The 56801-nt window shown below is 71.8% G+C and carries 48 protein-coding genes and 3 pseudogenes (2 of these 51 running past the window's edge); 31 read left to right on the top strand and 20 right to left on the bottom strand.

Features of this window, described 5'->3' with window-relative positions:
• Positions 1 to 410 carry the beginning of an ROK family protein gene (locus ACWD3I_RS22300; protein ID WP_365392712.1) on the bottom strand. It extends 835 nt beyond the left edge of the window, so 410 of the gene's 1245 nt are visible here — the first part of the coding sequence; the start codon lies at positions 408 to 410; its stop codon lies beyond the left edge, outside the window.
• A 36-nt stretch (positions 411 to 446) separates the two neighbouring features.
• Positions 447 to 1121, bottom strand: a complete 675-nt coding sequence (locus ACWD3I_RS22295; RefSeq protein ID WP_365392715.1) for an alpha-ketoglutarate-dependent dioxygenase AlkB family protein — start codon at positions 1119 to 1121, stop codon at positions 447 to 449.
• Between the two features lie 67 nt (positions 1122 to 1188).
• On the opposite strand from ACWD3I_RS22295, the gene ACWD3I_RS22290 reads away from it, so the two are divergent.
• Positions 1189 to 2322, top strand: coding sequence for a methyltransferase (locus ACWD3I_RS22290; protein WP_365393225.1), 1134 nt, complete (start codon positions 1189 to 1191; stop codon positions 2320 to 2322).
• Positions 2323 to 2327: 5 nt separating this feature from the next.
• Here ACWD3I_RS22290 and ACWD3I_RS22285 read toward each other — a convergent pair whose 3' ends face one another.
• Entirely contained in the window at positions 2328 to 3176 is an 849-nt protein-coding gene (locus ACWD3I_RS22285) for a class II fructose-bisphosphate aldolase (RefSeq protein ID WP_365392717.1), read from the bottom strand.
• An 8-nt stretch (positions 3177 to 3184) separates the two neighbouring features.
• Positions 3185 to 4069, bottom strand: coding sequence for an SIS domain-containing protein (locus ACWD3I_RS22280; protein ID WP_365392720.1), 885 nt, complete (start codon positions 4067 to 4069; stop codon positions 3185 to 3187).
• Between the two features lie 149 nt (positions 4070 to 4218).
• Here ACWD3I_RS22280 and ACWD3I_RS22275 point away from each other — a divergent pair, with 149 nt between their 5' ends.
• The 4 genes and pseudogenes from ACWD3I_RS22275 to ACWD3I_RS22260 all read left to right on the top strand — a co-directional run bounded on the left by ACWD3I_RS22275 (position 4219) and on the right by ACWD3I_RS22260 (position 7253).
• Entirely contained in the window at positions 4219 to 4998 is a 780-nt protein-coding gene (locus tag ACWD3I_RS22275; protein ID WP_365392723.1) for a DeoR/GlpR family DNA-binding transcription regulator, read from the top strand.
• A 58-nt stretch (positions 4999 to 5056) separates the two neighbouring features.
• A complete protein-coding gene (locus ACWD3I_RS22270; protein WP_365392725.1) occupies positions 5057 to 6883 on the top strand; it encodes a glycoside hydrolase family 15 protein in 1827 nt (608 codons plus the stop codon).
• 54 nt (positions 6884 to 6937) lie between these two features.
• Positions 6938 to 7099: pseudogene (locus tag ACWD3I_RS22265) on the top strand (iron chelate uptake ABC transporter family permease subunit); the annotation flags it as partial.
• A 25-nt stretch (positions 7100 to 7124) separates the two neighbouring features.
• Positions 7125 to 7253, top strand: a complete 129-nt coding sequence (locus ACWD3I_RS22260) for a hypothetical protein (protein WP_365393249.1) — start codon at positions 7125 to 7127, stop codon at positions 7251 to 7253.
• Position 7254: 1 nt separating this feature from the next.
• On the opposite strand, the gene ACWD3I_RS22255 is transcribed toward ACWD3I_RS22260, so the two are convergent.
• On the bottom strand, positions 7255 to 8193 hold the full coding sequence (locus tag ACWD3I_RS22255) for a hypothetical protein (RefSeq protein ID WP_365392728.1): 939 nt from the start codon (positions 8191 to 8193) through the stop codon (positions 7255 to 7257).
• A gap of 176 nt (positions 8194 to 8369) precedes the next feature.
• Here ACWD3I_RS22255 and ACWD3I_RS22250 point away from each other — a divergent pair, with 176 nt between their 5' ends.
• The gene (locus tag ACWD3I_RS22250; RefSeq protein ID WP_365392730.1) at positions 8370 to 10616 is read left to right on the top strand and encodes a heavy metal translocating P-type ATPase; all 2247 of its coding nucleotides are present in this window, start codon (positions 8370 to 8372) and stop codon (positions 10614 to 10616) included.
• A 43-nt stretch (positions 10617 to 10659) separates the two neighbouring features.
• On the opposite strand, the gene ACWD3I_RS22245 is transcribed toward ACWD3I_RS22250, so the two are convergent.
• Positions 10660 to 11355 carry a type 1 glutamine amidotransferase domain-containing protein gene (locus ACWD3I_RS22245; protein ID WP_451084144.1) on the bottom strand — a complete coding sequence of 232 codons (696 nt, stop codon included), beginning with the start codon at positions 11353 to 11355 and terminating at the stop codon, positions 10660 to 10662.
• A gap of 50 nt (positions 11356 to 11405) precedes the next feature.
• Here ACWD3I_RS22245 and ACWD3I_RS22240 point away from each other — a divergent pair, with 50 nt between their 5' ends.
• Positions 11406 to 12335, top strand: a complete 930-nt coding sequence (locus tag ACWD3I_RS22240) for a LysR family transcriptional regulator (protein ID WP_365413821.1) — start codon at positions 11406 to 11408, stop codon at positions 12333 to 12335.
• On the opposite strand, the gene ACWD3I_RS22235 is transcribed toward ACWD3I_RS22240, so the two are convergent.
• Positions 12336 to 13292 carry a zinc metalloprotease gene (locus ACWD3I_RS22235; protein ID WP_365413823.1) on the bottom strand — a complete coding sequence of 319 codons (957 nt, stop codon included), beginning with the start codon at positions 13290 to 13292 and terminating at the stop codon, positions 12336 to 12338.
• A 180-nt stretch (positions 13293 to 13472) separates the two neighbouring features.
• Here ACWD3I_RS22235 and ACWD3I_RS22230 point away from each other — a divergent pair, with 180 nt between their 5' ends.
• Positions 13473 to 13790, top strand: coding sequence for a hypothetical protein (locus tag ACWD3I_RS22230; RefSeq protein ID WP_365413825.1), 318 nt, complete (start codon positions 13473 to 13475; stop codon positions 13788 to 13790).
• Here ACWD3I_RS22230 and ACWD3I_RS22225 read toward each other — a convergent pair.
• From ACWD3I_RS22225 to ACWD3I_RS22210, 4 genes are read right to left on the bottom strand one after another with little or no spacing between them, the layout of a single operon-like run.
• Positions 13760 to 14614: an ABC transporter ATP-binding protein gene (locus ACWD3I_RS22225; RefSeq protein WP_365413827.1), complete on the bottom strand. Its 855-nt coding sequence runs from the start codon at positions 14612 to 14614 to the stop codon at positions 13760 to 13762. The genes ACWD3I_RS22230 and ACWD3I_RS22225 overlap by 31 nt on opposite strands.
• Before the next feature lie 3 nt (positions 14615 to 14617).
• Positions 14618 to 15670 carry a FecCD family ABC transporter permease gene (locus ACWD3I_RS22220; protein WP_365413829.1) on the bottom strand — a complete coding sequence of 351 codons (1053 nt, stop codon included), beginning with the start codon at positions 15668 to 15670 and terminating at the stop codon, positions 14618 to 14620.
• A gap of 4 nt (positions 15671 to 15674) precedes the next feature.
• Positions 15675 to 16700, bottom strand: coding sequence for a FecCD family ABC transporter permease (locus tag ACWD3I_RS22215; protein ID WP_365413831.1), 1026 nt, complete (start codon positions 16698 to 16700; stop codon positions 15675 to 15677).
• 38 nt (positions 16701 to 16738) lie between these two features.
• Positions 16739 to 17806, bottom strand: a complete 1068-nt coding sequence (locus ACWD3I_RS22210; protein WP_451084143.1) for an iron-siderophore ABC transporter substrate-binding protein — start codon at positions 17804 to 17806, stop codon at positions 16739 to 16741.
• Between the two features lie 387 nt (positions 17807 to 18193).
• Here ACWD3I_RS22210 and ACWD3I_RS22205 point away from each other — a divergent pair.
• Positions 18194 to 18343, top strand: a pseudogene (locus tag ACWD3I_RS22205) (4-hydroxy-2-oxovalerate aldolase); the annotation flags it as partial.
• Here ACWD3I_RS22205 and ACWD3I_RS22200 read toward each other — a convergent pair.
• Together ACWD3I_RS22200 and ACWD3I_RS22195 are read right to left on the bottom strand one after the other, a co-directional pair.
• Positions 18343 to 18439 (bottom strand): annotated as a pseudogene (locus ACWD3I_RS22200) (TetR/AcrR family transcriptional regulator); the annotation flags it as partial. The pseudogenes ACWD3I_RS22205 and ACWD3I_RS22200 sit on opposite strands and share 1 nt — an antisense overlap.
• Positions 18440 to 18480: 41 nt before the next feature.
• Entirely contained in the window at positions 18481 to 20571 is a 2091-nt protein-coding gene (locus ACWD3I_RS22195; protein ID WP_365401916.1) for an ATP-binding SpoIIE family protein phosphatase, read from the bottom strand.
• 355 nt (positions 20572 to 20926) lie between these two features.
• On the opposite strand from ACWD3I_RS22195, the gene ACWD3I_RS22190 reads away from it, so the two are divergent.
• Both ACWD3I_RS22190 and ACWD3I_RS22185 read left to right on the top strand, forming a co-directional pair.
• Positions 20927 to 21244: a hypothetical protein gene (locus ACWD3I_RS22190; protein WP_365401745.1), complete on the top strand. Its 318-nt coding sequence runs from the start codon at positions 20927 to 20929 to the stop codon at positions 21242 to 21244.
• Between the two features lie 87 nt (positions 21245 to 21331).
• Complete coding sequence (locus ACWD3I_RS22185) at positions 21332 to 21871, top strand: DUF2269 domain-containing protein (protein ID WP_266896025.1); 540 nt, start codon at positions 21332 to 21334, stop codon at positions 21869 to 21871.
• Here the strand turns inward: ACWD3I_RS22185 and ACWD3I_RS22180 are convergent.
• The gene (locus tag ACWD3I_RS22180) at positions 21813 to 22523 is read right to left on the bottom strand and encodes a FadR/GntR family transcriptional regulator (protein ID WP_365401748.1); all 711 of its coding nucleotides are present in this window, start codon (positions 22521 to 22523) and stop codon (positions 21813 to 21815) included. The two genes, ACWD3I_RS22185 and ACWD3I_RS22180, sit on opposite strands and share 59 nt — an antisense overlap.
• Before the next feature lie 289 nt (positions 22524 to 22812).
• Here ACWD3I_RS22180 and ACWD3I_RS22175 point away from each other — a divergent pair, with 289 nt between their 5' ends.
• The 9 genes from ACWD3I_RS22175 (at position 22813) to ACWD3I_RS22135 (ending at position 32704) form a co-directional block, all read left to right on the top strand.
• A complete protein-coding gene (locus ACWD3I_RS22175; RefSeq protein WP_365401751.1) occupies positions 22813 to 23709 on the top strand; it encodes a proline iminopeptidase-family hydrolase in 897 nt (298 codons plus the stop codon).
• Between the two features lie 18 nt (positions 23710 to 23727).
• Positions 23728 to 25464 (top strand): ABC transporter substrate-binding protein, encoded by a 1737-nt coding sequence (locus tag ACWD3I_RS22170; RefSeq protein WP_365401754.1) that lies wholly within the window; start codon positions 23728 to 23730, stop codon positions 25462 to 25464.
• Positions 25452 to 26477 (top strand): ABC transporter permease, encoded by a 1026-nt coding sequence (locus ACWD3I_RS22165; protein WP_365401757.1) that lies wholly within the window; start codon positions 25452 to 25454, stop codon positions 26475 to 26477. The genes ACWD3I_RS22170 and ACWD3I_RS22165 overlap by 13 nt, the downstream gene beginning before the upstream one ends.
• Positions 26478 to 26482: 5 nt before the next feature.
• Complete coding sequence (locus tag ACWD3I_RS22160) at positions 26483 to 27451, top strand: ABC transporter permease (protein WP_365401760.1); 969 nt, start codon at positions 26483 to 26485, stop codon at positions 27449 to 27451.
• Positions 27444 to 28460: an ABC transporter ATP-binding protein gene (locus ACWD3I_RS22155; RefSeq protein WP_365401763.1), complete on the top strand. Its 1017-nt coding sequence runs from the start codon at positions 27444 to 27446 to the stop codon at positions 28458 to 28460. The genes ACWD3I_RS22160 and ACWD3I_RS22155 overlap by 8 nt, the downstream gene beginning before the upstream one ends.
• Positions 28454 to 29443, top strand: a complete 990-nt coding sequence (locus ACWD3I_RS22150) for an ABC transporter ATP-binding protein (protein ID WP_451084152.1) — start codon at positions 28454 to 28456, stop codon at positions 29441 to 29443. Before ACWD3I_RS22155 ends, ACWD3I_RS22150 begins: the two co-directional genes overlap by 7 nt.
• 90 nt (positions 29444 to 29533) lie before the next feature.
• Positions 29534 to 30697, top strand: coding sequence for an acyl-CoA dehydrogenase family protein (locus ACWD3I_RS22145; protein ID WP_365401769.1), 1164 nt, complete (start codon positions 29534 to 29536; stop codon positions 30695 to 30697).
• 105 nt (positions 30698 to 30802) lie between these two features.
• Positions 30803 to 31489, top strand: coding sequence for a response regulator transcription factor (locus ACWD3I_RS22140; RefSeq protein WP_365401772.1), 687 nt, complete (start codon positions 30803 to 30805; stop codon positions 31487 to 31489).
• Positions 31490 to 31609: 120 nt separating this feature from the next.
• Positions 31610 to 32704, top strand: a complete 1095-nt coding sequence (locus ACWD3I_RS22135) for an acyltransferase family protein (RefSeq protein WP_365401775.1) — start codon at positions 31610 to 31612, stop codon at positions 32702 to 32704.
• A 3-nt stretch (positions 32705 to 32707) separates the two neighbouring features.
• Here ACWD3I_RS22135 and ACWD3I_RS22130 read toward each other — a convergent pair whose 3' ends face one another.
• Positions 32708 to 33736, bottom strand: a complete 1029-nt coding sequence (locus tag ACWD3I_RS22130; protein WP_365401778.1) for a serine/threonine-protein kinase — start codon at positions 33734 to 33736, stop codon at positions 32708 to 32710.
• A 322-nt stretch (positions 33737 to 34058) separates the two neighbouring features.
• Here ACWD3I_RS22130 and ACWD3I_RS22125 point away from each other — a divergent pair, with 322 nt between their 5' ends.
• From ACWD3I_RS22125 to ACWD3I_RS22115, 3 genes are read left to right on the top strand one after another with little or no spacing between them, the layout of a single operon-like run.
• Positions 34059 to 35114: a FecCD family ABC transporter permease gene (locus ACWD3I_RS22125; protein ID WP_365401781.1), complete on the top strand. Its 1056-nt coding sequence runs from the start codon at positions 34059 to 34061 to the stop codon at positions 35112 to 35114.
• A 2-nt stretch (positions 35115 to 35116) separates the two neighbouring features.
• Complete coding sequence (locus ACWD3I_RS22120; protein ID WP_365401784.1) at positions 35117 to 35884, top strand: heme ABC transporter ATP-binding protein; 768 nt, start codon at positions 35117 to 35119, stop codon at positions 35882 to 35884.
• A gap of 8 nt (positions 35885 to 35892) precedes the next feature.
• On the top strand, positions 35893 to 36879 hold the full coding sequence (locus tag ACWD3I_RS22115; protein ID WP_365401787.1) for an ABC transporter substrate-binding protein: 987 nt from the start codon (positions 35893 to 35895) through the stop codon (positions 36877 to 36879).
• On the opposite strand, the gene ACWD3I_RS22110 is transcribed toward ACWD3I_RS22115, so the two are convergent.
• Together ACWD3I_RS22110 and ACWD3I_RS22105 are read right to left on the bottom strand one after the other, a co-directional pair.
• Positions 36791 to 38056, bottom strand: a complete 1266-nt coding sequence (locus ACWD3I_RS22110) for an MFS transporter (RefSeq protein ID WP_365401790.1) — start codon at positions 38054 to 38056, stop codon at positions 36791 to 36793. The two genes, ACWD3I_RS22115 and ACWD3I_RS22110, sit on opposite strands and share 89 nt — an antisense overlap.
• Before the next feature lie 56 nt (positions 38057 to 38112).
• A complete protein-coding gene (locus ACWD3I_RS22105; protein WP_365401793.1) occupies positions 38113 to 38607 on the bottom strand; it encodes a GNAT family N-acetyltransferase in 495 nt (164 codons plus the stop codon).
• Between the two features lie 26 nt (positions 38608 to 38633).
• Between ACWD3I_RS22105 and ACWD3I_RS22100 the strand changes: the two genes are divergently transcribed.
• Entirely contained in the window at positions 38634 to 39152 is a 519-nt protein-coding gene (locus ACWD3I_RS22100) for a CGNR zinc finger domain-containing protein (protein ID WP_365401796.1), read from the top strand.
• A 61-nt stretch (positions 39153 to 39213) separates the two neighbouring features.
• On the opposite strand, the gene ACWD3I_RS22095 is transcribed toward ACWD3I_RS22100, so the two are convergent.
• On the bottom strand, positions 39214 to 40269 hold the full coding sequence (locus ACWD3I_RS22095; protein ID WP_365401799.1) for a glycoside hydrolase family 5 protein: 1056 nt from the start codon (positions 40267 to 40269) through the stop codon (positions 39214 to 39216).
• 149 nt (positions 40270 to 40418) lie between these two features.
• On the opposite strand from ACWD3I_RS22095, the gene ACWD3I_RS22090 reads away from it, so the two are divergent.
• Positions 40419 to 41465: a LacI family DNA-binding transcriptional regulator gene (locus tag ACWD3I_RS22090; RefSeq protein ID WP_365401802.1), complete on the top strand. Its 1047-nt coding sequence runs from the start codon at positions 40419 to 40421 to the stop codon at positions 41463 to 41465.
• Between the two features lie 373 nt (positions 41466 to 41838).
• Here the strand turns inward: ACWD3I_RS22090 and ACWD3I_RS22085 are convergent, their stop codons facing one another.
• Positions 41839 to 42990, bottom strand: coding sequence for a S1 family peptidase (locus ACWD3I_RS22085; protein ID WP_365401805.1), 1152 nt, complete (start codon positions 42988 to 42990; stop codon positions 41839 to 41841).
• A 250-nt stretch (positions 42991 to 43240) separates the two neighbouring features.
• Between ACWD3I_RS22085 and ACWD3I_RS22080 the strand changes: the two genes are divergently transcribed.
• Together ACWD3I_RS22080 and ACWD3I_RS22075 are read left to right on the top strand one after the other, a co-directional pair.
• Positions 43241 to 51067 carry a type I polyketide synthase gene (locus tag ACWD3I_RS22080; RefSeq protein ID WP_365401808.1) on the top strand — a complete coding sequence of 2609 codons (7827 nt, stop codon included), beginning with the start codon at positions 43241 to 43243 and terminating at the stop codon, positions 51065 to 51067.
• A 37-nt stretch (positions 51068 to 51104) separates the two neighbouring features.
• Positions 51105 to 52562, top strand: a complete 1458-nt coding sequence (locus ACWD3I_RS22075; RefSeq protein WP_365401811.1) for a tryptophan 7-halogenase — start codon at positions 51105 to 51107, stop codon at positions 52560 to 52562.
• On the opposite strand, the gene ACWD3I_RS22070 is transcribed toward ACWD3I_RS22075, so the two are convergent.
• A complete protein-coding gene (locus ACWD3I_RS22070) occupies positions 52552 to 53475 on the bottom strand; it encodes an LLM class F420-dependent oxidoreductase (protein ID WP_365401814.1) in 924 nt (307 codons plus the stop codon). The two genes, ACWD3I_RS22075 and ACWD3I_RS22070, sit on opposite strands and share 11 nt — an antisense overlap.
• Before the next feature lie 132 nt (positions 53476 to 53607).
• Here ACWD3I_RS22070 and ACWD3I_RS22065 point away from each other — a divergent pair, with 132 nt between their 5' ends.
• The 4 genes from ACWD3I_RS22065 to ACWD3I_RS22050 all read left to right on the top strand — a co-directional run.
• Positions 53608 to 54795: an MFS transporter gene (locus ACWD3I_RS22065; RefSeq protein ID WP_365401817.1), complete on the top strand. Its 1188-nt coding sequence runs from the start codon at positions 53608 to 53610 to the stop codon at positions 54793 to 54795.
• Between the two features lie 206 nt (positions 54796 to 55001).
• Positions 55002 to 55514, top strand: a complete 513-nt coding sequence (locus ACWD3I_RS22060; protein ID WP_365401820.1) for a hypothetical protein — start codon at positions 55002 to 55004, stop codon at positions 55512 to 55514.
• A 94-nt stretch (positions 55515 to 55608) separates the two neighbouring features.
• Positions 55609 to 56451 carry a DUF4097 family beta strand repeat-containing protein gene (locus ACWD3I_RS22055; protein WP_365401823.1) on the top strand — a complete coding sequence of 281 codons (843 nt, stop codon included), beginning with the start codon at positions 55609 to 55611 and terminating at the stop codon, positions 56449 to 56451.
• An 84-nt stretch (positions 56452 to 56535) separates the two neighbouring features.
• Positions 56536 to 56801 carry the beginning of an ATP-binding cassette domain-containing protein gene (locus tag ACWD3I_RS22050; RefSeq protein WP_365401826.1) on the top strand. 727 nt of this gene lie beyond the right edge of the window, so the window shows 266 of its 993 coding nt (coding positions 1-266); it begins with the start codon at positions 56536 to 56538; the stop codon falls past the right edge of the window.

Genomic DNA, 56801 nt, shown 5'->3' with positions numbered 1-56801 from the left:
AGGACCTTCGCCGGGTCGGCGTCGACGGTCTCGCAGCCGGGTGCGGTGGCGACGATCCGGCCGCCCAGGCCGACCAGCGCCGCCCGGAATCCGTCGGCGTGCACCTGCGCGGCGAGGACGACGGGCCCCTCCTCGGCGACCGCGAGCCGGTGCGAGGGACGGCCCTGTGAACCGGCGGCCGCGCCGGGCCGGGCGTCGACCCGGATCAGCCCGAGCGCCTCCAGTTCGGCGGCGACCGCGCCGGCCGTGGCGCGTGTCACTCCGAGTTCGGCGGTGAGCACGGCGCGGGTGGGGGCACGTCCGGTGTGCACGAGCTCCAGAGCGGGCCCGAGCGCACCGCGTCCCCGGTCCAACCGCGTCCTCGAGGTCGTTCCTTCCCCCGTCGGCCGGGGGTCCGCCTTGCCGCTCATGAGGGCGAGTCTCCCATGATCCGCTGTACCGCCGTCCTACCGGCCACTGACTCTGAGCGTGATGTTCAGCCGCCCGGCCAGCCCCAACTCCGGGGGCGCGGTACCCGGGTACACCTTCGGCACTCCGTGGTACGCGAGCCGCGAAGGCCCGCCGAACACGAACAGGTCGCCGCTGCGCAGCTCGACGTCCGTGTACGGCTTCGTCCGCGCCTCGGTGTTGCCGAACCGGAAGACACAGGTGTCGCCGAGGCTCAGCGACACGACCGGGTCGTCCGCCGTCTCGTCGCTGTCGCGATGCATGCCCATGCGGGCGTCGCCGTCGTAGAAATTGATCAGTGCGATGTCGTACGACGGTGAAGGCGGCCCGAGTGCGCTGCCCGCCGAGGGAGAGGGCGCCCCGAACGCGTCCCGCACCGCGCCGCGGCCCAGCTCCCCCAGCCACTCGGGGAACGGCTTGACCGGGGCGCCGTCGCCGTCGACGGCGGTGCGGGCGTAGGCGTACGGGTACCAGTGCCAGCCCAGACAGACCTGCCGGGCGGTCATCGTGCCGCCGCCGGGGGTACGGACCGAGCGCAGGCCGGCCGGGGGACGGGCCCACTCACGGCAGGCCTCCAGCAGCTCGTGCTGCCGGCTCGCGTCCAGCCAGTCCGGCAGGTGCACCGCGCCCGGCGCGACCTCCGTGCGGGGCCTGGGGAACAGCTCGGCATCCATGAGGCCATCCTGCCCGACAAGGCCTGAGCTGCGGCTCCGCTAGCCTGGACCCACGATGAACGACCGTATGGCGACGCCCTGGGGCCAGCTCGCGCTGGCCCGTTTCCCCGAGGACCCGCGTGACAGGCTGCGTGCCTGGGACGCCTCGGACGAGTACCTCCTGACGCACCTGGCCGAACAGGCGGTCCCGCTGTCCGGCACGGTCGTGGTCCTGGGCGACCGCTGGGGAGCGCTGTCCACGGCGCTGGCCTCGCACCGGCCGGTGCAGATCACCGACTCCTACCTCTCCCAGGAGGCGACCCGGGCGAACCTGGTCCGGGGCGGTGTCGAGACCGGGGCGGTACGGCTCCTCACCACCCAGGACCCGCCGCCCGGCCGGATCGACGTCCTGCTGGTGCGGGTGCCGAAGAGCCTGGCGCTGCTGGAGGACCAGCTGCTGCGGCTGGCGCCCGCGGTGCACGAGGGCACGGTCGTCGTCGGGACCGGGATGGTGAAGGAGATCCACACCTCGACGCTGAAGCTGTTCGAACGGATCCTCGGACCGACCCGTACCTCGCTCGCCGAGAAGAAGGCGCGGCTCATCTTCTGCACGCCCGGGCCGGCGACGCGCACGGCCGCCAGCCCGTGGCCGTACCGCTATGAGCTGCCCGACGGCGTCGGCGCGGTCTCGGGGCGCACCGTGGTCAATCACGCGGGTGTGTTCTGTGCCGACCGGCTCGACGTCGGCACCCGGTTCTTCCTCCAGCACCTGCCGGACAGCAAGGGCGCGCAGCGGGTCGTGGACCTGGGCTGCGGCAACGGGGTGGTCGGTACGGCGGTGGCGCTGGCGAACCCCGAGGCCGAGGTGCTGTTCGTGGACGAGTCGTTCCAGGCCGTGGCCTCGGCGGAGTCGACGTACAAGGCGAACGGCGTTCCGGGGCATGCCGAGTTCCGGGTCGGGGACGGGCTCGCCGGAGTGGCGGACGGGAGTGCCGACCTCGTGCTCAACAATCCGCCGTTCCACTCCCATCAGACGACCACCGACGCCACGGCCTGGCGAATGTTCACGGGCGCGCACGGCGCGCTGCGGCCGGGCGGCGAGCTGTGGGTGATCGGCAACCGTCACCTGGGCTACCACGCCAAGCTGCGTCGGCTGTTCGGGAACAGTGAACTGGTGGCCAGCGACCCGAAGTTCGTGGTGTTGAGGGCTGTCAGGAAGTAGTCGCGTCAGCCCAGCACCCGGATGATCCCCGCCACGGCCCGCACCATCGCCGCCCGCCCCACCCCCAGGTACTTGCGCGAGTCGACCGCCTCGGGGTGGGCGGTGAGGAACTCGCGTATGGCGCCGGTCATGGCGATGTTGAGGGCGGTGCCGATGTTGACCTTGGTGATGCCGCCCGCGACGGCGGCGGTCAGTTCGTCGTCCGGCAGGCCCGACGAGCCGTGCAGGACGAGCGGTACGTCCAGCGCGCCGGAGAGGCGTGCGAGGAGGCCGTGGTCGAGGGTGGCGGTGCGGGTGGTCATCGCGTGTGAGCTGCCGATGGCGACGGCGAGGGCGTCCACGCCGGAGTCGGTCACGAAGGTGCGGGCCTCGGCGGGGTCGGTGCGGGCGCCGGGCGCGTGGGCGTCGAGCGGCGGCTCACCCTTCTTGCCGCCGACTTCGCCCAACTCCGCCTCGATCCACAGGCCTTGGGCATGGGCCCAGTCCGCGGCGGCACGGGTGGCGGCGAGGTTCTCCGGGTAGGGCAGACGGGCGGCGTCGTACATCACGGAGCTGAATCCGGCGTCCGCGGCCTGCCTCAGGAGGGAGTCGCTCTGGACGTGGTCCAGGTGCAACGCGACGGGGACGGCTGCGCGTTCGCACGCGGCGACGGCGGCGCGGGCGAGGGGTTGCAGTCGTCCGAGGCGGAACTTGACGGCGTTCTCGCTGACTTGGAGGACGACGGCGGCGTCCGCCGACTCGGCGCCGGCGACGACCGCCTCGACGTGTTCGAGCGTGACGACGTTGAACGCGGCGACGGCGCGGTGTGCGGCAGCGGCCCGCGTGACGAGCTCGCCGGTGGTCACCAGAGGCACGGCTGCTCCTACGAACCGGCGAGGATCACGGAGCGGGTGAGATGGCGCGGCCGGTCCGGGTCGAGCCCCCGGGCCGCGGCGACGGCCACGGCGAGCCGCTGGGCGCGGACCAGTTCGGCGAGCGGGTCGAGTCCGCCCGCGACCCACAGTCCGCCGGTCTCCCGCACCTGTTCGGCCAGCCCCTCGGGCGCCTCGCCGAGCATCCAGGTCGCGGTTCCCCGGGTGGTGATGCTGATGGGGCCGTGCCGGTACTCCATCGCCGGGTAGGCCTCGGTCCAGGACAGTGCCGCCTCGCGCATCTTCAGACCGGCCTCGTTGGCCAGCCCCACGGTCCAGCCGCGGCCGAGGAAGGTGAACTGCGCGCAGTCGACGAGTCCGTCCGGCAGCGGGGTGGCGAGCGCGGTGCGGGCGTCGGCGACGACGGCGTCGGTGTGCAGGCCGAGGTGGGCGCGGAGCAGGGTCAGGGCGGTGGTCGCGAACCGGGTCTGCACGACGGACCGTTCGTCCGCGAAGTCGAGCACGACGACCTCGTCGGCTGCCTGCATGACCGGCGTGCGCGGGTCGGCGGTGAGGGCCGTGGTCCGGGTACGGCCCTTCAACTGCCCGAGCAGTTCCAGCACTTCGGTGGTGGTGCCGGAGCGGGTGAGGGCGAGAACACGGTCGTACGGGCGGCCGTGCGGGTACTCCGACGCGGCGAAGGCGTCCGTCTCGCCCTGGCCCGCCTCCTCGCGCAGCGCCGCGACGGACTGCGCCATGAAGTACGAGGTGCCGCACCCCACGATCGCGACCCGCTCCCCCGGCGCCGGCAGCACGGCGGCATGCTTCGGCGCCTCGGCCGCCGCGCGGATCCAGCACTCGGGCTGACTGACCAGCTCGTCCTCGACATGGGTCATGTCGCGGTCCCTCCCCGTCAACGAACACCGCACCGAACACCGTGGTGATTGTTTCTGCAAGATATAGCGAGCTTTCGAGCAGAATCAAGCATTCGAGTGACATCGGGGTGCGCTAGGGTCACGGAGAGATCGAGGAATGGAGGGCGCGGATGTCCCGCGACGCCCGCTGGAAAGCGCTGCTGGAACTTCTCGTGGAGCGCGGCCGGCTGGACGTCGAGGATGCCGCCGCCGAACTGGAGGTCTCGTCCGCCACGATCCGCCGCGACTTCGACCAGCTGGCCGAGCAGCAGATGCTCGTGCGCACCCGGGGCGGCGCGGTCGTGCACGGCGTGTCCTACGAACTGCCGCTGCGCTACAAGACGGCCCGGCACGCCTCCGAGAAGCAGCGCATCGCCAAGGCCGTCGCCGCTCTCCTCACCCCTGGCACAGCCGTGGGCCTGACCGGCGGCACGACCACCACCGAGGTGGCCCGCGCCCTGGCCGTCCGCCCCGACCTGGCGTCCGGCTCCCCCGCGCTCACCGTCGTCACCAACGCGCTGAACATCGCCAACGAGCTGGCCGTACGCCCGCAGTTCAAGATCGTGGTGACCGGCGGGGTGGCGCGTCCGCAGTCGTACGAGCTCATCGGGCCGCTCGCCGACGGGGTACTGAGCCAGATCACCATCGACGTGGCGGTGCTCGGTGTGGTCGCCTTCGACGCCACGCACGGCGCGGCCGCGCACGACGAGGCCGAGGCCGCGGTCAACCGGCTGTTGTGCGAGCGCGCCGAGCGGGTGATCGTGGCGGCCGACTCCAGCAAGCTGGGGCAGCGGGCGTTCGCCAGGATCTGCGCGGCCGACGCGGTGGACACCCTGGTCACGGACACGGCGGCCGACGAGGACGCCGTGCGGCGCTTCGAGGAGGCGGGGATCCGGGTCGTCGCGGTCTGAGTCCGTTCGCCGCACCTGCCTGGCCGAACCGACCTAGGCTGGTTCCAGGGAGGCCGCGATGAGCGCAACACCTAGGGACGAGCCGGACCAGCCGTATCTGCCGATCGCCGAGCACGGGCTGATCGGCGACCTGCGGAGCGTGGCGCTGGTGGGCACGGACGGCACGATCGACTGGTACTGCTGCCCGGCCTTCGACGCCCCCAGCGTCTTCGCCTCGATCCTCGACGCGGAGCGCGGCGGGTCCTTCGAGCTCGCCGCGTCGGTGCCGGCGAAGACGAAGCAGTTCTACTTCCCCGACACCAATGTGCTGATCACCCGCTTCTTCACCGAGGACGGTGTCGGTGAGGTGCAGGACTTCATGCCGGTGGACGGCGAGTCGGCCGAGTCCGAACGGCACCGGCTGATCCGGCGGGTGGTGTGCGTACGCGGTTCCATCCCGTTCCGCACCCGTGTCGCCCCGCGGTTCGACTACGGCAGGCAGCCGCACACCGTGCGCATGGTCGGCGACGTCGCCGTCTTCGACTCCGAGCAGCTGTCGCTCGGCCTGACCGCGACCGTGCCGCTGGAGACCGACGGCCACGACGCCCGCGCCGACTTCAAGCTCGCCGAGGGCGAGTCGGCGGTGTTCGCGCTGGACCAGGTCGGCGGTGAGGTGACCCCGCGCAGGTGCGCCCGCACCGAGGCCGAGGAACAGTTCAACAGCACGGTCGCCTACTGGCGCCGCTGGCTCTCCGCCTCCAAGTACCGCGGCCGGTGGCGGGAGATGGTGCACCGCTCGGCCCTCACCCTCAAGCTGCTCACCTACGCGCCGACCGGCGCGATCGTGGCCGCGCCGACGACGAGCCTGCCCGAACAGCTCGGCGGGGAACGCAACTGGGACTACCGGTACGTGTGGGTGCGGGACGCCGCGTTCTGTGTGTACGCCCTGCTGCGGCTCGGCTTCACCGGCGAGGCCGAGGCGTTCATGAACTTCGTGACCAAGCACGTCAGTCCGGGCGACGGCAAACCCTCCGGACCGCTGCAGATCATGTACGGCATCGACGGCCGCACCGACCTCACCGAGTCCGAACTCCCCCACCTCGAAGGGCATCAGGGCTCCGCGCCGGTGCGGATCGGCAACGCCGCGGCGGACCAGCTCCAGCTGGACATCTACGGCGCGCTGATCGACTCGATCTACCTCTACGACAAGTGGGCCAAGCCGATCTCCAGCGACCAGTGGGACGATGTGTGCGCCCTGGTGGAGTGGGTGTGCGAGCACTGGGACCAGCCCGACGAGGGGATCTGGGAGACCCGGGGCGGCCGCAAGAACTTCCTGTACTCGCGCCTCATGTGCTGGGTGGCGATCGAGCGGGCGATCCGCATGGCGAACCGCCGCGGTCTGCCCGCCGACCTGCCGCGCTGGCTGGAGTGCCGCGACACGATCTACCGGCGGATCATGAGCCGCGGCTGGTCCGAGACCCGCAAGGCGTTCGTGCAGCACGAGGACGGCGACGTGCTGGACGCGGCCGTCCTCATGATGCCGCTGACGAAGTTCATCGCCCCGACCGACCCCAAGTGGCTGTCCACTCTGGACGCGCTCACCCAGGAGCTGGTCTCCGACTCCCTGGTCTACCGCTACGACCCGCTGGCCAGCCCCGACGGACTGCGCGGTGACGAGGGCACGTTCTCCATCTGCTCCTTCTGGTACGTCGAGGCGATGGTGCACGCCGGCCGGGTCGACGAGGCACGGCTCGCCTTCGAGAAGATGCTGACGTACGCCAACCATCTGGGCCTGTACGCCGAGGAGATCAGCCACACCGGCGAACAACAGGGCAACTTCCCGCAGGCGTTCACGCATCTCGCACTCATCAGCGCGGCGTTCAACCTGGATCGCGCGCTGGGCTGAGTACGGTCACGACAGAACGCGCCGCCAGAAGTTCAGGGTTGCTCCTCGCCGAAGGTGTCGCTCGCCCTGGAACAAGCGGCCGCAGGGGCGCTGCCTTGTGGAGCGGCGGCCTCCGCCGTCGGCCCGCTGGTCTTCGTCGGGCTTGCCGTGCCGCACATCGCCCGGATGATCGCCGGGGCGGACCAGCGCCGGACCCTGCCGCTGTCGATGCTGCTCGCCCCGGCCCGGCTGCTCTTCGCCGATGCGCTGGGCTTCGACCTCGTACCTCCACGCGACGGCCCAGCTGCCGCTGGGGGTGGTGACGGCGGTGGTCGGCGGGCTGTATCCGGGACTGCTGCCGCGCAGGCAGCGGCGGTTGGGCCGGATCTGAGTCAGTGGCCGTGGCCGCCCTCGTCGGCATGCGTACCCGCCTCCGCTCCGGTCCTGACCGTGAACGCCGCCGTGTGGACCTGCCCTTCGTGCTTGAAGTCCAGGAACAGGCGGTACGCGCCCTTGCTCGGCGCCGTGGCGGTGAAGGAGATACCCGGGCCCGACGCGGTCTTCCCGTCGCCCGGTTCACCGTTGGGGTGGACATGGAGGTAGGCGAGGTCGCCGGAGCGCAGGGCGACCAGGTGGCCGTAGGCGCCGAGGTAGGGCTGGAGGTCGGTGACGGGCCTGCCGTCACGGGAGACCGTCAGCTTGACCTCGCTCTCGCCGCCCGGGCGCAGGCCGCCGCTCAGCTCGACCTCGTAGCCGTCCGTCTCGGCTGTGGCATTCGGCGCCGGAAGCCGCTGCGGCGCGTAGGAGCCCGAGGCCGCCAGGTCCGCGCCGAGGGTGAGGTTCTCGGCGCCCTTCTTCGCCGGCGTGAAGTCGGCGAAGACGCGGTAGCCGCCGGCGCGGGGCAGCTCGACGGGGATGCTCCAGGTGCCGTCGGCGGCGCGGGTGGGGTGCAGATGGCGGTAGGTGACCAGGTCGCGTGAGGCGACGATGAGGTGGAGTTCCTTCTCGTGCTCACGCCGGTATGCGGTGACGGCACGGCCGCTAGCGTCGCGTACGGCGAACCGCAGCTCGGCCCGCTGTCCGGCGGCGACGCTCGGGGTCTTCAGGTCGAGGGTGTAGCCGCCTTCGGAGATCTGCAGTCCCCCGGGCGTGTGGCTGCCGCCTCCGCCACCTGCGTCGCCATCGCCTTCCGGCGACTCTTCGTGGCTTTCGTGGCTCGCGGGCGCACTCTCCGTGACGACCGGGTCGATGCCCTTGCCCACGCCGTACGCGGTGCCGAACGTCGCGGCCAGCGCCGCGGCGAACGCGGAGATCTTGAGTCCTGCATGCATGGCCAGCTCCTGGAGAACACGGCCTCCGCCTTGGATACGAGGCCTCGATACAGCTGACGATACCCCTAGGGGGTATCAAGTCAACCCTTTCGAACCGCTTGCCCTTGATACCCCCCATGGGTATACAGGAGTATGTGCCACAGATACCCCCGCCCCGTATTCTCCAAGGAGCAGCGATGACCACCACCGCGACCGGAGCCCCTGCCGAGGTAGAGCTCGCCATCGGCGGCATGACCTGTGCCTCGTGCGCCGCACGCATCGAGAAGAAGCTGAACCGCATGGCCGGGGTGACCGCGACCGTCAACTACGCCACCGAGAAGGCGAAGATCGGCTACAGCGGCGAGGTCACCGTGCGGGACCTGATAGCGACCGTCGAGAAGACCGGGTACACCGCGCAGGAACCCGTGCCGGAGGAACCCTCGAGCGAGCCGGTGGACCACGAACTCCGGTCGCTGCGCGAGCGGTTGGTCACCGCGGTGCTCCTCGCCGCCCCCGTCGTCGCGATGGCCATGATCCCGGCCCTGCAGTTCGAGTACTGGCAGTGGCTCTCGCTGACCCTCGCCGCGCCCGTGGTGACGTATGCCGCATGGCCCTTCCACAAGGCGGCGTTCACCAACGCGCGGCACGGTGCGGCGACGATGGACACGCTGATCTCGGTCGGCACGCTGGCCGCGTTCGGCTGGTCGCTGTGGGCGCTGTTCCTCGGGACCGCGGGGACGCCGGGCATGACGCACCCCTTCGAGCTGACGATCGCTCGCGGTGACGGTGCCGGGAACATCTACCTGGAGGCCGCCGCGGGTGTCACCGCCTTCATCCTGGCCGGACGGTACTTCGAGGCGCGGTCCAAGCGGAAGGCGGGTGCGGCGCTGCGGGCGCTGCTGGAGCTGGGCGCGAAGGACGTCACCGTGCTACGAGCGGACGGCAGTGAACAGACCGTTCCGGTGGGCGAGTTGAAGGTCGGCACCCGCTTCGTCGTCCGCCCGGGCGAGAAGATCGCGACCGACGGGACAGTGGTCGAGGGCTCGTCGGCGGTGGACGCGTCGATGCTGACCGGCGAGTCCGTGCCGGTGGAGGTCGCTCAGGGCGACGCGGTCGCCGGTGCCACGGTCGACGTCGGCGGACGGCTCGTCGTCGAGGCGACCCGGGTCGGCTCGGACACGCAGTTGGCGCGGATGGCGAAGCTGGTGGAGGACGCGCAGAACGGGAAGGCCGCGGCTCAGCGGCTGGCGGACCGGATCTCCGCCGTGTTCGTGCCGATCGTGATCGCCCTCGCGCTGGGCACCCTCGGCTTCTGGCTCGGCAACGGGGCCGGTCTGACGGCCGCCTTCACCGCCGCGGTCGCCGTACTGATCATCGCCTGCCCGTGCGCCCTGGGGCTGGCGACGCCGACCGCGCTGCTGGTGGGCACGGGGCGTGGCGCGCAGCTCGGGATCCTCATCAAGGGTCCGGAGGTCCTGGAGTCCACGCGCAACGTCGACACCATCGTCCTCGACAAGACGGGCACGGTCACCACGGGCCGGATGACTCTGCTGACCGTGCACACCGCGGCCGGTACGGAGGAGGCCGAAGTCCTGCGGCTGGCGGGCGCGTTGGAGCACGCCTCCGAGCACCCGATCGCCCGGGCGGTGGCCGACGGGGCGCTGGAGAAGCTGGGTGCGCTGCCCACGCCCGAGGACTTCGCGAACGTGCCGGGGCTCGGGGTGCAGGGCATCGTCGAGGGCCACGCGGTACTCGTCGGCCGGGAAAGGCTGTTGGCCGAGTGGGCGATGGAACTGCCCGTGGAGCTTGCCCGGTCGAAGGCGCGGGCCGAGGCGTCCGGTCGTACGGTCGTCGCGGTCGCCTGGGACGGCGAGGCGCGGGCGGTCCTCGAGGTGGCCGACGCGGTGAAGGAGACCAGCGCGGAGGCGATCACGCGGCTGCGGGCGCTCGGGCTGACCCCGGTCCTGCTGACCGGTGACAACGAGGCGGTGGCGCGGGCCGTCGCCCGCGAGGTCGGTATCGCGCCGGAGGACGTGATCGCCGAGGTGCTGCCGCAGGACAAGGTCGATGTCGTCAAGCGGCTTCAGGGCGAGGGCCGTTCGGTCGCGATGGTCGGCGACGGCGTCAACGACGCGGCCGCGCTCGCCCAGGCGGACCTGGGGCTGGCCATGGGCACGGGCACGGACGCGGCGATCGAGGCCGGTGACCTGACCCTGGTCCGCGGCGACCTGCGCGCGGCGGCGGACGCGATCCGGCTCGCCCGCCGGACCCTCGGCACGATCCGGTCCAACCTGTTCTGGGCCTTCGCCTACAACGTGGCCGCGCTGCCGCTGGCCGCGGCGGGGCTGCTGAACCCGATGCTGGCCGGTGCGGCGATGGCGTTCTCGTCGGTGTTCGTGGTGGGGAACTCGCTGCGGCTGCGGTCGTTCCGGGCGGCTGGGTGAGCGCGGTGCCGGACCACTGCGGTGGTCCGGCACTCCGGTGAAGTCAGCCCAGCTTCTTCAGGAGCTCCACGGCCAGCGGGGCCGAGGACGCCGGGTTCTGGCCGGTGACCAGGTTGCGGTCGACCACGACGTTCGGCACCCACGGCTCGCCCACCTGGACCTGGACGCCGGCCTCGGTCAGCCGGTCCTGGAGGAGCCACTTGGCCTTGTCGGCGAAGCCGGCCTGGGCCTCCTCGGCGTTGGTGAAGGCGGCGATCCTGTACCCGGCGAAGGAGTTGCTCCCGTCGGCCTTGACCGCGGCGAGCAGCGCGGCCGGGGCATGGCAGACGACGCCGAGGGGTTTGCCGGACTCCAGGGCGCTGGTGAGCAGTTCACCGGAGTCGGTGTTGACCGCGAGGTCCTCCATGGGGCCGTGGCCGCCGGGGTAGAAGACGGCGGCGTAGTCGTCCAGGTGCACGTCCTCGAGGCGGATCGGGTTCTGGATCTCGGTCGCCGTGGCGATGACGCCCGCGATCCGGTCGGCGTTCTCCTGACCGCCGTTGACCTCGGCGGCGAGGCTGCCCTTGTCGACGGTGGGGACGACGCCACCGGGGGTGGCCACGGTGATCTCGTGACCGCCGGCCTTGAAGGCCTCGTAGGGGGCGACGGCCTCCTCGCCCCAGAAGCCGGTGGGGTGCTGAGTGCCGTCGGCCAGCGTCCAGTGGTCGACGCCGGTGATTACGAAGAGGATCTTTGCCATGGTCTGACGGTAAGTCGATCCACCCATAGGAATCCAATAGGCTCACGTATGTGAGAGATAGGGAATCCAATCACCACCCGGTCGCGGCACCGTTGGACCTGAATCTGCTCCGCACGTTCCTGACGGTGTACCGCACCGGTTCCTTCACCGCCGCCGCCCGGCTCCTCGGACTGTCCCAGCCCACGGTCACCACCCAGATCCGCGCCCTGGAGCGGCAACTGGGCCGCGAGCTGTTCGAACGGCTGGCCCGCGGTGTCGCGCCCGCGCCCTACGCGGACGAGCTCGCCGCCCGGATCGTCGACCCCCTGGACTCGCTCGCCACGGTCACGGGAGCGGACGACGCCCCGGCCGAGCCCGTGCACCTCGCCGGCCCGGCCGAGTTCCTCACCGTCTCCGTCCTGCCCGGTATCGCGCCGCTGGTGGAGTCGGGCGTACGGCTGCGCGTGACCCCGGGTCTGACCGAGCCGCTCCTGGAGGATCTGCGCGCGGGCCGCCACGACCTGGTGATCGCCACCTTCCGGCCGCGCGGCCGCACCCTGGCCTCGGTGCCCCTCAACGACGAGGAGTTCGTGCTGGTCGCCGACCCCGAGCGGGCGGAGCGGATCGGCTCTCCGGCCCGGATCGCGACGGAGGGGGCGGCCGCGCTGCACGGCGTCCCCCTGGTCGCGTATGCCGAGGACCTGCCCATCGTGCGCCGCTACTGGCGGCATGTCTTCGGCAAGCGTCTGGTGCGTGACCCCGCGGTCACGATGCCCGACCTGAACGCGGTGAAGGCAGCGGTCATGGGCGGTGCGGGGTTCTCGGTGCTCCCCCGCTATCTGTGCGCGGCCGAGCTGGCCTCGGGCGCGCTCGTCCTGCTCCACGATCCGGACGACCCGCCCATCAACACCGGCTTCCTCGTGCAGCGCCCGGGCGCTGCCCGCAATCCGCACGTGGCGCTGGTCCGCGATCATCTGCTGCGTGCCGCCCGGGACCGGTGACTACGAATTCGCCTGGAGGAACGACGAGCGCGGTCCCTCCAGGGTGGCGTCCATGCGGGCCGCCTGCCCCTGGGTGAACATGAACATGGCCACGTCGTCGGTGTAGTCCATGTAGTTCACGAACATGTCCCCGTCGGGCGCGTTGTTGCACGTCACATGAGGGAACCTGGGCGTACCGAAGTTGGGGCCGCCCGCGTTGGGGGTGTCCGCGACGAAGTCGCTGCCGCTGCAGCCTTGCCCGTCGTCGCCCCAGATGTGGAAGAGGTTGAGCCAGTGGCCCACCTCGTGGGTGGCGGTGCGGCCGAGGTTGAACGGGGGCGACGCGGTGCCCGTCGTACCGACGAAGCTGTGGGCGATGACGACTCCGTCGGTGGCGGCGGCACCGCCCGGGAACTGGGCGTAGCCGAGGATCTCTCCGACCTGGGGGTCGAAGAGGCGCGGGGCCACCCAGAAGTTGAGGTACCGATCGGAGGGCCAGGCGTCCTGTCCGCCGCTCGCCGTGAACTTGATCCCGTCGTCCATCCCGAAGGTGTCCGCCGCGGTCTGGGTGCGGGTGATACCGGTGGTGGGAAGCCCGTCGGGGTCCTGGTCGGCGAGCCGGAACTCGATGCGGCAGTCGGCGGTGAGCTCCGTCCAGACGGCGGGCACCTCCGCGACGTCCTTGTTGCGCATCCGGTAGTCCTGGTTCAGGACGTCGATCTGGCTGGTGATCTGCTCGTCGCCGATGTCCTGCTCGGGGCTGTGGTGGATGACGTGCACCACGACGGGGATCACCGTCACCTCGTCGCGGGCCGGGGTCCGCAGGCCCTGCTCGAAGGCGAAGGCCCGGTTCTCCACCGCGTCCCGCTTGTCGGCGTACGAGGGGTCCTCGGTCAGCAGCCGCCGGTGCACCGGCATCGTGCCGCAGACACGGTGTGCGGGGGCGGGGGTGGTCTCGTCGGTCTCGTTCTCGGGCACGTTGCACCGCCTGGAGATGGCCGCACCGCAACGGCGCGGAGGTGAGGGTGGAGCGGGCCCGTTGAGGTTTACCGTAGGGCGACGGAACGGACACGGTAAGCAGAATCACAGATTCCGCCGTAAGTACGGCGTTGCCTTCCGTATCGGTTTAACCTGCCACAGATCAGGAGGTGCCCGGCCATGAGCGGTCCGCCGCCGGAACTGATCGGAACATGGGTACACGCGTACGAGGAGGACTCCCCCGGCGTCACGGTGTACCGCCCGGCGGGCTATCCGCTGCCGCCCGCACGCGGTCGCCGTGGGCTGGAGTTCGCCGCGGACGGCACCTTCACGGACCGCCCTCTCGGCCGCGCCGACGCACCCGGGCGGCGCACCGGCCGCTGGGCGACGGCGGACGCGCAGGGGCGTCGGCTCGCGCTCAGCGTCCCCGGCGCGGACCGCCAGTTGGAGGTTCTGTACGTCGACGATCAGGTGCTCAAGGTGCGGGCCCCCGACTGATCGACACCTTCGTGGTGCCGTCCGATCGGGACGACCATCGGGGTCCTGCTGACCGGATCCTCGCCCACGACACAGCGCAGCCCGAAGACGTCCTCCACCGTCGCGGCCGTGACGACCTCGGCGGGAACACCCTCGCCGACGATCCGGCCGGCCTTCATGGCGATCACGTGATCGGCGTACCGGCAGGCCTGGTTGAGGTCGTGCAGCACCATGACGACCGTGCGGCCCTGCTGCCGGTTGAGGTCGGTGATCAGGTCCAGGACGTCGATCTGGTGGGCCAGGTCGAGATATGTCGTCGGCTCGTCCAGCAGCATCACCGGGGTGCCCTGGGCGACGGCCATGGCGATCCAGGCGCGTTGGCGCTGTCCGCCGGAGAGTTCGTCGACGGCCCGGTGGGCGAGGTCGGTCATGGCGGTGGCCCGCAGCGCCTCCCGCACGGCCTCCTCGTCGGCGGACGACCACTGCCGCCACCACGTCTGGTGCGGTGAACGGCCGCGCCCCACCAGATCGATGACGGTCAGTCCCTCGGGGGCGAGAGGCGACTGCGGAAGGATGCCGAGCTGTTGGGCGAGGACCCTGGTCGGCATCGAGTGCACCGAGCGGCCGTCCAGGTGGACGGCGCCCGCCTTGGGGGTCAGCAGCCGGGCCAGCGCGCGCAGGAGGGTGGACTTGCCGCAGGCGTTCGCGCCGACGATCGCCGTGATACGCCCGGTGGGGATCACCACGTCGAGGTCCTCGACGACCACCCGGTCGTCGTACGCGAGGCGCAGCCCTTCGGCCCGCAACTCGGGCCCCGCGGAAGAAGCTTCACGCTTGGATGACACGGGTCAGCCTCCTGAGCCGGCGCGGTTGGCGCGGACGAGCAGCCACAGCAGCACGGGCGCGCCGAGCACGCCGGTGACGATCCCGACGGGAAGCTCGGTGTCCGGGATCAGCTTGCGTGCGGCGAGATCGGATACGAGGACCATGACGGCGCCGGTCAGCCCGGCGGCCACGGGTGGGGGGAACGCGGTGCCCACCAGCCGCTGGGCCACCTGCGGGGCGGCGAGCGCCACGAACGCGACGGGACCGGCGGCCGCGGTGCCGAAGGCGACCAGGCCGACCGCCACGAGGAGCACGGCCACCCGTACGGTCTGCACCCGTGTCCCCAGGCCCCGGGCGACGTCGTCGCCGAGTTGCAGCATCCGCAGCTGCCGTCCCAGCAGCAGAGCGGCGGGGACCAGTACCGCCACGGCCGTCGCGAGCGGGCCGATCTGGTCCCAGGTACGGCCGTTGAGGTTGCCGACGAGCCAGCCGAGTGCCGCCTGCGCCTGGAACCGCTGGCCGCGGGCCATGAGGTAGTCGGTGGCGCTGGTGCAGATCCAGGCGACGCCGATCCCGACGAGGACGATGCGGTAGCCGGTCGCGCCCCGCTTCCACGCCAGCGCGTACACGAGCGCGGCGGCGGACAACGCGCCGATCAGGCCGAGGGACTGGGTGCTCAGTCCCGCGTCCCAGCCGAGTACGATCCCGGCGACCACCGCGGTGCCGGCGCCCTGCGTGATGCCCATCATGTCGGGGCTGGCCAGCGGATTGAGGGTCAGCGTCTGGAGGAGGGCGCCGGAGACGCCGAAGGCGATGCCGACGAGGAGTCCCGCCAGCGCGCGTGGCAGGCGAAGTTCGTGGACGATGAGCTGCGTGCCGGGGTCGCCGGCGCCGAACAGGGCCTGGAGCACGTCGGTGAGCGGGAGGGGGATGTCCCCGACCGAGACCTCGACGCAGAACGCCAGGAAGGCGGCGGCCGCGAGTCCCGCGCACCCGCCGAGCAGCCGGGGGTTCAGTACACCGGAGACGGGCGGGGTGGTGAACCGGTAGGTCAGGCGGTCGAGTTGGGCCGTCATGGACTCACACCTCCGCGAGGCGTCGGCGCCGGACCAGCGCGATGAAGAACGGCCCGCCGATGAAGGCGACAAGGACCCCGGCCTGGATCTCGACGGGCCGGTCGATGAGGCGTCCGGCGATGTCGGCGGCCAGGAGCAGACAGGGGGCGAGGATGGCCGACAGGGGCAGCAGCCAGCGGTGGTCGGGGCCGAGGCCGGCGTGCTGGGCCAGGACGCGGGCTATGTGCGGCACGACCAGGCCGACGAAGACGACGGGTCCGATGACCGCGACGGCGCCTCCGGTGAGCAGCGTGACGGCCACCACGCCCTGGGTGCGGACCAGTCCGATCCTGAGCCCCAGGGACTTCGCCACGTCGTCGCCGAGCGCCAGGCGGTTCAGCGCGGGGGCGCAGGCCAGGGCGAGGACGGCGCCGACGGCGAGGAACGGCAGGACCCGCAGGAGGACTTGGGTGTCCTGGTCGGCCAGCGAACCCGCCGACCAGAACCGGTAGCGGTTCAGGGCGTCCGGGTCGGTCAGGGCGACAGCGCTGGTCAGCGAGAACAGCAGCGAGGTCACCGCGACGCCGGCGAGGGCGAGTTTGACCGGCGTGCTGCCCGACCGGCCCAGTCCGCCCAGGACCTGGACGAGGACACTGGCGACGAAAGCGCCGGCGAAGGCGAACCAGATGTAGCCGTAGGCGGATCCGATGCCCAGGACACCGACGGAGACGACCACGGCGAAGGCGGCGCCCGCGCTGACGCCCAGGATGCCCGGGTCCGCCAACGGGTTGCGGGTCAGCGCCTGCATCAGCGCGCCCGACAGGCCCAGTGCGGCGCCGGTCGCCAGACCGAGGGCGGTGCGGGGCAGTCGTACGGACCAGATGACGTTGTCTGTGCGGGCGTTGGGCGCGTTGCCTAGCAGCGTGTCCCAGACCTGGCCGGGCGGGACGCTCAGCGCGCCGAACGTCATCGACAGGGCGCACAGCAGCACGAGCACTGCGGCGGACAGGGCGAGCAGGAGGGCGGCGCGCGGGCCCTTCGGCACGCGCACCGCCGGGGCCCCGGCTCCTCTCGGGATGCGGGCTGCTCTCAAGATGCGGGCTGCTCCACCTTCGTGGCGGGCTTGCCGTCGACGGCGGCGGCCAGTTGCGGCACGAGCCGTTCGACGACGTACGGCAGGCTGAGGGCGGAGACGAAGGACGTGGCGTTGCCGTAGTCGCTCGTCTCGTGGACGAAGACCTCGCGACCCTGGGTCGCGACCTTCAAGTCCCCGTAGGAGGCGTCGCCGTGGAGTTTCGCGGCGTCCTTCGTGACATCGCCGACGATCCAGACGACGGCGTCCTGGTCGAGGAGGTCGGTGCGCTCCTTGCTGATGTTCGCGCCGAACTGGTCGCCGATTGCTTTGTCGAGGTCCTTGGGGAGGGTGAAGCCGAGGTCGGTGAGGAGACGCGAGCGCGGGTCCTGGCTGCCGAAGACGAACATGCCCTCGTACGGGGTCGCCATCACCGCGCTCGCCCCCTTGAACTCGGGGTGCTCCGCCGCGGCGGCGGTGATCTTCGCCTCGGTGTCCTTCACGACCGTGGCGGCCTGGTCGGACCTGCCGAGCGCCTGGCCGACCTTCTGGGTGAGTTCCTGCCAGGGGATGCCGTAGTCGTTGTACTCCTTCGGCTGGGCGACGACCGGGGCGAACTTGGACAGGGACTCGTACTGGTCCTTGGTGAGTCCGCCGTAGAGGGCGAGGATCAGGTCCGGCCGCAGTGCGGCGATCTTCTCCACCTGGGGTCCGGTGCCGGTGTCCTTGAGCACGGTCGGCGCTTCGGCGCTGCCGAGCTTGTCCTGTGCCCAGGGGCCGATGGCTCCCTTGTAGCCGCCGAGCCATTCGGTGGTGCCGACGGGGACCTTGCCGAGGGCGAGGACCGCGTCCTGGTCGGTGAGGCCGACGGTGACGATCCGCTTCGGCTCGGACTTGATCGTCGTACTGCCGTACTTGTGCGCGATGGTGACCGGGAAGGCCGACCCGCCGGCGGCGCCCGGCTTCGCGTCGGCCGCGGGTGCGCCGGAGTCCGAGTCGCCGCCGCAGGCGGTGGCCGCGCCGAGGAGCAGCACGGCGGAGGCGAGCGCGGAGATCAACCGCGCTGCTCTTCGGGAGGGGCGCATGGGCATTCCTTCGCTTCGGGGCCGACCGGCCTCAGAAAAACTTAGGTAAGGCTAACTATCCCCTTGTGTTCCGGCTAGTCCTGCGCTGTGACATCCCCGTGGCGATCAACCGTCGCTGTAGCCGCGCCCTCCTCGCCGAGCGGGGCATCGCCGAGGCGAGCGGCCGCGCGTTTGCCCGACTGGAGTCCCGAGGCGGCTCCGGAACCGATGGATCCGCTGGGCACGGCCAGGGCGATCGTCTCGGTGGTCCACGCCCGGCGTTGACCGAGCCGGGGGCCGACGGGGTCGCCCTCCCTGTGGCAGGTGCTGAACGAGCACGCGGCCGTGGTGTTCGCGCACCCGGCCGACCTTCCCGCGCCGCCGGTCGAGGGCATCCCGCCGTTCGCCGTACACCCGCTCCAGGACCGTGAGGTGCGGGTGGACCGCGAGACGCTCAACCTCGGCTACGCGGGCGGGTACTCCAGCTTCCCGCGCCACGCGGAGAGCGCGGCCGCCCGCCACGGCCTCGACACCCGCGGCATCCTGGTCGAGGTCGGCGGCAAGGCCGAGTTCCTGGCGGGCCGCGGCCAGGATGCGCGCCCGGTTGGACCGCGCGTTGCGTCGCTGCGGCACGCGGGCCACGGGCTTGGTCACGGGGCACTACCTCGGTGGAGCGATGCGGGACGGACGGGCGTTCATTCCGGCACGGTGACCTTCAGCAACGTCTGGAGCGCCTCGTCGGACTCGTTGAGCTCGGCCCAGACCGTCTTGCCGTGGGAGGCGTGGCGGGTGCCCCAGTGCTCGGCGAGTTGGGCGACCAGGAACAGTCCGCGGCCGCCCTCGTCGTAGGTGCGGGCCCGGCGCAGATGCGGGGTGGTGCCGCCGGCGTCGGAGACCTCGCACAGCAGGCCCCGGTCGTGGATGAGGCGCAGCTGGATGGGGGGCCGGCCATAGCGGATGGCGTTGGTGACCAGTTCGCTGACGACCAGTTCGGTGGTGAAGTCGAGCTCCTCCAGGCCCCAGATCCGCAGTTGCCGGGCGACGTCCGCGCGGGCCCGGCCGACGGCGGCGGGGTCGGCCTCCAGATCCCAGGTGGCGACCTGACGGACGCCCAGGGCGTGGGTGCGGGCGAGGAGAAGGGCTACGTCGTCGTCCGGGCGAGTCGGCAGCAGGGCCTCCAGGACGGTGTCGCAGGTGGCCTCCAGGGAGGGGCCGGCCCGGGCGAGGGCGCCGCGCAGCAGGTCGAGGCCCGCCTCGACGTCGTGGTCGCGGGCCTCGATCAGTCCGTCGGTGTAGAGGGCGAGGAGGCTGCCCTCGGCCAGGTCGACCTCCGCCGCCTCGAAGGGCAGGCCGCCCAGACCCAGCGGCGGGCCCGGCGGCAGGTCGAGGAGGTCGACGGTGCCGTCGCGGGTCACCAGGACGGGCAGCACATGGCCCGCGCGGGCCAGGGTGCAGCGCCGGGAGACGGGGTCGTAGACGGCGTAGAGGCAGGTTGCGCCGATGTCTCCGGCAGGCTCGCCGTCCGGGTCTCCGGCGGCCTCGGCGGCTTCGGCGGCCAGGCGGATGACGATGTCGTCGAGGTGCGTGAGGAGTTCGTCGGGTGGCAGGTCGAAGTCGGCGAGGGTGCGTACGGCGGTGCGCAGCCGGCCCATGGTGGCGGCGGCGTGGATGCCGTGGCCGACGACGTCGCCCACCACGAGGGCGACCCGGGCGCCGGACAGCGGGATGACGTCGTACCAGTCGCCGCCCACGCCGACCCGGTCGCCGGCGGGCAGATAGCGGCAGGCGACCTCTACGGCGGACTGCTGCGGCATGTGTTGCTGGAGCAGGCTGCGCTGGAGGGTCAGGGCGGTGGCGCGGGCGTGGGTGTAGCGGCGGGCGTTGTCGACGGCGACCGCGGCCCGCGCGGCGATCTCCTGGGCGAGCAGCAGGTCCTCGTCGTCGTAGGGGTCGGCGGAGCGGTCGCGGACGAACTGGGCCACGCCGAGGGTCATGCCGCGGGCGCGCAGCGGCACGACCAGGGTCGAACGGTCCCGGGAGGGCTCTCCGGTGGCCAGGGCCCGGGCCGGTGGCGATCCGTCCGGGCAGGTGTGGAGCCGCGGTTCCTCCGCGGGCGGTCGCTGGGCGATCCGGCGCAGGACGGGCGGGTCCGCCGTCGGGACGTCGTGTCCGTGCAGGGCGGAGTCGAGCAGGTCCACGGTCACGCGGTCGGCGAAGTGCTCGACGGCGAGGTCGGCCAGTTCCTGGGTGGTGCGGGTGATGTCCAGTGTGGTCCCGATGCGCAGGCCCGCCTCATTGACCAGGGAGAGCCGTGCCCGCAGCCGGTGTTCCCGCTCCTCCTGGTAGGCCAGGACGCCGTACTCGGACGTGCGGTCCACATAGCCGGTCGCCGTCGCCAGCAGTTCGCGGGTCGCGGCGCTGAGCAGTTCGGCGTCGTCGGTGAGCCGCGGCAGCTCCTGGAGCAGTCGGTCCAGGACGACGCCCTGCCCGAGGCGGAAGGCCCGCAGCAGCGTGCTGACGGGGATGCCGAGCCGGGCGAGCCGGCGGGCCCGTTCGATCTCCGCGGTCGGCGGTTCGATGCGGCTCGGCTCGACTCCGTGCTCCAGGCCGTCCAGTACGGCGACGACATGGTGGGCGATGTTCGCCGAGGCCATGCCCTCGGGGTCGTCCCACAGCTCGGGGACCTCGCCGCGCAGACACTCCTCGACGTCGCGGATCAGCCCGTCCGCCGCCCGGCTCAGTGCGTGCGCGGCCCGGGACACGAGACGGTCCGCGGTGACGTCCACACTTACGACGGTACGCCGCTCGTCGTCGTGTGCGGGCCTCTTCCGGGTCGGAGTGCGGGATTCCGTGATAGGGACTCTGCAGCTGTGGCGATCGACAGGTGGGGGCACCGTGTTCGGCAGGGTTTCGGCGGCTGTGGTGATGGTCTGCGTACTGGCGCTGGCGGGCTGCACTTTCGAGGGCAGCGGGAGTACGGCTGCCGAGGCGACGGAGACCGAGGCGAGCGCCGCGTCCACGCCCGCCCCGTCGTCCGAGCCGGCCTCCGCGTCCCCGAGCACGAGTCCGAGCGTGCGTCCGGGTGCGAGCCCGTCCCCGACGCCGGTGCCCGTCAGGAGTCCGGGGCAGACGCTGGTGTCCATGAACATCAGCGGCGGCTACGCCGGGGTCGGCCAGTCGGTGGTCCTGCGGGGCGACGGCACCGTGCACGCCAGGGACGACCGCAAGGGCTCGGTGGTACGCCGGACTACCGCCGCCGAGTTCAAAGAGCTGCGCCTGCTCCTCGGCGATCCGGCGCTGGACGACGTGTCGGACTTCACGATGAACATGAGCGCCGCGGACATGTTCCAGTACGAAGTCCGCTTCGACGGCCGTACGGTCCACACGGACCGCTCCGCCGAGCAGCCGCCCCTCGACGCGCTCATCAGCGCCCTGAGCGCGTATCTGCCGAAGGGCTGAGCGTCGGTTCCGTACTCCGAGGCAAGTACGCGTGGTTACTCCCGCCGTCAGACGCCCCGGGAGCCCCGGCCCGGCACCGTGGGCCGGGTGAAGCTGATTCGTCCCGCTCGCCGGGCCTCCCTCGTCGTCCATGTCACCGCCTCCGCCGGCTGGCTCGGGCTCACCCTCGGGCTGCTGGCGCTGGGGATCACCGCGACCACCACCGGGTCGGCGGTGACCGTCGAAGCCTCCGTCCGGACCATGAAGCTGTTCGCGGACTGGCTACTGCTCCCGCTGGCGTTCCTCACGCTCCTCAGCGGCCTGTTGCTCTCGCTGGGCACACAGTGGGGTCTGGCGCGGCATCGCTGGGTCTGGACGAAGTTCTGGCTGACCCTCGCCACGACCACCGCCACGGTCTTCGCGCTGCGGCCCGGGGTGAACTCCGCGGTCGCGGCCGTCGCCGCGGGCGGACCGCTGCCCGACGCCGGCGACGTGCTGTTCGGGCCGATCGTGTCCCTGTCCGCCTACGTCTTCATGACGGTGATCTCGGTCCTCAAGCCCTGGGGCCTCACGCGTCGGGGCCGCAGACTCAGGGCGACTCCCCGGCCCGCACCCGCGCCAGCACGTCTCGAATCATCTCGGCGCTGATCATGAAGTGCTCGCGGGCGATCTCCGCCGCCCGCTCCGGCTCCCCGGCCGCAATGGCCTCGTACAGGGCCGTGTGCCCCTCGCCGGCCCGGTGGTGGTGGGACCGCTCGCCCTTGCCCCAGGGTTCGATCGGGAAGCCGAGGCTGATCCGGGTGAGCAGGTCTCGGCTGAGCAGGGCGATCTGCGGATTGCGGGTGGCCGCGCAGATCGCCTGATGGAACGCGCTGTCGGCGGCCTGCTCCGCACGGGGGGTGCGGGCCGCCAGGTGCGCGGCCAGCGCCTCCCGCATCGGTTCCAGATCCTCGGGGCGCCGGCGCCGTGCGGCCGTCGCGGCCACCATCCCCTCCACCAGCCCGCGCAGATCGAAGAGTTGCTCGAACTCCTCCCACCGGGGCAGCAGCGTACGGCGGACGGCGGCGCCGGAGGACTCGGACCAGCTGTCACGGACGAAGGCTCCCCCGTTGCGGCCCCGGCGGATCTCGATGACGCCGAGTGCCTGGAGTCGTGCGACGGCCTCGCGCACGGTGGGCCGGCTGACGTGCAGCAGCGTGGTGAGCTCGCGCTCGGCGGGCAGCCGTTCGCCCGGCAGGAAGTCGCCGACGGCGATCGCGGTGAGCAGCCGGTCGGAGACCTCGTCGACCGCCGAGGCCACGCGTATCGGGCGCAGTGCCGACGACGCGTTGCCGCCGAGCAGTACCCGGTCGAGGACCCGGGAGAACTCGTCCCCCGGCTCAGGTGCGGATGTCAGTTGCCCTCCTCCGGATCGCCGTTTCTGTTAACGCGTGAGGCCCACGTGAATGCGTCGTTACGTCTTCCCCAGGCGCCGCTAAAAGGTCTTGTGCGCTGACCTTTTGCCCAATGACTATCTCACTCATCCCCGTCACACCCAACGAGTTTCAGACAGCGGCCGGCGCTTTCCGGCCGGTCTGGGAGGCCTCACCGTGGCGATCCCCGAACCGAACCACACCGGCACCGTCGACTTCAACGGCTGGTCCACCTGGTACCGGATCACGGGCGAGTCGGGCAGGACACCCCTGGTGGTCCTGCACGGCGGACCCGGCGCCGGTCACGACTACACGCTCAGCATCGCGAACATCGCCCAGCAGGGCCGCCCCGTGGTGCACTACGACCAACTCGGCACCGGACGCTCCACCCACCTGCCCGACAAGGGCGCCGGCTTCTGGACCGTTCAGCTCTTCCTCGACGAACTCGACCACCTCCTCGATGAGTTGGGCATCGCCGACGGCTACCACGTTCTCGGCCAGTCGTGGGGCGGCATGCTCGCCGCCGAGCACGCCGTACGGCGGCCGCCAGGGCTGCGCGGCCTGGTCATCGCCAACTCCCCCGCGTCCATGCAGCTGTGGCTCCAGGGGGCTGCCGAACTGCGCGCCGGGCTTCCGGCCGAGGTCCAGCAGACCCTGCTCACCCATGAGGCGGCCGGGACCACGGACCACCCCGACTACCGGGCTGCCGAGCAGGTCTTCAACGACCGCCATGTGTGCCGACTGTCTCCCAACCCGCCCGAAGTGCAGGCCACTTGGGACAACATCGCGGCCGACCCGACCGTCTACCACACGATGAACGGGCCGAACGAGTTCCATGTCGTCGGAACCCTCAAGGACTGGTCCGTCATCGACCGGCTCCCCCTGATCGAGGCACCGACCCTGCTGGTGTCCGGACGGTACGACGAGGCGACCCCGGAAACCGTCAAGCCCTTCGCCGACCACATTCCCGACGTGCGCTGGCACATGTTCGAGCACTCCAGCCATATGCCGCACGTCGAGGAGGAGGAGCTCTACCTCCGGGTCGTCGGCGAGTTCCTCGACTCCACCGACTGATCCCGGGAGTTGCCCGCCATGACCCCACCCGTGACCCGTATCGCCAGACGAGGCGCGCTGGCCGCCGCCACCGTCGCCCTCACGCTCACCGCCGCCGCCTGTTCGTCCTCCGACTCGGGCTCCTCCTCCGACCCGAGCTCCTCGTCGTCCGGCTCCGGCACCTCCGCCTTCCAGCCGCAGCACCAGGGCGGCACCCTGAAGCTCGTCGCCCACGCGGCCGCGGGCACCCTCGACCCGCAGGTCAACTACACGCTCCAGTACTGGCAGCTGTACCAGTCCATGTACGACGGGCTGCTCGCGTTCAAGAAGGTCGGCGGGCAGCAGTCGTTCACCGTCGTCCCCGACCTGGCCACATCGATGCCGAAGGTGACCAACAACGGCAGGACCTACACCTTCACGCTCCGCAAGGGCATCTCCTTCTCCAACGGAAAGGCGGTGACCACGGACGACGTGGTGGCGTCCTTCCGGCGCATCTTCAAGGTCTCCAGCCCCACCGCCGGCACCTTCTACAACGGCATCGTCGGAGCCGACGCCTGTCTGGTGAAGCCCGCCTCCTGCACGCTGGACAAGGGCGTCGTCGGGGACCCGAAGAGCAACACGGTCACCATCAACCTCACCGCGGCGGACCCCGAGTTCGCGTACAAGCTGGCCGTGCCGCACGCCGTGGTCGTACCGAAGGACTCGCCCACCAAGGACTCCGGCACCAAGCCGCTGCCGACGACCGGCCCGTACATGGCCGCCTCGTACGACCCGAACCGGGCGCTGAAGCTGGTGCGCAACCCGCACTTCACGGAGTGGTCGCGGGAGGCGGAGCCGCAGGGCTATCCGGACGTCATCGACTACACCTTCGGGCAGACCGTGGAGTCCGAGGTCACCGCCGTCCAGAACGGCCAGGCGGACTGGATGTACGACCCGCCGCCCGCCGACCGGCTCAACGAGATCGGCACCAAGTACGCCTCCCAGGCCCGTGTGAACCCGCTGACCGCGTTCTGGTACGCGACGCTGAACGTCAACATGGCGCCGTTCAATAACAAGTTGGCGCGTCAGGCGATCAACTACGCCGTGGACCGTTCCGCCATCGTCCGACTGTACGGCGGCACCAACCTCGCCTCCCCCGCGTGCACGATCCTGCCGCCGGGCTTCCCCGGACACGTCGACTCCTGCGACTACACCAAGGGCGGCGGCACCACCTGGAAGGCCGCTGACCTGGCCAAGGCCAAGGCCCTGGTGAAGAAGTCGGGTACGGCCGGTCAGGAGGTCGGCATCGTCGTTCAGGACGACGACGTCAACAAGTCGATCGGGCAGTACCTGCAGAGCCTGCTCACCCAGCTCGGCTACAAGGCGACGCTCAAGCCGCTGTCGGCGAACATCCAGTTCACCTACATCCAGAACACCAAGAACAAGGTGCAGTTGGCGCTGACGTCCTGGTACCAGGACTATCCGGCGGCCTCGGACTTCCTCAACGTGCTGCTGTCCTGCGCCAGTTACCACCCGGGCAGCGACTCCAGCATCAACATCTCCGGGTTCTGCGACAAGGGCATCGACGCCAAGATGCGGACGGCGCTGAAGGCGGCCCAGAGCGACCCGCGGGGCGCGGACAAGCAGTGGGGCGCGATCGACCAGGCGATCATGGCCGAGTCCCCGGTGGTGCCGCTGATCAACCCGAAGATCGTCGACTTCACGTCGACCAGGGTCGGCAACTACCAGTTCAGCAAGCAGTTCTACATGCTGGTGGGGCAGTTGTGGGTCAAGTGATCCCGCCCCCGTCGCTCGGGACCCGGCGCTCGCCGGGTCCCTGGCGGACGGCCGCCGCCGATCTGCTGCGCAACGGGCCGGCGCTGGCCGCCGCGGCGGTCCTGCTGCTGGTCGTGCTGGCGAGCCTGTGCGCCCCGCTCTACGCGGACCACATCGCCCACACCGACCCGTTCCAGTCCCATGTCTCCGGCACCACTCTCGTCGACGGAAGGACCGTGCCGGTGCTCACCCCGAGCAGCACCGGCCTCGGCCTCGGTGTCACCCCGATCGGCCCGACCTGGGACCCCGCCCACTACTTCCTGGGCGCCGACAACCAGGGCCGTGACGTCATGGCCCGGCTGCTGTACGGGGGCCGGACGAGCCTGTTCATCGGCGTCACCGCGGCCGTGTTCACCTGCGCGCTGGGGACGGCCGTCGGAGTCGTCGCCGGGTACGCGGGCGGTGTCGTGGACTCGGTCATCTCCCGGATCCTGGACGTCATCTGGGCGTTCCCGGTGTATCTGCTGGCCATCTGTCTGTCGGTGGTCCTGCTCACCAACGGACTGGAACTGGGCCCGATCACGCTCGAGGCGGGAAGCCTCTGGCTGCCCGTGACGATCATCGCGGCCATCTATGTGCCGTACGTCGCCCGCCCGTTGCGCGGCCAGGTCCTGGTGCTGCGGAACAAGGAGTTCATCCACGCGGCCGTCGGCTCGGGTGCCCCCACGCTGCGCATCCTGCGCCGCGAGGTGCTGCCGAACGTCGTGCCCACGGCGATCGTCTTCGTCCCGCTGATGACCGCGCTGGCCATGCTCACCGAGTCGGCCCTGTCCTTCCTGTCCGTCGGGGTGCAGCCGCCCGACGCCAGCTGGGGCACGATCATCCAGGACGGACTCGGACTCCTCTACACCCGGCCGACCGTGACGATCGCCCCGGGCCTGCTGATCGCCCTGACCACGGCAGCGCTCAACGTCCTCGGCGACGGTGTACGCGACGCCCTCGACCCGGGCGCCCGGCTGCGCGGAGGGGTGTGACCGCCATGCTGAAGTTCGCCCTCAAGCGCTTCGCCTCTGCGCTCCTGGTGATGTTCGCGATCAGTGTGCTGGTGTTCCTGATCTTCTTCGCCACCCCGGGAGTCGACCCGGCCGCCCGTATCGCGGGCCGCAACGCCGACCCGGCCACCCTCGCCCAGGTCCGCCACTCCTTCGGCCTCGACCGGCCGCTGCCGATCCGCTATCTGCTGATGATGCGCCACCTGCTGATCGACCGGGACCTGGAGTCCTTCGTCAACCGCGGCTCCCGGGTCATCCCGCAGATCGTGCAGGCGACCCCGGTGACCCTGTCGCTGGTGATCGGCGCCGCGCTGATCTGGATGACGGCCGGCATCCTCATGGGCACGGCCGCGGCGACCTTGCGAGGCAAGGCCGCCGACCCCCTGATCATGCTGGTCGGGGTCGTCGGCGTCTCGCTCCCGGCCTACTGGCTCGGCGAGGTCGTCAACCTCATCACCCAGAAGCAGCTGCACGACTCGGTGTTCTCCTGGGTGCCACCACCCGGATACGTCGATCTCGGCCACGATCCCGGCCAGTGGGCTCTGCACCTGCTCTTTCCCTGGCTGACCCTGGCCCTGCTGTACGCCGGGATCTACGCTCGTCTGCTGCGCGGCGAGGTCGTCAGCGCCCTCGGTGAGGACTACGTCCGCACGGCCCGCGCCAAGGGGCTCTCCGAGCGCCGGATCCTCGTCCGCCACGCCCTGCGCTGCTCGCTCATCCCGATCGTGTCGCTGTTCGGCCTGGACTTCGGCGCCCTCGTGGGCGGTGCCGCACTGCTCACCGAGGTGGTCTTCGGTCTGCCCGGCATCGGCAAGCTCACCTATGACGCCCTGCAGAACCTGGACCTGCCCGTGATCATGGGCACCGTTCTGTACGCGGCGTTCTTCGTGGTCCTCGCCAACGCCCTGGTGGACATCCTGTACGCACGACTCGACCCGAGGGCCCGCCATGCCTGAACCTCTCCTGGACGTACGGGATCTGCGGGTCTCCTTCCGCACCCGCTCCGGCCCGGTCACGGCCGTCGACGGGCTCTCCTTCTCGGTCGCCCCCGGCGAAGTCCTGGGCGTGGTGGGCGAGTCGGGCTCCGGCAAGAGCGTGTCCATGCTGGCCGTGCTGCGGCTGCTGACCAACCCGAACGTGACGGTGACCGGCGAAGTCCGCTTCCGTGGGCACGACTTGCTCACCCTGCCCGACAAGGAGATGCGTGCGGTGCGCGGCCGGGAGATCGCGATGGTCTTCCAGGATCCGATGACCGCGCTGACGCCCGTCTACACCGTGGGCTGGCAGATCGCCGAGCAGATCCGGGCGCATGAGCAGGTGTCCCGCAAGGAGGCACGGGCCCGCGCCGTCCAGTTGCTCTCCGACGTCGGCATCCCCGACGCCGCCTCGCGGGTGCGCGCCTATCCGCACGAGTTCTCCGGCGGTATGCGCCAGCGCGCGGTCATCGCGATGGCGCTCTCGTGCAGTCCCGCTCTGCTGATCGCCGACGAGCCGACCACGGCGCTGGACGTCACGGTGCAGGCCCAGATCCTGGACCTGATGCGCGAGTTGAACACCGGCGGATCGGCGGTGGTGCTCATCACGCACGACATGGGTGTGGTCTCGCAGATCGCCGACCGGGTCCTGGTCATGTACGGCGGCCGGGCAGCGGAGGAAGGTCCGCGCCGGGCGGTCTTCCACGGTCCCCGGCACCCGTACACCTGGGGGCTTCTCGACTCGGTGCCCCGCGTCGGTGGACCCCGGCTGCGGCGGCTGCCCACGATCGCGGGCATGCCGGTGTCGCCCGGTGCCGTCCCGGAGGGGTGCGCCTTCGCGCCGCGCTGCCGATTGCGGCACGAGCGGTGCGAGGAGCGGCCCGCGCTGGCGGGCGACACCCATCGCGACGCGTGCTGGCTGCCGCCGGACGGCCGGGAGTCACTGCGACTGACGACAAGAACCGGCATCGACACGGAGGCGGCATCGTGACCGCACAGGACATCGCGGGGACGGGTGACGTCCTGTTGCGCGCCAAGGACGTCACCAAGCACTACCCGCTGGGCCGCAAGGTGCTGCGTGCCGTCGACGGCGTGTCCCTGGAGGTGCGCACCGGGGAAACCCTCGGCGTCGTCGGCGAGTCGGGCTGCGGCAAGTCCACCCTGGGCCGCTGTCTGGTCCGGCTCACCGAACTCACGGGCGGGCAGGTCGAGTTCGACGGGCAGGACATCTCACGCCTGTCCGCACGCAGGCTGCGTCCCGTGCGCCCGGGCATGCAGCTGGTCTTCCAGGACCCGCAGGCCTCGCTCAACCCCCGCCGCCGCGCCGGGGACATCGTGGCCGAGCCGCTGCTCGTGCACCGCTACGGCGACGCGGCCGCGGTCCGCCGCCGGGTCGCCGAGCTCTTCGACGTCGTAGGGCTGACGGGGACGCATCTGGACCGGTATCCGCACGAGTTCTCCGGCGGCCAGCGGCAACGCATCGGTATCGCCCGGGCGTTGGCCACCGAACCGAAGCTGATCGTCGCCGACGAGCCGGTGTCCGCGCTGGACGTGTCGATCCAGGCGCAGGTGCTGAACCTCTTCGCCGATCTCCAGGAGGAGTTCGCGCTCACCTACGTCTTCATCGCGCACGACCTCGGTGTGGTCCGGCATGTGTCGGACCGGATCGCCGTCATGTATCTGGGTGAGATCGTCGAACTGGCCGGGACGGAGGAGCTGTACGAGTCCCCGGCCCACCCCTACACACAGGCGCTGCTGTCGGCGGTCCCGGACATCGACGACGGCACCGACGCGCCGGTCCGGGAGCACATCGTCCTCACCGGCGAGGTGCCCAACCCGGTGGACAAGCCGACGGGCTGCCCGTTCCGCACCCGCTGCCTGTACGCCCGCGAGCGCTGCGCCGAGGAACGCCCCCGGCTCACGGCGACACCTTCGGGCCGGCTTACCGCCTGCCACTACCCACTGACGGAATGAGTCCCTCAACTCCCTTTGCCGGGACGGGCATTGACGGTGGAGGCAATCCGCGTAACCGTGTGGGTTCCCGCGAGGCCCCGGAGGTCGCCCATGCCAGCACCCCGTTCCGACGCGGATCTCGTCGCGCGTGTCCACGCGCTCCGGCCGTTGATCAGCGAGCACGCGCTGCGCACCGAGGAGCAGAGGAGGGTGACCGCGGAGGTCGTCGCCGCGTTGACGGACGCCGGGGTGTACCGGATGAACGTGCCCCGGCGGTACGGCGGTTATCAGACCCGGCCGGGTACCCAGGTGGACGCGTTGGCCGAGGTCGCCGCCGCGTGCGGTTCGGCCGGGTTCACGGCGCTGATCCAGGCCGGCTGCGCCTTCATCGCCGCGCTCTTCCCCGACGAGGCGCAGGACGAGATCTTCACGAGCCCCGACGTGCGGGTCGGCGGGACTCTCATCCCGGACGCCACGGCGGTCGCGACGGACGAGGGCTATGTCGTCAACGGCACCTCGGGCTTCGCCACCGGCTGCCAGGACGCCGACTGGCATCTGCTGACGGTGCGGGTCGAGTCCGGTGAGGGGCCGCCGGAGGTGCTGTGGACCGCCGTACCCATGGCGGAGCTGGAGATTCTCGACGACTGGTACGTCTCGGGGCTGGCCGGAAGCGGCAGCAACAGTGTCGTCGCGCGCGACGTCGTCGTGCCCGCGCACCGGGTCCTGCCCGTCGGGCCGCTGCTGGCGGGCGAGTTCCCCTCGAAGGCCAACGCCGACGACCCCTTCTACCGGATGCCCGTCCTGCTGATGTTCTGCGTCTGGACCGCGTCCCACGCTCTCGGAGTGGCCCGGGGCGCCCTGGCGGGGTTCACCGAGCGCATCCATCGGCGGGGCATCACGTACACCTTCCACCAGCGGCAGCACGAGGCCGCCGTCACCCATCTCCAGGCGGCCGAGGCCGCGATGAAGGTCTCCTGCGCCGAGCTGCTGACGAGCGACCTCGTCGCCCGGATCGAGGCCGGTGAGCCGTTCACGACCGAGGAGCGGGCGAGGATCCGTGCGCAGACCGGCTATGCGGCGCGGCTGGCCAAGGAGGCCGTGGATCTCGTCGCCTCCGCCTCCGGGGCCTCCTCCCTGCATCGGGAGGTGCCGATCCAGCGGGCCGTGCGGGATGCGCAGGCGCTGAATCTGCATTCTTTCGTCAATCCGGCGACCAACCTGGAGCTGTACGGCCGGGTCCTTGCCGGGCTGGACCCGGGCACACCGTTCCTCTGAGCGGAGGAGGTGATCGAGACCACAAAGGAAACGGCTCCGTTTCGATGATGGAGGGGTATTCTGAGGTCCAGGTGAACGAAACGGTTTCGTTTAGAAGGAGCCGGTATGACCTCCGTACTCATCGCCAGCGATCAGTCCCTCCAACGCCACGGCCTGCGCATCCTGCTGGCCGCCGAGCCCGATCTGACCGTTGCCGGTGAAGCCCGCAGCGGAGCCGAGGCGGTCCGGCTGGCCGCCGTGCTGCGCCCGGACGTCGTCCTGCTGGACGGCCGTATCCATGAGACGGAAGGCACCGAGGTGATCCGCCGGATCACCCGGCCCCCGGCCCTCGCCGTGTCGGACCAGCCGGTCAGCCCGGCGCGCGTCCTGGTCCTGACCCCCACCAGCCACGAAGGCCACGCCTACGCCGCCCTGCGCGCCGGAGCCGGCGGCTTCCTTCCCCAGGACGCCACCCCCGACGAGCTGATCGCCGCCATCCACGTCGTGGCCACCGGGGACTCCGTCATCACCCCTCATCTGACCCGCGCCCTCATCGACACCGTCCGGCAGCTCCAACCCCTCGGCCCCACCGGGTCGGGCGTGGGGATCGACACCTTCACCCAGCGGGAACGCGACGTCCTGACCGCCGTCGCCTCCGGCTGGTCGAACGCCGAGATCGCCGCGCGGCTGTCCATCGCGCCGACCACCGTCAAATCGCATGTCAGCCACATCCTCGCCAAGATCGGCGGACGCGCCCGCGTCCAGGCGGTGACCTTCGCCTACGAGTCCGGGCTGGTACGCCCGGCGGCCTGAGAGGTTTGCCGCGCCGAGAAGTGGTCAGGCGCGTGGGATGTCCCAGGTACTCATCACAGCAGTCACTTCCGTCAGACACGTATCGGCCGACTTCCTGCGCGGTGCGCAGGGGGCGGTGTGGTGAGCGCGGCCACGGACGTTCCACCCAGGACACCCGGGCAGGACACGGCGCCGCGGACCGAGCCGGTGAAGCAGCGGGACGCGTTCTTCGACAACGCCAAGTATCTGGCGATCGTGCTGGTGGCGACGGGGCACGCATGGGAGCCGCTGCGCGACGGCAGCAGGGCCGTCTCCGCGCTCTACATGCTCGTCTACGCCTTCCACATGCCCGCGTTCATCGTGATCGCCGGCTACTTCTCCCGGAGTTTCGACGCGAGCCCGCAGCGGCTCAGGCGGCTGGTGACCGGGGTCGCCGTCCCCTACGTCGTCTTCGAGACGGCGTACACCTTCTACACCCGGTGGACCGACGGGGTGCCGGACCGGCCGGTCAGCCTCCAGGAGCCGCTGTATCTGACGTGGTTCCTGGCCGCCCTGTTCATCTGGCGGCTGACCACCCCGGTCTGGCGCTCCGTGCGGTGGCCGCTGCCGCTCGCCCTCGCCGTCGCCATGCTGGCGACCACGGCACCGTCCATCGGTGAGGACTTCGATCTCCAACGCACCCTTCAGTTCCTGCCGTACTTCGTGCTCGGCCTGTGCCTGAAGCCGGAGCACTTCCGGCTGGTCCGGCGCTGGAAGGTGCGGATCGCGGCGGTGCCGGTGTTCGTGGGCGCGCTCGCGCTGGCGTACTGGGCGGTGCCGCGGATGAGCGGCGCCTGGTTCTACCACCGGGACAGCGCCCAGGAACTCGGTGCGCCCGCCTGGTACGGCCCGTTCATGACCCTGGTCGTCTTCGCCTGCTCGACGCTGCTGGTGGCCTGCTTCCTCTCCTGGGTGCCCGGGCGGCGGATGTGGTTCACGGCACTGGGCGCGGGCACGCTGTACGGCTATCTGCTGCACGGCTTCGTCGCCCAGGGCTCCAAGTACTGGGGCTGGTACGACCCCGCCTGGCTGTACGAGCCGCTCGGCGAGATCGTCGTCACCCTCGTCGCGGCCGTGATCGTGACCGTGCTGTGCACACCACCCGTGCGCCGGGCGTTCCGGTTCGTCATGGAGCCGGACCTGAAATGGGCCTTCCGCGGCGACCGGACCCGCGAGCGTGTCGTCCTGCGCGCATGAGGCTCAGCGCGGCGCCGGGGCCGGGGTGCCGGTCGGCGAGGACGGCGAGGACGGCGGCCGTGAGGTGCCCGCGACCGTCGCGGGCGGGGTGACCTCCGGCAGCCGGGTCTCGCCGCCCGACGGGATCGCGGTGATGATCATCACCACGGCCACGGCGGCCTCGGCGATCAGGACGAGGGCCGTGAGCAGCCGCGAGCGCGGGTCGCGCGGCTGCTCACGCGCCGGTTCGGGCCGTGCGGCCACCGCGGTCAGGAACGCCACGATCTCGTCCGCGCCGGGCCGCAGGGCCGGGTCCTTGGCGAGCAGCCTGCGCAGCAGGGGCGTCAACGGACAGTCGGCGCCGGGAAGTTCGGGCTCCTCGTACACCACCGCGAGGAGCGTCGCCGGCATCGAGGGCCGGACGAACGGGGAGTGGCCGGTCAGGGCCGTGCAGATCGTGGCGCCGAGCGACCACCAGTCGGAGGCGGGTCCCGGGTCACGACCGGTGGCGCGCTCCGGGGGCATGTACTCAGGGGAGCCGATCACCAGACCGCCCTTCGTCAGACCCTGGGCGTCCTGGAGGGCGGCGATGCCGAAGTCGGTCAGCACGACCCGACGGCCGGGGCCGAGCAGTACGTTGCCCGGCTTGACGTCACGGTGCAGCACCCCGGCGTCGTGCACCCGGCGCAGCGCCTCGGCGAGCGCGAGACCGATCCGTGCGGCCTCCCGGACGCCCAGCGGGCCCTGTTCGGCGACCATCCGCTCCAGCGAGGGTGCCTCGACGAGCTCCATGACGATCCACAGCCGGTCGTCCTCCTCGGCCACGTCGTAGACGCGGACCACGCCCGGGTGGTCGACGCGCGCACTCGCCCTGGCCTCACGCAGCGCCCGCTCCCGACGGGTGCCCGGGTCCTCGCCCGCGTCCGGGCCGTCGAGCCACAACTCCTTGACCGCGACCGGCCGTTCGAGCATCTCGTCCTGCGCCCGCCACACCCGTCCCATGCCGCCCTGCCCGACCCGCTCCCCCAGCCGGTACCGGTCCCCGATTCGCATGGGTGTTCACCTCCCCGCCCCTCCCATGACAGCACAGACCACCCGACACCGGACAGGGCACAACTGCGCCTACCCCCACGGCCGGTCGGCACCCCTGTTTGCTACGCTCCCCGAGCCTCCCGCGGGGGAAGTCCGGTGAGAGTCCGGCGCTGACCCGCAACGGTGTGCGCGACCGCGTGTCGCGTGAGCCCGATCGCCCGTGGGTGGTGCGACCCGTTGACTGCTCGCCGAGGACTGCGAGAGGGGACCGCGCGGCCCCGGGTCGTACGGGCCGGCTCCTTGACGTTCATCAGGCGGCCCCACGCCAAGGAACGCCCCGACCGTGCGCCGAAGCCCCGTACCGAGCCGAATACCCCTGCCCCCGTTGGTGATCGGGGCGGCACTGCTCCTCCTGGTGTCCCTGGTCGGCGGCGTGGGGCTGGGGGCCGCCGGGATCGGCTGGGCTCGGGTCCTCCGGTTCCTGTGGGCCGGGGTGACCGGCGGGACCGTGCACGCCGACGACGTCGCCGCGTACACCATCGTCTGGGAGATCCGGCTGCCGCGGGTCGTGCTCGGTGCCGTCGTCGGGGCGGGGCTCGCGGCCGTCGGAGTGGCGGTGCAGGCGATGGTCCGCAACGCGCTCGCCGACCCCTTCGTGCTCGGCATCTCCTCCGGAGCCGCGGTGGGCGCCAACGCGGTCATCCTGCTCGGCGCGTTCGCCGGGCTCGGGATCTGGGCACTGTCGGTGGCGGCGTTCGGCTCGGCGCTCGCGGCGATGGTGCTGGTCTACGCCGCGGCCCGGTCCCCGCACGGGCTGACCCCGCTGCGGCTGGTTCTCACCGGTACGGCGCTGGCGTACGGCTTCGAGGCGGTCACCACGGTGATGGTGTTCGGCGCGGCGCGCGGTGAGGCGGCCCGGTCGGCGCTGATGTGGCTGCTCGGCAGTCTGGGCGGGGCGAGCTGGGCGCAGGTGCCGCTCGTCGCCGTGACCGTGGCGGCCGGGTGGGCGTGGCTGCGATGGCGGGCGGAGTCGCTCAACGCGCTGGCCATGGGCGACGAGACCTCGGCCGCGCTGGGCGTCCGTCCGACGCTGCTGCGACGGGAGTTGTTCCTCGTGACCGCCGCGGTGACCGGGACCGTGGTCGCGGTCAGCGGGGCCATCGGGTTCGTCGGGCTGATGGTGCCGCATGTCGTACGGATGCTGGTCGGCGCCGACCACCGGCGGGTGCTGGCCGTGGCGCCGCTCGCCGGGGCCGTCCTGCTGGTGTGGGCGGACGTGCTGTCCCGGCTGCTGCTGGCGCCCGCGGAGCTGCCCGTCGGAGTGATCACCGCCGTGGTGGGTGTGCCCGCCTTCCTGCTGCTGATGCGGCGCGGCGGCTACGCGTTCGGAGGCCGCTGACGATGAGGCTCGACATCGAGGACGTGACGGTCGAGGTCGCCGGGGCCCGGATCGTGGACGACCTCCGACTGGCGGTGGACAGCGGGGCGTTCGTCGGGCTGGTGGGCCCCAACGGGAGCGGCAAGTCGACGCTGCTGCGCTGTGTGTACCGGGCGCTGCGGCCCGCCGGGGGCGTGATCAGGCTCGACGGGGAGGACGTGCACACGATGCCGGCCCGGGACACTGCCCGGGTGCTGGCGGCGCTGCCCCAGGAGTCGTCGGCGGAGTTCGACTTCACCGTCGCCGAGGTGGTCGCCATGGGACGGCTGCCGCACCGGGACCGTACGGCCGCTTCCGACGCGGAGATCTGCGCGGAGGCCATGCGGCGGACCGGTGTGGAGCATCTCGCCGAGCGGGGGTTCCTCGCCCTGTCCGGCGGTGAGAAGCAACGCGTCCTGATCGCCCGCGCCCTCGCCCAGCGGCCCCGGGTGCTCGTCCTCGACGAACCCACCAACCACCTCGACATCGCCCACCAGTTGGACGTGCTGTCCCTGGTGCGCGCCAGCGGCGTGACCGTGCTGGCCGCCCTGCACGACCTCAACCTGGCCGCCGCGTACTGCGATGTCCTGTACGTGATCGCGGGCGGCCGGGTCGTCGCGTCCGGAACGCCGCACGACGTCCTTCAACCGGCCCTGCTCGCCGAGGTGTTCGGGGTGCGCGCGCATCCCGTACGACATCCGGAGACCGGTGCCCTCCAGCTTCTGTTCGACCTGCTCCCGCCGAAACCGTGAGGACCCCCATGCGCAGACTGCTCGCCACCGCCCTGTGTCTCGCCGCGACCGCGACCGGATGCGGCGCGTCGGTGGAGACGCCGTCGAAGGACGCCGAGTCCTCGTCGGTCACTCTCACCAACTGCGGCAAGAAAGTGACGTTCGACAAGATCCCCGAGCGCGTCGTCACCAATGACGTCGGGATCACCGAGCTGATGTTCGCGCTCGGCCTGGAGGACCGGATGGCCGGGTTCGCGATGCCCGACGACAAGGGCGACCTCGGCGGTGTCCCGTGGAAGGACGGCTACGACAAGGTCAAGTGGCTCTCCAAGGACCAGCTCACCAAGGAGAACGTCCTCGACGTCCGCGGCGACATGGTCTTCGCGGGCTGGAACTACGGCTTCCGCGAGGACGCCGGCTTCACCCCCGACGCCCTGAAGAAGCTCGGCATCCCCTCATACATCCTCACCGAGTCCTGCCGCAACGGCCGGACGAAGACCTCGCGCGGCATCATGCCGCCGCTGGAGGCCCTCTACACCGACCTCACCAACCTCGGGAAGCTGTTCGGTGTCGAGAAGCGCGCGGCCACGCTGATCTCCGGGTTCAAGAAGGAGGTCGCCGACGTCCGTGCCGAGGCGCCGGCGAAGAAGCCGACGGTGTTCCTCTACGACAGCGGCCAGGACCAGCCCTTCACCTCCGGCCGCTACGCCGCCCCCGACCAGATCATCAGCGAGGCCGGCGGCGTCAACGTCATGCACGACGTGCAGGACTCCTGGACCACGGTCGGCTGGGAGAGCGTGGTGGAGCGGAACCCCGACACCATCGTGATCTGCGACTACGGCGACGTCAGCGCGGAACAGAAGAAGAAGTTCCTGCTCTCCTACGCCCCGCTGCGCAACGTCTCCGCCGTCAAGCACCAGCGGATCTTCACGCTCGACTACGTCGACCTGGTCGAGAGCCCGCGCAATCCCTCGGCGATCGCCCGGCTCGGCGCGTATCTGCGGACGGTCGGCTGACCCCGGCCCGGCGCACGGCGGCGGGTGCGGCCAGGCCGGTGAGCAGGAACAGCGCGCCGACGACGTACCAGCCCGGACGGCCCCAGCCGATGCAGAGCGCGATGAGCAGACCGGGGCCCAGCGCCTCGGCGAGGCCCGCTCCCAGGCCGAACACACCCAGGTACTGGCCCGTGGCGTGCCGTGGGGCGAAGGCGAAGGACACCTCGAAGCCGGCGGCGGCGTGCCACAGTTCGCCGACCGTGTGGACGACCACCGCGGTCAGGAGGAGGCTTGCTGCCGCCCAGCCCGGCAGGCCCGCCGACAGCGAGACCAGGGCACAGGAGACGAGGAAGGCCGCGCCCGCCCGCCGGTAGGCGTGGCCGCCCGCCTCGGGCGAGTCGACCGTGCGGCCGACGCGTACCTGGAACGCGATGACGATGACGGTTCCGGTGAGCATGGTGCCGGAGACGAGCCAGTGCGGGGCCGCGGTGAAGTCGACCAGCCAGAGCGGGATGGCCACGGTGAGCACCTTGAACTGGACGGCCATGATGCCGTCCAGGGCGGTGAGCAGCAGGTAGGGCCGGTCCCGCAGCGCGCTCCAACGGGGGCCGTCGGTGGCGGGGCCGGGGGCGACCGGCGGCAGGAGGACGAGGATCGCCGCGCAGAGGGCGAAGGCGATCGCGTTCCCGGCGACCATGAGCCGGTACGCGGTGAGGGTGCCCACCTGGACGGCCCAGCCCGCTCCCACGGCACCGAGGGAGATGCCGACGTTGCTCACGGCACGGAGGTAGGCGCGGAACTCCTGCGGCCGGTCCCCTCCGTGGTGGCGGATGAGCGGGGAGCGCGCCGCCAGACCGGCCGCCTTCGCTCCGGCGGCGACGCAGACCACGGCGACGAACGGCCAGAAACCGTCGGCCAGGACGAACGCGGCCGTGGCCAGCGCCTGGACGACCAAGGTGACCGCGTAGACCCCCCGCGCTCCGTACACGTCGGCGAGATGCCCGACACCGATACCGATGGCCAGGGCGACGAGACCGGCGATACCGAGTCCGAGCCCGACCTGGGCGGCCGGCAGGTGCACGGCCTGCGTGAAGTAGAGGACTCCTGCGGTCAGATGGAGGCCGCTGCCGATCGTGTAGACGAAGTTCGAGGCGACGAGGACGCGTTGAGGCCCTGACTTCGGGATCAGCTGGGGCACGGAACCTCATCTCCGGTTCGGGACGCGTCTCTTGCTCATCGGTAGCGCGCCGCGTCTCACGGGCGCCGGTACAGGGCGGGGTCGGGGTGCGGGGTGAACCCGAGCTCGCGGTAGAGCGGTTCGCCCTCGGTGGAGGCGTACAGGTCCACGCGCGCGACCTCGCGGTCCCGGAACCAGTCGAGCAGGCCCCGCATGATCGCGCGGCTGTGCCCGCGCCTCCGGTGCGCGGGGTCGGTGATCACGCCGATGACCTGCCCGATCCGGCCGTTGTGCAGATGCGGCCCCGGCAGCCGTTGCTCGATGGTGCCGATCCCGCAGGCGGCGAGGCCGCCGTCGGCGCCGTCCACGACGAGGATGCGTACGCCGTCCGCGGTCAGCTGCTCCTTGAGCACCACGGCCAGCGCGTCCAGCCAGCCGTCGTCCGCCGCCGCGGGGTCGAAGAAGTCGCCCCCGAGGTGCTCGAACAACAGAGTCCGCAGGCGGACGAGTTCGACGAGGTCGTACTCGACGGCCTGCCGTACGTCGGATCGGGGTCCGGTGCGTTGTCCCATGACCATGACCCTGATGTAATGACCTTATGCACCTCAACCCTTACGGCGAGGATGCCGTGAATCTGGCCGCCGACCTGGCGAACCGCCGCCCGGCGAGCGCCGGGGAACTCGCCGACCGCTGCCGTGCCGCCGGTCTGGTGGTGGAAGGCCCGGCCACGCCAAAGGACCTGGAGCGCACGGGGGAGGTACTGGACGCGTGGGAGAAGGTCGTCGACGCCACGGACGAGCACGAGCGCGCCGAACTGGTCAACCGGATGCTGTCCGCGGCCGCCGCCTACCCGCGGATGACCAACCACGTCGGCACCGGCTGGCATCTGCACTACCGCGACGAGGGACAGCCGCTCGGCGGCGTGCTGTTCTCCCTGATCGCCGTGGGCACCGCCCTCCACCTGACGGGACGCGGCGTGCACCGCCTCAGGCGCTGCGCCGTGACGGAGTGCACCACGGTCTTCGCCGACACCTCACGCACGGGTAGACAGCGCTACTGCTCCCCACGCTGCGCCAACCGCGACGCCGTCCGCCGTCACCGGGCCCGGGTCGCCTAGGGGTACGGAACAACCGTAGGCCGCGGTGCGAGCGCACCGCGGCCGAACAGGTCGGAAAGGGTCAGTCCTGGACGGGCTTGCCCCGGCCCCACGCCCAGGCGAGGCGGTCCGCGCCGGACTGGTTGGTGGTGGCCAGCCAGGGCTTGGCCGGGGTGCCGGTCAGCTTCTGGATCGAGTACGTGTCGTCGGTCCGCAGGCCCGGCCAGTACACGGAGCCCATCTTCAGCTCGCGGAAGGTGTCGGTGACGGCCTGGATGAAGTTGACGAAGTTGTCGTCCGGGGTCGGCACGTTGTAGTTCAGGCCGGTCGTCATCGGGGCGCCGAACTCGTCCGCGACGGTCCGGTTCGCGCAGTCACCGATGCGCACCTTGAGGTCGGCGACCCACTCGTCGTAGGTGGCGTACGACTTCCAGAAACCGTAGTGGTGCAGCGACAGGTACGTGCCCTTGAGGCGCGGGTCGGCGCAGACCGAGGTGACGTGGTCGTTGTAGCCGGCGCCGCTCACGAAGACCCGGTTGCGCGGCACCTTGGAGTAGGTCCGGAGCCACTTCGCCGCTATGTCGGCCCACTCGGTGTCGGTGTATCCGTGGGGCTCGTTCATCGGCTCGAAGTAGACCTTCGAGTTGTTCTTGTACGCCTTCACCACGGTGTCCCACATGGGCCAGTAGGTGGTGGTGTCGTCGATGTAGCCGTCCTTGCGCTCCCCCGTGCCCTCCCAGTAGGACACGATGACCTTGAAGCCCTGCGCCGTCGCCGCGTCGATGACACCGCGGTACGACTTCCAGTACGAGCCGTTGACGGTGTACGGGTTGATCGGCAGCCGGACGGTGTTGGCGCCGAGGTTCGCGCGGAACGCCGCGATGATCCGGCTCGACTTGGTGTACGTCTCCCGGTAGCTGTCCGAGGTCGACAGGCCGGACAGCTGGAGCAGGTCGTCGGCGAAGTTGTCGCGGGGGTCGGCCCAGTTGACGCCCTTGAACTGGGTGGTGTCGGTGCTCGGCGCGGCGGAGGCCGGGCTGCCCGCCAGGGTGGCGCCGGTGACGGCGGCGACCGCGACCGCGGCGAAGGTGGCGCGCAGTCGGGGGGTGAGGCGGGTACTCACAGGGGTCTTGCGCATCGACGTGCCCTTCCAGGACGACAGCATGTTTACGTAAACATGACGGCGCCGGAATCGTGACATCCGCCCCAGCGGCAGTCAAGGTTTCCCACACGTAACATCCGATGCGCCGCGCAACAGCGCTCACACCCGGATCGAAGGAGGCATCAGTGGTGGAACGGGGTGGCTCCGACGTGCCCGGCGGGCGCCGTAAGCAGCGGGTGTCCATGGCCGACGTCGCCGCGCTCGCGGGCGTCTCGTCCCAGACGGTCTCGCGGGTCGCCAACGGCCAGCCCGGGGTGATCGCCTCCACGCGGGAGCAGGTGCTCGCGGCGATGCGGGAGCTGGGCTACCGGCCCAACAGCGCGGCCCGCGCCCTGCGTTACGGCCAGTTCAACACCATCGGCGTGATCCTCTTCAGCCTCTCCTCCACCGGCAACAGCCGTACCGTGGAGGCGATCGCCACCCACGCGGCGGCCGAGGGCTACGCGATCACCCTGATCCCCATCGACGTCCCCACACAGGACAATGTGCTGGGGGCCTTCACCCGCATGGGTGAGCTGGCCGTCGACGCCGTCATCGTCATCATGGAGATCCGTCTCCTCGACGCCGGCACCGTCCGACTCCCGCCCGGCGTCCACGCCGTGGTCGTGGACTCCGACGCCGGCGACCGCTACACCGTGGTCGACACCGACCAGGCGGACGGTGCGCGCAAGGCCGTACGACATCTGCTCGACCTGGGCCATCGCACCGTATGGCATGTCACCGGTCCGCAGACCTCCTTCTCGGGGCAGCGCCGGACGCAGGCGTGGCGCACGGTGCTGGAGGAGGCCGGACGTCCGGTGCCACCGGCGCTGCACGGCGACTGGTCGGCCGAGTCGGGGTACGCGGCCGGCCTCACGCTCGCCGAACGGCCCGACTGCACGGCCGTGTTCGCGGCCAATGACCAGATGGCGCTGGGGCTGTTGCGCGCCTTCCACGAGCGTGGCCGCGCCGTCCCCGACGACATCAGCGTGGTCGGCTTCGACGACATCCCCGAAGCCGGGTTCTTCGTGCCGCCCCTCACCACCGTCCACCAGGACTTCGCCGAGGTGGGTCACCGCTGTGTGCAGAAGGCGCTCCAGCAGATCCGCACCCGGGGCGGCTCCCGGCCGGGCACCGACCTGGTCCCGACCCGACTGGTGCTCAGACAGAGCACCGCACCCCCACGGGGCTGACTGTCACTCGTACGGGTCGGTCCGCTCCTTCTCCTGCTGCCGGCCGGCGGCATGGCCACTGCGGTGCGGGTGACCGTCCGCTTCGACCTGCGACCGGGGCGGTGGCGGCGCTGGTGCCCTCCCTGGGCGGTACGTATCCGTCCTGGGCGGCCTCCGGGGCCGACCAGCGGGAGACGGCCAAGGTGACGGCGCGGCGGCGGTCGCGCACCGGGGCCCGCCTCCAGGTCGGGTGTCGGGTGCCGACCCGGTGTCTCGTCGTCCTCGGCGCTCCCGGCAGCGGCAGCGGCAGCGGCAGCGGCAGCGGCAGCGGCAGCGGCAGGACGATCCTGTTGGACGCGTGCGGGCCCGGCCGAACGGGGCCGGGCCCCACGGGTCAGGCGGTGTGCAGTGTCAGGCCGTACCGGTTGAGGATCTCGTTGACGGGCTGGAACCAGGTCTCGCCCCCGCCGCCGCAGTTGCCCCAGCCGCCGGAGGTGACGCCCTGCGCCTGGTCGCCGCTGATGAACGAGCCGCCGGAGTCGCCGGGTTCGGCGCAGACACTGGTCTTGGTCATCTGGCGCACGGCGCCCTGGCTGTAGTTGACGGTCTCGTTCATCGCGAGGACCGTGCCGCAGTGCCAGTGGGTGGTCGAACCCGAGCGGCAGATCGAGGAGCCGACCGGCGCCACGTTCGAGCCGCGCACGAGCTGGTCGGAGACGGTGCCCCAGCCGAGCACGACCGGCACCGTCCACCAGCCGCTGCCCACGTTGACCCAGGCGTAGTCGTTGTCCGGGAACGACGAGCCCTGGAAGTTGCCGATGTAGCTGCGGTCCCAGCCGTAGACGGCGGCGGACGGCTGTCCGCAGTGCCCGGCGGTGATGAACCCGCCGTACACCGAGAACCCTATGGAGCAGCGGACGTTGCCGGTGTAGTAGGGGTCGCCGCCGACGGTTCCGGCGGCAAGGGTCCGCGGTGCGGCGGAGACGTGCCGGACGGTGACGGGGCCCGCGCGGTGGGCCCGGGCCGTGAACTGCCGGACATCGTTGTCGGCTTGCTCGCTCGCGACGACGTTCACGACGACCGTGCTCGCCTCGGGGTCGACGTGCCAGCTGCTCACTCCCGCGGGTGCGGCCAGTTCGTCGAGCCGTGCCTGGGTGGCGGCCAGTTCGCGCGCGCTGTGCGTGACGGTGCGGACGGCGGCGCCCGTGGCCCGTACGTCCCGGAGGGTCGCCGGCGTCGCGTCCGGGGTGAGGCCGACGGTCAGCCGGCCGGCGGCGGCGTCGAACCAGGTGCCGCCGAAGGAAGTCCCGGCGGCCCGACGGACCTTGGGCTCCAGGGCAGTGGCCCGCCGCTCGGCGGTGAGCCTCTCCTCCGCCTCGGCCTGCGAGAGGTCCAGGTCGCGCTGCATGGCGGTGAGGAGACCGGCGGAAGCGGGTGCCTTCGCGGCGGAATCGCCGGCCGAGGCGGGGGTGGCGCCCGCGGCGAGGCCGGCGCCGAGCGTGAGCAGCACCGCCAGGGCGGCATGCGTGAATCTGGTGCGTCTCATGGGGGTTGCCCTTCGTCGTTCCAGTGGAGTGGGGTGGAACCGCAGGAGCAGTGGATCTCTGAGAGCGCTCTCAGGGGTGTGGCGCGGCAGAGCCTAGCGGCCGATCGCGAACAGGTCCATACCAACAGACGGCCCGCTTCCGACTGCGCTCTCCCAGTCAACTGGCCGGGTTTCGGCCATGGTTGTGGTGCACCGACGTACGCTGCTTCAAGATCCGCCACGGAGCGGACTCCCCCTGACAGGAGGCCCGATGGGTTTGGCGGAAGCGGTCGTGGTTCGGCCGGTGGCGGAGCTGCTCGCGGAGAACGCCGTACGGTACGGCGAGAAGCTCGCGTTCGCCGACGACCGGCGCGGTGTCAGCTGGGCCGAACTGGACCGTCGGACCGCCCGGTTGGCGGCCGGACTCGGGGTCGAGCGCGGTACCCGGGTGGCGTTCTGCCTGGACAACAGTGTCGAGCTGGTCGAGGGACTGCTGGCCACCGTCCGTGCCGCGGCGATCGGTGTACCGCTGCCCCCGCGCGCCACCCATGCCGAACTCGCCTACCTGCTGGCCGACTGTGATCCGGCCGTGGTCGTCACCGATCAGCGGCGTCTGCCGCGCATCGCCGGAATGGTCGCCGGACGGTCGGTGCGTCTGGTGGTGACCGGCGAGGGCGACGTGCCGGACGACGCCTTGCACATCGACGAACTCATCGCCGGGGGAGCGCACTTGGCCGGGGGCGGTCTCGGGGCCGGGGGCGGGGTCAGGTCCGGGGGCGGTCTCGGGGCGGAAGATGGTTTCAAGGCCGGAGGCAGTCTCGGGGTCGAGGGCAGTCTCGGGGCCGGGGGCCCGGTCGCTCCCCGCGATGATCTCGGGCTGGACGAACCGGCATGGCTGCTCTACACCTCCGGCACCTCCGGGACGCCGACGGCGGCCGTGTCCAGCCAGCGGTCCGCGCTCTGGTCCTCGTTCGCCTGTTATCTGCCGCGGCTGGGGCTCACGGACACGGACCGCGTGCTCTGGCCGCTGCCCCTGGCCCACACCTACGCCCACTCCCTCTGTGTGCTGGGCACGACCGTGGCCGGGGCGAGCGCGCGGATCACCTCGGCGCCGGACCCGGCCCGACTGGTCCGGCTGATCGGCGAGTTCGAGCCGACCGTGCTGGGCGGCGTGCCGCTCACCTTCCGGCAGCTGCTCGACAGCGGCCTGGGCGCGGTGCCCTCGCTGCGGGTGTGCGTCACCGCGGGCGCGCCGAGCGACGCCGATCTGCGAGAGGAGGTCGAGCGGCGGTTCGGCGCACCGCTCCTGGACGGCTACGGCTCCACCGAGACCTGCGGCAAGATCGCCATGGAGGCGTTGAGCGGGCCACGGGCGCGGGGCGGCAGCGGGACTCCGGTGCCCGGCATGGAGGTCCGCCTGGTCGACCCCGACAGCGGGCTGGACACGGTCGGCGACGAAGCCTCGGTCGGCGGCGAGGGCGAGATCTGGGTACGTGGCCCCGGTGTCATGCTCGGCTACCACAATCGGCCCGAGGCGACCGCCGATGCCGTGCGAGACGGCTGGTACCGCACCGGCGACCTGGGCCGGCTCGGAGCGGACGGCGGGCTGACCGTCACCGGCCGGCTGGGCGACCGGATCGTGCGCGGCGGCGAGAACGTCGACCCGGCCGAGGTCGAGCGGGTGCTGCGCGCTCTGCCCGGGGTGCGGGACGCGGCCGTGGTGGCACGGGAGCATCCGCTGCTCGGTGAGGTCCCGGTGGCGTTCGTGGTGCCGGCGGAGCAGTCGCTGGACCCGGCCGATCTGCTGCGGGGGTGCGCCGAGGTGCTGTCGGCGCACAAGGTGCCCGAGGAGGTCCTGTTCACGCCGGCCGTCCCGCGCACGGCGGCGGGCAAGCCCCGGCGGGCGGTGCTGCGCGAGACGCTCGCCGAACGTCCGCCGGCGCCGGAACTGGCCCGGCTGGCCGGTCTCACGGCCGGTGAACGACGCACCGCGCTCACGGAGTTGGTGTGCGCTCAGGCCGAGGCGATCCGGGGCACGGCGGCCGATCCCGGCACCGCGTTCGCCGATCTCGGACTGACCTCGTTGGACGCCATGACCATGTGGCACCGGCTCAGTCTGCGCACCGGACTGCGGCTGCCGGCGACGCTGGTCTGGGACCATCCGAACCCGGCCGCGGTCGCCGCCTATCTGGACGGCCGGATGAGCGGTGACACCACCGCTCCCGCGTCCTCACCCGCTCCCGCGACGGCCGCTGCGCGCCGCGGCCCGGAGGCCGAACCGGTGGCGATCGTGGCCGTCGGCTGCCGTTACCCGGGCGGCGTGAGCTCCCCCGAGGACCTGTGGCGGCTGGTCTCCGAGGGCGTGGACGCCACCGGCGACTTCCCCACCGACCGCGGCTGGGACATCGACGCCCTCGTCCATCCCGACCCCGACCGGCTCGGCACGACCTACACCCGGCGCGGCGGCTTCCTGGACGGTGTGGCCGACTTCGACCCGCTGTTCTTCGGTATCTCCCCGCGCGAGGCACTGGCCACGGACCCCCAGCACCGGCTGCTCCTCGAGGTCGCCTGGGAGACGCTGGAACGCGCCGGCATCCCCGCTCCGTCGCTGCGCGGCTCCGGCACCGGGGTGTACGTCGGTCTGATGCACGCCGGTTACGGCACCGGCCTCTCGCCGCACGAGCTGGAGTCGCACATCGGCATCGGGTCGTCGGGCAGTGTGGCCTCGGGCCGGATCTCGTACGTCCTGGGCCTGCGCGGCCCGACGATGACCGTCGACACGGCCTGTTCGTCGTCGCTGGTCGCGATGGACCTGGCGGCCAGGGCCCTGCGGGCGGGCGAGTGCACGCTCGCGCTGGCCGGTGGGGTCACCGTGCTGTCGAGCCCGCAGCCGTTCATCGCGTTCAGCCGGCAGCGCGGGCTGTCGGCGGACGGCCGGTGCCGGTCGTTCGCGGCGGACGCGGAAGGCACCGCGTGGGCCGAGGGCGTGGGCCTGGTTCTGCTGGAGAAGCTGTCGGACGCCCGGCGCAACGGCCATCCGGTGCTGGCCGTGCTGCGCGGGTCCGCGGTGAACTCCGACGGCGCGTCCAACGGGCTGACGGCCCCCAACGGCGAGGCGCAGCGCGAGCTGATCCGGCTGACGCTGGCCGACGCGGGCCTCGGTCCGGCCGACGTGGACGCCGTCGAAGGGCACGGCACGGGCACCGCGCTCGGCGACCCGATCGAGGCGGGTGCCGTGCTGGCCACGTACGGGCAGGACCGTGACCGGGCCGACCCGGTGTGGCTGGGCTCGGTGAAGTCGAACCTCGGGCACTCGCAGGCCGCGGCCGGGGTGGCCGGCGTGATCAAGATGATCGAGGCGATGCACCACGGCGAACTGCCCCGCTCGCTGTACGCGGAGCGGCCGTCGCCGCACGTGGACTGGTCAGCGGGAGCGGTGCGACTGCTCGACCGGGCACGGCCGTGGCCGCGGCGCGACCGGCCGCGCCGGGCGGCGGTCTCCTCGTTCGGCATCGGGGGCACCAACGCGCATGTGATCATCGAGCAGCCGTCGGAGGCGGACGGCACAGTCACGGCCACGCGTCGACTGCCCGTGGCCTCCTGGCTGGTGAGCGGCGGTGACGCGGCCGGTCTCCGGGCCCACGCCGGGAAGCTCGCGGCGACACTGGCGGACACGGAGGCCACCTCGGAGCGGGCAGGCGAAGCCGTGCTGGACATCGCGTACTCACTGGCGACCACCAGGGCTCCCCTGCCTCACCGTGCGGCCGTACTGGGCTCCGACGCGTCCGAACTGCTCGCCGGTCTACGGCGGTTGGCGGCGGGCGAGGAGGGTTCGGCACTGCTCAGGAACACCGTGCGCGGCACCCCCAGGCTGGCGCTGCTCTGCGCCGGCCAGGGCGCGCAGCGGGCCGGCATGGGCCGTGAACTCGCGGCGGCCTTTCCGGTGTTCGACGCGGCCTTCTCCGAAGTGTGCGAGTGGTTCGGGCCGTTGCTGGACCGGCCGCTGCGGGAAGTGATCGACGATCCCGACAGCGACCTGCTGGACCGCACCGACTACGCACAACCCGCGCTGTTCGCCTTCGAGGTCGCCCTGCACACCTTGCTCGCCGACTGGGGCGTACGACCGGACTACCTGGTCGGTCACTCGATCGGCGAACTGGCGGCCGCCTGTCTCGCCGGTGTGTTCTCGCTCGGCGACGCGGTCCGACTGGTCGCCGCACGCGGGCGGCTGATGGCCGCGCTGCCCGCCGGTGGCGCGATGATCGCGGTGCGGGCGCCGGAGGCCGAGGTGGCACGTCGGCTCGGCGAGGCGCGCGGCCGCGTCACGATCGCCGCGGTCAACGGGCCGGCGTCCGTCGTGGTGTCCGGTGACGAGGACGCGGTGACAGCGCTGGCCGACTCGCTCGGCGGCCGGAGCACCCGCTTGCGGGTGAGTCACGCTTTCCACTCGCCGCTGCTCGACCCGATGCTGGCCGAGTTCCGGGCGGTCGCCGAGACCGTGACCTACCACCGGCCGTCGGTACCGGTGGTGTCCACGGTGACCGGCCGCCCCGAGCCCGAGGCCCTTGCCACCGCCGACTACTGGGTACGGCAGGTGCGCGACACCGTCCGCTTCGCCGACGCTGTGAACTGGCTGGTGGAGGCGGGCGTCACGGCGTTCGTCGAGGCCGGTCCGGCCGCCGCGCTCAGTGCGGCGGCCGAGGACTGTGTCGCCCCGGACGCGGGCGCGGTGTTCACGCCGTGCGCCGACGCGCGGGGCGCACTCGCGGGGCTGGCCGCGCTCCATGTGCACGGTGTCCCGGTCGACTGGCGGTCGGTGTACGCGGACAGCGGTGCCCGTCGTCGCCCGCTGCCCACGTACCCGTTCCAGCGGCAGCGGTACTGGCTGGACGCGGTACGGCACGCCGCCCCGGCCGCGCATCCGCTGCTGGGCGAGCCGCAGCCGGACGCCGACGGACCCGGCGTGCGGCACGCCGGGGTGCTGTCCGTCGTACGCCAGTCCTGGCTCGCCGACCATGCGATCGGCGGCCGGGTCCTGGTACCCGCGTCGGCGTTCGCCGAGCTGGCCTGCCACGCGGCCGGGACATCAGGTCCGGTCCGACTGACCGAACTGGCCTTCCGGGAGCCGCTGGTCCTGCCGGAGTCGGAGCCGGTGCGCCTTCAGGTCGTCACCGACGGTCCGGACGAGGCGGGGAACCGGCCGGTCACCGTATGGGCCCGGGCGGGCGACGCGTGGACGCGGCACGCCACCGCGACCATCGCCCCGGCCGCCGCGGCGCCCGTCGTTCCGCTCGGGGCATGGCCGCCCACCGGTGCCGAGCGGCTGCCGGTCGACTACGACCGGCTCGCCGTGCACGGCCACCACTACGGTCCGGCCTTCCGCGCGGTGACGGCGCTGTGGCGCCGGGGGACGTCCCTGTTCGCCGAACTGGCCCTGCCGCCCCGGGAAGCGGCGACCGCCGGCTCGTACACCCTGCATCCCGCACTCCTCGACGCGGCGCTGCACGCCGCCCTCCTGGCCGAAGGCCCGGGCGAGGCGCGGGTCCCGCTCACCTGCGCCGGACTGACGGTCCACGCCACCGGCGCCACCTCCGCCCGGGCCCAGCTGGAGCGGCTCGGCCAGGACGAGTTCCGGGTCGCTCTCACCGACCACGCCGGGCAGCCGATCGCCACGGTCGAGTCCCTGGTCACGCGAGTTCTGCCCGCCCAACGCCCGGCTGTCGACGCAGAGTTGTACCGCCTGGCATGGCGGCCCGTCACGACGGGCGGCGACGGCGACACGCGGCACGAACTGCTCGACCTGACGGGACCGGACGCCGAAACCGCCCTGCCCGACCGGGCACTGAGGCTGCTCACCGCCACGCTCGCGGGCGTACGGGACTGGATCGCCGGCGCACGGCCGGGGCGGCTCCTGGTGCTCACCCACAACGCCACCGGAGTCGATCCCGACCCGGCGGAGGCCGCGGTCGCCGGACTCGTCCGCAGCGCCCAGTCCGAGCACCCCGGCCGGATCGTGCTGGTCGACCGCCGCGGTGGCCCTGCGTCCCCGGCGGACCTCGACGCGGCGCTGCGCACCGGCGAACCCCAGGTCGCTCTCGAGGACGGCGCCGTTCTCGCACCCCGGCTGACCGCGATGCGGCCCCAGGCAGCGGCGCCCTCCCTCGATCCCGAGGGGACGGTGCTGATCACCGGCGGCACCGGTGCGCTCGGCGCGAGCCTCGCCCGGTATCTGGTGGCCGAACACGGGGTCCGCCACCTGCTGTTGGTGAACCGCGGCGGTCGTACGCCGGCATGGGCCGCCGAACTCGACGCGACCGTGCGCACGGCGGTCTGCGAGGTGGGCGACCGCGCCGCCGTGGACGCCCTGGTCGCATCCTGTCGGCCGACACTGACGGCGGTGTTCCATCTCGCCGGGGTCGTGGACGACGGCGTCGTGGACGGCCTGACCCCGCAGCGGTTGGCGACCGTGCTCGCGCCGAAGGCGGTCGGCGCCTGGCATCTGCACGAGGCCACCAAGGACCTCGGGCTGTCCGCGTTCGTGCTCTACTCCTCGGCCGCGGGCGTGCTGGGCCGCCCCGGGCAGGCCAACTACGCGGCGGCCAACGGCTTTCTCGACGCGCTCGCCCGGCATCGCGTCGCACAGGGCCTGCCCGCGCAGGCCCTGGCCTGGGGCCCGTGGATCACGACCGAGGACGATGGCATGGCGGCCCAGGTCCCGGCGCACCGACTCGGCGACGGCGGTGTCCTGTCGGTCGACGAGGAGGAGGGCATCGGTCTGCTCGACCGGGCGCTGCGGACCCCTGAGCCGGTACTGGTGCCGATCCCTCTCGACCTGAGGGCGCTCGGCGGTCCGGCCACCCCGCCGGTCCTCACGGACCTGGTGCCGAAGCGTGCGGCGGCCGCCGCCCCGACCGCCGCCGCGCAGGCACCCGGCGCCTGGCGGGAGCGGCTCGCCTCCGTTCCGGCTCACGAGCGGGAGGCCGTGCTGGTCGAGTTGATCCGCCACGAACTCGCCCTGCTCCTGGGCTTCGAGAACCCGGCCGCGCTCCCCACCGATCGTGCTTTCGGGGAGCTCGGTTTCGACTCGCTGATGGCGGTGCAGTTCCGCAACCGGCTCAGCGCGTTCACGCGCGTGCGGCTGGCGTCCACGATCGTGTTCGACCATCCGACGCTGCATTCGCTGGCCGCGCACGTCCACGACGCCCTGCGCGAAGCCCTTCCGGACGCCGAGTCCGAAGCCGGGAGCGGTGCCGAGGGCGGCAACGGCGGGGACGAGCCGCCTTCCTACCGATTCGGCCCCCTGTACCACCAGGTCCTGCGCGAGCGCGGCCCGCTGGAGGCGATGGGGCTGCGCTACCTGGCGTCCCACGCCCTCCCGTCCTTCACCGCCGCCGAGCGCGGCCGGTACGCGGTCGACCCGGTCCGGCTGGCGCGGGGTGCGGGCACCGCACTGGCGTACATCCCGGACTACCTCACGCCGTATCATCGCGTCCCCGCCGGCCTGGCCAAGCAGTTCGACGGCGAACGCGACCTGTTCCTGCTGGAGCACCCCGGTCTCGGCGCCCGCAAGGCCGTGCCGGACAGTGCGGCCGCGGTCGTGCGCACGCACGTCGACGCGCTGGGCCCCCTGTCGTCCGAGAGGCCGGTCGTCCTCGTGGGCTACTGCGCCGGGGGCGCGATCGCGCACGCCGTGGCGCGGGAGCTCGCACGGTCGGGGCGGCCACCGGCCGGGCTGATCCTGCTCGACGCGCACGCGGGCGTGCTGCGCCGGGACGACGAACGGGCGCTGGCCCTGATGACGGCCGGCGCGGAGCTGCCGGACGACGTCGTCGCCGAGTTCGAGGACTCGTTGCTGATCGCCGGCGGGGGCTACGCGCGCGTGCTGGAGAACTGGGACCCCGAGCCGTCACCGGTCCCGACTCTCCTGGTGCGGGGCCGGCCGACCGCGCAGATGCGCCGCATCGCCCCCGACGGGGAGTGGCTGCCGCGCTGGCCCCTGCCGCACGACACCGCGGATGTCCCCGGCGACCACTACACCCTCGTCCACCACGACGCCGACACCACGGCCGCGGCGATGCGCGCCTGGCTGACGGCATGATCCACCGACATCGCACCAGGGAAACAGGAGTTGCCGTATGACCCAGGAGTACGACCTGATCGTCGTCGGCGGCGGGCCCGCGGGATCGACCGCCGCGACCGTCGTGGCCAAGCGCGGACACCGGGTCCTGCTGCTGGAGCGGGAGACCTTCCCGCGCTACCAGATCGGTGAGTCGCTCCTGCCCGCCACGGTCCACGGCCTGTGCCGCATCCTCGGTGTCGCCGACGAGGTGCAGCAGGCCGGCTTCACCCTCAAGCGCGGCGGGACGCTGCGCTGGGGCCGTGACCCCGAGCCGTGGCAGTTCTCCTTCGCCATGACTCCGCGCGTGCCCGAGCCCACCGCGACGGCCTTCCAGGTGGAGCGCTCACGGTTCGACGAGATCCTGCTGCGCGGTGCCCGACGGGCCGGCGTCGAGGTCCGCGAGGGCAGCCCGGTGCGGCTCGTCGTCGCCGACGACGAGCGGGTGCGGGGCGTCGAGTACACCGACGCCGACGGCACCTCCCGTACGGCACACGCCCCTTACGTCATCGACGCGTCCGGGAACACCAGCCGGATCCACGGCGGGGTCGGCGGTGGGCGCGTGTACTCCGACTTCTTCCGCAACCTCGCCGTGTTCGGCTACTTCGCGGGCGGGGCCCGGCTGCCCGAGCCGAACAGCGGCAACATCTTCTGCGCCGCGTTCGACGCCGGCTGGCTCTGGTACATCCCGCTGCGCGACGACCTGACGAGTGTCGGCGCGGTGATCTCCCCCGAGCACACACCGGCCGTCCAGCGCGACGCGCGGGCCGCGTGGCGGGACATGATCGCGGCCTGCCCCGAGGTGAGCCGGCTGGTGGCGGACGTACCGGAGGCGACCGAGCCGCCGTACGACCAGGTGCGGGTGCGCAAGGACTGGTCGTACTGGAAGAAGTCCTTCTGGACTCCGGGCATGGCGCTGGTCGGCGACGCCGCGTGCTTCGTGGACCCGGTGCTGTCCTCCGGCGTCCATCTGGCCACCTACGGTGCCCTGCTCGCCGCCCGTTCGGTGAACTCCGCGCTGGACGGCAGCGTGCCCGAGGAACGGGGCTTCGCCGAGTTCGAGGCCCGCTATCGCCGCGAGTACCGCGTGTTCTACGACTTCCTGATCTCCTTCTACGACATGGAGCGCAACGAGAACTCGTACTTCTGGTCGGCGAAGAAGATCACCGAGGTGGAGCTCGGCGAAGCAGCCGCGTTCGCCGAGCTGGCGGGCGGGCTGGTGTCCGGCGACACCGCGGTAGTCCGTACGGACTGGCACACCTCGGCGGCACAACTCGACGGCGCGGTGGGCCAGTTGGCGACCTCGGACGGCCGTATCAACCCGCTCTTGTCCGCCCCGGTGGTCGGCGAGACCTTCCGGACCGGCAACGACCTTCAGGAACAGGCCCTTTACGGCGGTCCGCTCGACGACCCCGGTCCGGCCGACCCCGACGGCCTGGCCGTCACGCCGGACGGCCTGTCCTGGGTCAAGGTGTGAGGGCAAGTTCCCCCAGCAGCTTCCAGGTGCGGCGCCGGTCCTCCTCGCCGCCCAGGTCCGTCGCGGTGAACACCACCTCCGTCGCCCCGGCCTCCCGGTAGCGGCCCACCTCGGCGGCGACGGTCTCCTCGTCGCCGATGACGGCCAGGTCGGCGGCGCGGGTGGCACCGGAGAGGCCGATGACCCGCTGGTAGGAGGGGAACTGCTCGTAGAAGGCGAGCGATTCGTTCGCCTTCTCCCGGACCGCCTCGACGTCGGCGGTGACCACGCCGGGCACGAAGGCCACGATCCTGGGCGCCGGTCGCCCCGCCGCCTCGGCCGCCGCGGTGACGGCCGGGACGATGTGCTCGGCGAGGGCGCGCGGTCCGGCCAGCAACGGCAGGATTCCGTTGGCGAGTTCACCGGAGACGCGCAGGGACTGCGGGGCCATGGCGGCGACGAGGAGCGGCACCGGAGGCTCGGCGCCGCCGGGCACCGACGCGGGCAACGGTGTGGCGGCGGTGAACAGTTCACCGTGGAAGTCGGCGCCGCCGGTCTCCGTGAGTTGGCGCAGCGCGGTCAGGAACTCGCGGAGCCGGGCGATCGGGCGCTCGTACGGGATACCGAAGCCGGTCTCGGTCAGGTGCTTGGTGCCGAGGGCGAGCCCTAGGTGGTACCGGCCTCCGGTGGCGGCCTGGGCCGTCTGGGCCTGGCTCGAGACGAGCAGCGGATGGCGGCCGAAGACGGGGATCGCGGCGGTCCCGACGTGCAGGCCGGGCACCTCGCGGCCGACGATCGCGGCGAGCGAGGGCGAGTCGTACCCGAAGGTCTGCCCGAACCACGCGGAGCGCAGCCCGACCTCATGGGCCTCCCGGGCGAGTTGCACCGTGGGATCGATCCGGTTCTGGAGAGGGAGTGCTACGCCGATGGTCATACCCCGGGCAACCGGCGGGCGCGGGACGGGCATTCCTGTTCGCCCATGACAAGCGTGTGAAGCGCTCGTTGACCTTGCCCCAAGGGGAGCCCGCAGCATCGGTGCACGGACCGGGCGGGCGAGGAGGCGCGGGTGCTGGTGGATGTACGGCCGTTGCGTGGGGGCGCCTTCAGACGTCTGTGGGCGGCCGGCCTCGTGACCGGTCTGGGAGCTCAACTCACCGCGGTCGTGGTGCCGTTGCAGCTCTACGGATTCACCGGGTCGTCCGCCTACGTCGGGATGGCCGGGTTGGTGGGCTTCGCGCCGATGGCCGCGGCCGCGCTGTGGGGAGGTGCGCTGGCCGACGTGCGGGACCGGCGGCGGGTACTGCTGGTGACGACGGCCGGGATCGGTGTGACGTCGTTGCTGCTGTGGGCCCAGGACCGGGCGGGCCTGCGGTCGGTGGGCGTGCTGCTGGCACTGGTGGGCATACATCAGGCCCTGTTCGGCGCCAATGCCGCGGTGGGGCGGGCGGTCGTTCCCCGTCTGGTGCCGCCCGAGTCGCTGACCGCCGCCAACGCACTGCAGTCGACGGTCGTCATGTCCGCCGGGATCGCGGGCCCGTTGCTGGCCGGAGTGCTGCTGCCGGTGGTGGGTGCGCGGACGCTGTATCTGGCGGATGCCGTTGCCGTCTGCGCGACGGTGTGGGCGGTGTGGCGGCTGCCACCGCTTCCTCCCCTCGACGGCGCCGGAAGGAAGCGGGCCGGTGTCCGGGAGATCGCTGACGGCTTGCGGTTCGTGGCGCGGCGTCAGGTACTGCTGCTGGTGTATCTCGCCGACTTCGCCGCGCTGTTCCTGGGGTTGCCCACGGCTCTCTTCCCGCAACTGGCCCAGGAGACCTTCCGGCCCTCGGACATCGGCGTTCTGTACGCCGCGCTCTCGGCGGGCGGGGTGCTGGCCGGGCTCTTCTCCGGGGCCTTCACCCGCGTGGACCGGCTCGGCGTCGCGGTCGCGGTCTCGGTGGGCGTCTGGGGTCTGGCCGTCGCGGGGTTCGGTGTGACCGGCTCGCTGGTCGCGGCGGCCGGCTGGCTGGCACTGGCGGGCGGCGCACTTCTCGTGCTGGGCGTCTTCCGTCGGACGGTTCTACAGACGGCCGTGCCGGACGGGATGCGGGGCCGGCTCCAGGGGATCGACACGGTGGTGGCCGCGGGCGGGCCGCGGTTGGGCGACCTGGCGCACGGCGTGGCGGGGGCCGCGTTCGGCGCCGGTTGGGCCGTCACCGGGGGTGGGCTTCTGACGGTGTCGGTCGCGGTCGTCCTGCTTCTGCTCTTCCTCAGGTGATGCGCGCCGTGGTGCCACATGGCACCACCTGGCACCACCTGGCGCCATTCCGGGCCCACAAAGACACCTGAGCACGCATGGCGCCATCGTCAGCCAGATAGGCATCACTATGTTTTCGCAGGTCAGGACAGCTGGACCGCAAAGTGACACCATGGGCGCCACCCCGCGGCTTGCACATGGCGCCATTGTGATGCCATGATGGCGTCATGGACCTCACCCCGTATGTCGACAGCCTCCGCCGCGAACTCGCGGTGGCCGCCGAAGCCGGCGGCGACGAAGCCCGCGAGCTGGCGGAGCGACTCACGGCTCCCCTGGAGTCGGCGACTCGGCTGACCATGCTCAACGTGCTCTCCGCCGCGATGGACGAGATCACCCGCGATCTCGCCCCCGGCTCGGTCGACGTACGGCTGCGCGGGCTCGACCCCGACTTCGTGGTGACACCGCCGCCCACCTACGGCGGCGCCCCCGCGGGGCCGGCCACGCCCACCGAACCGCTCAGGGTCCCGGCCGACGGCGACGAGGGCGGTACCGCCCGGATCAATCTGCGGCTGCCGGCCCATCTCAAGACGCGCGCCGAGGAGGCCGCGAGCCGCGAGGGCCTGTCGGTCAACGCGTGGCTGGTGCGCGCCGTGTCGGCCGCGGTCGACGGCGGCACCCGGCCGCTTACGACGGAGAAGACCCAGACCCTCGGGCAGAGCTTCACGGGCTGGGTGCGCTGACCGCGACAGCGCCCTGCCCCAGGAAATCGACACCACACCCACACCACGTCCCACCAGCGGGGACGCCTTGAAGACCCAAGAGGACGGGACAGTCATGCCTTCTTTCGACACTTCCGAACCGATCTCGGTCACCGCGCACGTGGGGGCCGGTTCCATCCAGCTCACCGCGAGCGACCGCCCCGACACCGTCGTGGAGGTGCGGCCCCGCGACCCGAAGAAGGACAAGGACGTGCGGGCCGCCGAACAGACCGAGGTCGTGTTCACGAGCGGCGTCCTGACCGTCAGGACCAAGGAGCGCCGCCTCGTCGGGCCCAGCGGCGCCGTGGACGTGACGGTCGACCTGCCCACGGACTCGCGCGTGGAGTTGACCGGCTCCTGGATCCAGGTGCTCGGCGAGGGCCGGCTCGGCGAGGTCCGTGTGAAGACCTCCACCGGTGACGTCCGTCTCGACACCACGGGGCCGCTCCAGCTGAACGTGTCGCACGGCTCGATCACCGTCGACCGGGTCGAGGGCGAGGCCGAGTTGACCACCAGCTCCGGCAATCTGCGCGTCGGCCTCGTCGACGGATCCGCCGTCCTGAAGAACACCCACGGCACCACGACCGTCGGGGCCGTGACCGGCGAGCTGCGGGTGAACGGCGCCAACGGCGGCATCGACATCGCGCGTGCCGAGGCCTCGGTCACCGGCACCACGACCAACGGCCACCTTCGCGTCGCCGAAGTCGCCCGCGGCGAGGTCCGGTTGGAGACCTCCAACGGCGCCATCGAGATCGGGATCCGGCAGGGCACCGCCGCCTGGCTCGACGTCAGCTCCAACCGCGGGCAGGTGCGCAACTCGCTCGCCGCCTCCGACGCCCCGGAGCAGACCGAGGACACCGTCAAGGTCCGCGCACGGACCAACTGGGGCAACATCGACGTCCTCCGCGCCAGGGCCTGACGACCACCCGCCCTGCCTGCCACACCAGCCCTCGCCTCGTTCTCCTTCAGCTCGTTCTCCTTCAGCCTTCGATCGGAGGGCCCCATGCCTTCTTCTGTCATGCCCACGCCCAGGCAGGGCGACGGTCACACGTCGCCGGCCGCCGTCTCCACCATCGATCTGCGCAAGTCGTACGGCGACAAGGTCGTCCTCGACGGCATCGATCTGCACATCCCGGCCGGTTCGGTGTTCGCGCTGCTCGGGCCGAACGGCGCCGGCAAGACCACCGCCGTGAAGATCCTGTCCACGCTGATCGCCGCCGACGGCGGGCAGGCCCAGGTCGCGGGCCACGACGTCGCCACGTCACCGGA

The organism is Streptomyces sp. NPDC002817, assembly GCF_053592055.1.
Note: the sequence above shows the minus strand (reverse complement) of the source record. Positions and strands in the feature narration are given on the sequence as shown.

Excerpts from the sequence above, each read along its gene's own strand:
- ACWD3I_RS22295 (WP_365392715.1), bottom strand. The coding sequence starts at position 1,121 with ATGGATGCCGAGCTGTTCCCCAGGCCCCGCACGGAGGTCGCGCCGGGC.
- ACWD3I_RS22290 (WP_365393225.1), top strand. The coding sequence starts at position 1,189 with ATGGCGACGCCCTGGGGCCAGCTCGCGCTGGCCCGTTTCCCCGAGGAC.
- ACWD3I_RS22280 (WP_365392720.1), bottom strand. The coding sequence starts at position 4,069 with ATGACCCATGTCGAGGACGAGCTGGTCAGTCAGCCCGAGTGCTGGATC.
- ACWD3I_RS22275 (WP_365392723.1), top strand. The coding sequence starts at position 4,219 with ATGTCCCGCGACGCCCGCTGGAAAGCGCTGCTGGAACTTCTCGTGGAG.
- ACWD3I_RS22270 (WP_365392725.1), top strand. The coding sequence starts at position 5,057 with ATGAGCGCAACACCTAGGGACGAGCCGGACCAGCCGTATCTGCCGATC.
- ACWD3I_RS22260 (WP_365393249.1), top strand. The coding sequence starts at position 7,125 with ATGCGCTGGGCTTCGACCTCGTACCTCCACGCGACGGCCCAGCTGCCG.
- ACWD3I_RS22255 (WP_365392728.1), bottom strand. The coding sequence starts at position 8,193 with ATGCATGCAGGACTCAAGATCTCCGCGTTCGCCGCGGCGCTGGCCGCG.
- ACWD3I_RS22250 (WP_365392730.1), top strand. The coding sequence starts at position 8,370 with ATGACCACCACCGCGACCGGAGCCCCTGCCGAGGTAGAGCTCGCCATC.
- ACWD3I_RS22245 (WP_451084144.1), bottom strand. The coding sequence starts at position 11,355 with ATGGCAAAGATCCTCTTCGTAATCACCGGCGTCGACCACTGGACGCTG.
- ACWD3I_RS22230 (WP_365413825.1), top strand. The coding sequence starts at position 13,473 with ATGAGCGGTCCGCCGCCGGAACTGATCGGAACATGGGTACACGCGTAC.
- ACWD3I_RS22220 (WP_365413829.1), bottom strand. The coding sequence starts at position 15,670 with ATGACGGCCCAACTCGACCGCCTGACCTACCGGTTCACCACCCCGCCC.
- ACWD3I_RS22210 (WP_451084143.1), bottom strand. The coding sequence starts at position 17,806 with ATGCGCCCCTCCCGAAGAGCAGCGCGGTTGATCTCCGCGCTCGCCTCC.
- ACWD3I_RS22190 (WP_365401745.1), top strand. The coding sequence starts at position 20,927 with ATGAACATCAGCGGCGGCTACGCCGGGGTCGGCCAGTCGGTGGTCCTG.
- ACWD3I_RS22170 (WP_365401754.1), top strand. The coding sequence starts at position 23,728 with ATGACCCCACCCGTGACCCGTATCGCCAGACGAGGCGCGCTGGCCGCC.
- ACWD3I_RS22160 (WP_365401760.1), top strand. The coding sequence starts at position 26,483 with ATGCTGAAGTTCGCCCTCAAGCGCTTCGCCTCTGCGCTCCTGGTGATG.
- ACWD3I_RS22155 (WP_365401763.1), top strand. The coding sequence starts at position 27,444 with ATGCCTGAACCTCTCCTGGACGTACGGGATCTGCGGGTCTCCTTCCGC.
- ACWD3I_RS22145 (WP_365401769.1), top strand. The coding sequence starts at position 29,534 with ATGCCAGCACCCCGTTCCGACGCGGATCTCGTCGCGCGTGTCCACGCG.
- ACWD3I_RS22140 (WP_365401772.1), top strand. The coding sequence starts at position 30,803 with ATGACCTCCGTACTCATCGCCAGCGATCAGTCCCTCCAACGCCACGGC.
- ACWD3I_RS22130 (WP_365401778.1), bottom strand. The coding sequence starts at position 33,736 with ATGCGAATCGGGGACCGGTACCGGCTGGGGGAGCGGGTCGGGCAGGGC.
- ACWD3I_RS22120 (WP_365401784.1), top strand. The coding sequence starts at position 35,117 with ATGAGGCTCGACATCGAGGACGTGACGGTCGAGGTCGCCGGGGCCCGG.
- ACWD3I_RS22115 (WP_365401787.1), top strand. The coding sequence starts at position 35,893 with ATGCGCAGACTGCTCGCCACCGCCCTGTGTCTCGCCGCGACCGCGACC.
- ACWD3I_RS22105 (WP_365401793.1), bottom strand. The coding sequence starts at position 38,607 with ATGGGACAACGCACCGGACCCCGATCCGACGTACGGCAGGCCGTCGAG.
- ACWD3I_RS22100 (WP_365401796.1), top strand. The coding sequence starts at position 38,634 with ATGCACCTCAACCCTTACGGCGAGGATGCCGTGAATCTGGCCGCCGAC.
- ACWD3I_RS22095 (WP_365401799.1), bottom strand. The coding sequence starts at position 40,269 with ATGCGCAAGACCCCTGTGAGTACCCGCCTCACCCCCCGACTGCGCGCC.
- ACWD3I_RS22085 (WP_365401805.1), bottom strand. The coding sequence starts at position 42,990 with ATGAGACGCACCAGATTCACGCATGCCGCCCTGGCGGTGCTGCTCACG.
- ACWD3I_RS22080 (WP_365401808.1), top strand. The coding sequence starts at position 43,241 with ATGGGTTTGGCGGAAGCGGTCGTGGTTCGGCCGGTGGCGGAGCTGCTC.
- ACWD3I_RS22075 (WP_365401811.1), top strand. The coding sequence starts at position 51,105 with ATGACCCAGGAGTACGACCTGATCGTCGTCGGCGGCGGGCCCGCGGGA.
- ACWD3I_RS22070 (WP_365401814.1), bottom strand. The coding sequence starts at position 53,475 with ATGACCATCGGCGTAGCACTCCCTCTCCAGAACCGGATCGATCCCACG.
- ACWD3I_RS22060 (WP_365401820.1), top strand. The coding sequence starts at position 55,002 with ATGGACCTCACCCCGTATGTCGACAGCCTCCGCCGCGAACTCGCGGTG.
- ACWD3I_RS22055 (WP_365401823.1), top strand. The coding sequence starts at position 55,609 with ATGCCTTCTTTCGACACTTCCGAACCGATCTCGGTCACCGCGCACGTG.